Source organism: Thalassotalea coralli (assembly GCF_055786205.1).
Window position 1 is genome coordinate 57,672 of sequence record NZ_JBVVBK010000010.1, and the last position, 44,329, is coordinate 102,000.

Sequence of the window (44,329 nt, forward strand, 5' to 3'; positions counted from 1 at the left end):
GACGCTATTGTGGTAAGTCGTTTATCGCTAACCTTAAAGCAGGATAAGGGGATATTTCTACCAATAATCAATCCATCTGCAATTTATGAAATTTCTATTGATGATTTAAAAATTGGTGAAACCAAATCTCTGAATGTTTCTCACTTAGTTAAACCAAAAGATGCAGAGAGAATACTGATCTCTTTGAATACTACAAGAAACGTCGATCTAGAACTCTCTATCCAATACAACGACGGTAGTGAACTAAAAAAGTATATATCACTTGAAGATACTATTTCTGGAAATACAAGCGATTCTGCCGCTCAAGTTAATCTTGAGTTTGGTGCCCTCAAGAAACTTCAAAGAATAAGTTTTATAACTATTGATTCAAAAGATGCACAACGGTTAAACATCGATGAGCAATTCGTGAAGATTTACAATCAAAATTTAGACGAAATTAATATAATTCACGAAGAGATTGTAAGCTCTTTAGAAGATGAACCTATATCTCAAAAGCTTTACTTAACAATGTTCAACGCTATTAGTTCAAACGCCGAGTTAGAATCTGCAGATAAAATACTTATTGTTATAGAAAAATTAACTGACCGAGTATGGTCTGAAAGCTAACAAGCAAATCAATTGGACTAAAAGCTGCGGGCTTAGCTCGTGCCTCGCTATTTTTGCCCCTTTTTAATTTTTTAGTGCTTTTCGTTTTATGTTGATCGCTATGTTAGCTCCGTGGTTGTTATAGAGCTTTATTGTGCCGCCGTGGCTAATAACGATTTCTTCACAAAAAGAAAGTCCTAGGCCTTGTCCTTCTGTTTTTGTTGTATATAAGGGCGTTAACGCGTTGGCTAAATTAGCAAAGCCTGGACCGTTATCGGAAATCGTTAAGTGTTGCTGCTCTCCTTTTTGTTCACTAACAATAGTTACTTCGCAATTTGAACCTATGGCTTCTTGTGCATTTTTAAATAAATTAATCAGTAGCTGTTCAGTCAATACAGGATCTGCATAGAAATTGATATTGCCTTTGAATACGAGAGAAATGCCTAGTTCAGTTGCGTTAGTTTGCGACATTTCTTTTAAATTGAATTCTATTGCTTCTGGTGTCGGTAATCGGCTCAACTGAGCATAGCTTTTAACAAAGTACAGTAAGCTTTCACTACGTGTTTTTATTCTTTGCAGTATAGTGTTGCTGTCGGCTTCATCAATGGGGCCGCTTAGCATGCTATCAACTAACGAAGATATCGGCGTAAGTGAGTTGTTCAATTCATGGGTAAAAATACGAATAAGGTCTCGTTGAGATGCACGCTTCGCCGATTGTATATGTTCACCAATATTGCTGGCGGAAATTAAGGTGGATTGGTTTGCGTAAATAGAAAAACAATCAACTTTCCATTGGTCACTTAAATTAGGGTGACCCCATTTTTTATCTACCTTGATAAAGCCACACTCAGGCATTGAGCTACCCAAACACAGAGGGAAGTTTAGCTGTTTATACATAGCGCGGTTAAAAAACGTTAATTCTTTGTTGCGGTTAAAAATTGCTATTGGGTGTGGCCAGGATTGAAATACTTCATCAAGAATTTGCTTGGATTTATCTTGTGCGAGATCACTTGTGGATACTTGTTTTCTATCTCTTTTTTCTTCGTTATTGTATCGTGGGGTGTTTGTTGGAGCTTTTGAGGAGTAGGTCGCCGTTAGCGTCGTATTGAGTTTATTAAAAGCGATATAGGCAAGGTAGAGGTAACCATAAATAAGCGCGATGGAAAAAGTTGCCGATGTTAATTGATCTGAAAGAAGATGAGATAAGCTTAGCCAGGTGGTAATACTTACTAATAACACTAAAACTGAGATAACAATTTTAATGTGCTTTACCTGTAAATTGAGCTCGTTATTCATCAACACCTTCTAACTTATATTTATCCATTCTTCTTGCTAAAGCATGTCGGGAGATGCCCAGCTCCTGAGCGGCAGCGGTTATTTTGCCATGGTGCGCATTAAGTGATTCGCTTATTCTTTGTTTTTCAAGCTGCTCTAGCGTTAAGTCTGATAAGGAGTCGCTGATATTAGCAGGCGAGTCGATCAAAATGTCTTTGGTAGCGATAACCTTATCATTTGAAATTAATACCGCGCGTTCCATAACATGGCTTAATTCGCGGATATTACCCGGCCAATGATGTGCTAATAGTTTCTCTAGTGCTTGTTCACCAATAGATAGTGCTTGCTTCTTGTATTTGGCGGCAAAATTACTGATGAATTGCGCAGCAAGTTTGGGGATGTCTTCTTTTCTTTGCCTTAAAGCGGGTATATTGATAACAAAGGTGTTAAGGCGGTAATACAGGTCTTGTCGAAAGCTTCCTTGGTTAATGGCTTTTGCTAAGTCTTGGTTAGTTGCAGCAATTAACCTTACGTCAGCTGATTCGCTTTTATCAGCGCCTAATGCGATGAATTCGCCCGTTTCAAGTACTTGAAGTAATTTGGGTTGGGAATTTAATGGTAATGTGCCAATTTCGTCCATGAATAGAGTGCCGCCACTAGCACGTGAAAACACGCCTTGTCGGTCTTGTTTTGCATCGGTAAAAGCGCCACGGCGATGGCCAAAAAGCTCACTTTCAAATAGCGAGTCGGGTATGGCAGCCATGTTCATTGAGACAAATGGTTTGCCTTTTCGATGACTTAGCTGATGAATTCTTTTGGCAAGTAGCGATTTACCTGTCCCATTTTCACCGAGAATAAGGACGTTGGCATCCGTGGCTGCAAATTGCTGAATGCGTTGCTCTAGTGTTTGCATTTCAGCAGAGCTGGCGATCCACTCATTGTTGGCTTTTGGCGTATCGGTCACTAAAGCCTGACTTTTGATTTTGTTGATAAGCGATGTTTTATTCCATGGCTTTTCAATAAAATCGACAGCGCCAAGTTTAATACCTTCTACAATAAGATCTGCGTGAGACCAAGCTGTCATTAGAATCACTGGCACGTCAAACACTTTTATTTTGTTAAGCAAGCTAAGACCTTCTTTTCCAGAGGTGGTATCTCGAGAAAAGTTCATGTCGAGTAATATAAGAGACGGTGTTTTTTGCTCTAATATTCGCTCACATTCAAAAGGGCTTATTGCTTCAATAACCTCAAAGCCTGCTTGCTTTAGCAAAACACTCAGGGCTAAGCGTATATCGTCGTGATCATCTACTACAAGTATACTTTTTTTAGTCATAAATTTATTGGGGCTAAACCATGAACAACCAGTGCTCACGGTTTAGCGAGTATTTTTAGGTGTTTCTTAACGCGCGCATTGGGTCTTTGTTGATTATTCGCCATATTACCAAAATTACCGAAGCTAGCACTAAACTTATTAATAGCGCGTAGAATATTGCCAATGATGGCCATGAAAACTCCGGTAAACTTGGGTAGTCTTTTTGCAAATAAAGATATAGACATGGGGCTATTACACCAGAGGCGATAAATGAAGATGCTAGCAAGTTTTTAAAAGAAGCAACTGACTTTAGTAGTAGCTTTATTCGCGGAGATCCCGTTGCCATACGTATTGCTAATTCAAAACGCTTAATTTCAGTGTAGTTTGTTGCCATGCCAATACTACCTAATGACGCCAGAACCAAAGTGAGAAAAGCGATACAAGCGATGAAATAAAACTGAATTCTTTCGTCTTGATTTGCATCATGCCAATACTGGTTCAGTTGAGTAAATCTCACGTTTTTTACGTGAGGATAAGCCTTCGATAATGTATCGATTATACCTTGTGCGTCATAGGTGGCACCTTGTGGAAGTTGCATGACAAGTCTGACAAATAAAGATGTATTTCGAAATGTGTAAAATATAGTGGGATGACCAGCACCAGAACGCTCCATAATGTCGTAGTTGTTAGCGACAATACCGATAATTTGTTGGCCATAAAACTCAGTGCCGATAACGCTTTTAGGATCATCGTTTGTTGATATTAACTCGGCTAAAGCAATGTTTATCAAGGCAACGTTAGCCCCATTGATAAATTCATCTTGGCTCATGTTTCGACCAAACAATAAGTTGATGTTAAAAGCTTCCCAATAGTCAGGAGCAATATTTCTTGTGCCAAAGGAAACCGTTTCATCGCTTGCTGGATTTTGCGCTGAGGCTAGTGGTAGCATCAATCCAAAGGGTTCATCTTGGCTGTCTATCACGTGAATGTTGGGGTATGCTCTATTTAATGATAGTGCAAGCTGCCTGTGTTCATTTAAGTTTTGTTGAGATCGTTTAAACAATTCTTCGGCGCGTTGTTTTTCATCTTCAGGGAGAGCTGAGACTTCACCCTCTAGTTCAACAACAGCAACCGCGGCATTTCCCATATCAAAACCAAGCTCAATGGTTAACTTCTTGAGAGCGTGTTGTGCAAGCATCGCGCTACCGGTTAGTATCACCACGGCTGAAGTAATTTGCGCAACAAATAAAGCTTTAGGCAACAATCCCATGCGACCACTTTTTATGCCTTTATTACCTGAGTTGAGTTGGGTTAATAGTTGTTGATTGTCAAACTGCATACTGGTGAGGTAGGTAAAAGCGATATTTACCAATAACACTAAGCTTATGCCTGTCGCAACAGTAAAACTATCGATATGAATGAGTTCTAAAAGGGCGATATTTCCACCGGAGATTTGCGGTAACAGCCTAATTACCCAAGCCGCTCCGATAGCACCTATTATTGCTGCACTTAGAAAGATAGGGGTGTTTTCAAGTACCATCATTACTCTAAGCTTGCGCATGTTTGCTCCCAAAAAGATTTGGGTGCCAAATTCAGCACTGCGTTGCTGGTAATGGGACATAAATAAGTTGAGTAAGTTTAAGCACGCCATTAACAACAAGGCTAAAACGGTTGCCAGTAGAATAAACACCATCACATTTTGGTCACCCATGAGATCGCTTCGGTATGATTCAAAAGCAAAAATAATTGGTGTGTTTTCAGTAAATCTAGCCAAGTTATTAAGCTCGGTATGATTCTTTAAATAGTTGCGCCAAAAGCTTTCTATATCTTCTTTAACTAATCCTTGGCTTTGAGTACTTTGCGTTCGATATAAAATAGTCAACAGCCCACCAAAAAAGCCTGTGTCAGCTTCGCCTAATAGGGGGGATGAATCTAAAAATCGCCAAACTTGTTGCGGGTGCTTTTTATCAAAACTTTTAAAAGATGAAAAGTCCTCGATAACGCCCCGTATTTGGTAGGTATTCTCTTCAAGAACAATGGTTTGCCCAATAACATTTTCACTTTGTTTAAACGCTGTTTTCCATAAACTTTCACTTATCCAAACGCTATTGGTTAGGTTATTTACATTAGGAGACTCGCCAGTTAATACGGAAAGGCGGGTAACGTTATCAAGAAAATTAAGGGATGCGCGCAGGCGAGTTGCCGTATAAATATTGCCTGAAATATCAAGCTCACGTTCTCTTGCGTGATAGGTACTAAATTCACCAAGCCCTTTGTATTGTTGGCTAAGTGCAGCTATGCGCTGCTCTGTAAATATAGCGACATCTAATTCGTCCGACATTTTTATGTTGTAGCTTAGTCGGTATAAATTGTGTTCGTCGCTGATATCTGGCAAAGGTTTTAACATAAGGTTGCTCACCATAGAGGTTACCGTTAATACCGCTGCTAAGGTAAAACTCAAAGTCACCACAATAGGCAGTGATAACCTTGGTAGGCTAAATATTCTTTCCAAGCCGTGGCGAATTGCTCTTAAATAAAATCTCATACAACCTCCAGCTGGCGTTCAACAATAACTTCACCGTCGAATAGCCTGATCTGCCTTTGTGCCATTTGGCTGTATCTTTCATCATGAGTGACCATCACAATAGTGGCACCATCATCGTTTAGCTTTTTGAGCAATTGCATAACTGCATCGCCGTTTTCACTGTCGAGATTTCCGGTCGGTTCGTCTACTAACAAAAGGTCTGGATTGCCAACGATAGCTCGCGCGATGGCAACGCGTTGTTGCTGTCCACCAGATAACTGGGTTGGTTTATGGTTAACGCGGTGAGTCATATTTACACTTTCCAATGCAGACATCACTTTCTCTTGAATATCACTTTCACTGGCATTTCTGTGTTCAAGAGGCAGTGCTACGTTGTCAAATACAGTAAGACTCTCAATAAGATTAAAGGACTGAAATACGTAGCCAATATGTCGATTTCTCACGAGTGATCTTTGATCAACATTCAAGCCGTTCGTGTTTGTACCTGCTAGCAAGTATTCCCCTTCACTAGGTGTATCTAGCAGACCTAGAATATTGAGTAGTGTCGACTTTCCACAGCCTGATGGGCCAGAGATAGAGATAAATTCTTTCTCAGTAATTGAAAAGTTTATATTTTTAAGCGCCACCGTTTTTGCTTGACCACTGCCAAAAGATTTATTGATGTTTTTGATAGTTACAATCGTTGTCATTGTCTCAATTCCTATAGATTAATTTAACAGTAGCTGGCTGTGTTTAGACCATTTGCTTAAATCACTTGTGACTAGCAAATCGCCTGCTTTCGCACCAGAGTCTACAAGCAGCTTATTACCACTGAGCTCACCAAACGTAAGTTGTACTTTTTTCACTATCTTTTGTTCAGGGTCTTTAACAAAAATACTGTTTGATGATTGTGGTTTAAATCCCGGTTGTTGCACAACAAATAACGCATTTGGTTCGTGTCTAATAAAGAGCTCACTTGTTAAAGGTTGCGCTGGACGAATATTGACGGGAATTTCTCCTTCAAGTTGTGCTTCAGCCATAATAAATCCATTTTCGACGACGGAACTCAGTTGCGTTATCTTGCCTGATATTTGTGAATTATCATGCTTGATAGATAAGCTATTGCCAATATTAACTTTTTCAGCGATTCGTTGCGGTATGTTGAGTCGAGCAATAAGCGCAGACTGTGAGCCAATACGAGCGAGTGGCTCGCCTTGAACAACACGTTGACCAAGCTCTATATCTAGTCGTTGTATCGTTCCTTTCATTCCTGCAATAATCGTTAATTGCTTGATTTTGTTTTCAATTAGGTTAGTTCTTTGAACTTGCTGACTAAGCAGAATATCACTCTGTTTTTTTTCGAGCTTGTGCATTTCAATTAGCTTACTATAACGAAACTTAGCGAAATCCAATTTCTTAATGACTAATTCTTGAGTAAGTAACGCTTTTTCAAGATCTAACTTGGCAGCTATCCCTTTATCAATCAATTGTTTATTAACACTGACATCCATTTCAGCTACGGCTAACTGGCTTTCAAGATCCGCTAACTCTGCCTGAAATGCTAACGCAGCACTTTGTCGGCGAAACTCGGCAACATCATGTTCGTTTTTGATTTGCTCTAACGTAGATTTCTCGGAAAAGTATTCCTGCTCAAGATCGGGATTTGATAATATCGCGATTACCGTATCTTCTGTTACATCGTCTCCAGCACGAACGTAAATCTCATTTATTTGCCCTAGGCTAGGTGCACTGACGAGCCTTTCGAACTGAGATGCGTAACGGCCGAAAACGTTTGCGGTAACATTTAGTTCTCCTTCTTTCACTTCCACCGTTTGAATCATGTTTTCTTCGATAGAAGGCTCTATTGGAAGAAGGACGAAACAAAGCAGTAATAAGAGTGCTGCTATGGCAACTCCCAAACGGCTATATGATCGCCAAGATCTTTGTTTTGTTGACACCGACACGTCGAGTTTCATAAATACTCCGCTAATTTTCATTTACGAACATAGATAAGAAAAATTGATGCCAATATCGTAATTGTTAATGTTAACAGAGGGTTAGTGGTATTTTGTGGGTATTACTTAGTTAGTTTGAGTGCAATATCGCTCATTGATGCGCGTTTTTGAAGTGACAATTTCGCAAAGATTCTATTTTAGTCGAACCGACAAGCACTGTATCGCTAGTAACAATTGAATTGAGCTTGATTGACCAAGTTAATGCTGTATCACTTTATACTAAGTTTTGCTCGCTCTAACCGCACCGGGTGGTTCGCCAAGTGTATTCTTATATGCCTTTCTAAATGCAGCTTCTGATTCATAGCCACTTTTATCAGCAATTTGCGCCACAGAAAGCTGGGTTGTTTTTAGCATTTGCTTAGCTTCATTCATTCGCCATTTAGTTAAGTAGCGCATCGGGCTTTCACCCATATGTTGTCGAAAAGCATCGGATAAACTAGAGCGACTCATTAAGGCTTTTTCTGCTAAAGAGTCTAACGTCCACGCGAATTCTGGCTGTTGATGAATAGCATTTAGTGCCTTGCCCAGTTTAGTATCAAACAATGCCGTTAATAGTCCTTCGCCAAGTGTACCGTTCTCAAGCTGATTTCGCAGTGCTTCAATAAACAATAAGAAGGCAAGCTGATCAATAACCCGATAAAACCCTGGTCGCTTGTCGCTTAACTCTTTCAGAATCTGCACTATTAAAAACGTTAGGCGGTCGTCTTTGCTAGCCCCATCTGACTTAAGCACCATCGTTTGAGGTAAGGCGTCAAGAATGGGGAAGAAAGCTGGATTCTCAAATTCAAAAAATCCGCAAATCATGTGAGTAATGTCACCGTCATTACTCATTGGCTGATTGACAATTTCAGGAGAAGGTTTGTCTTCTGAACTAGACACAACATGGTGTGAATCATGAGGAAATATCACTAAATCATGTTTAGATAGCTTAGTAGTTTTTTGACCTTCTTGATGAAGCCATGCACTTCCTTCACCTATTAAGTGGAAAGGAATGCGTTTGCTACCTGCAGTATCAACTGCCCAAGTTCCACAAAAATTACCATCGACATAGACTTCAGCTCGCAAACTTAATTTTGTCAGCAAAACGCTAAGAGGATCTGGGCTATCCAAATAGATATTCGGTATTTCGGACATGACTTCTGGTAAATGAGATACAAGTATTGTGACGTTAAGGCAGTATAGTGTCTATCACAAACTGACTCAAGCGAGGTTAACTATGTCTAATATAACGGTTTATCACAAAGATTATTGCCCTTACTGTAAGGCTGCTAAGTCCTTGCTAAATGCCAAAGGTTTGCCATTTACAGAAATTGAAGTGACCGACAATGCAAAGGAGTTTTCCAACATGGTAAAAAGAAGTGGTCGAAAAACTGTACCGCAAATTTTTGTTGGTGATACCCATATCGGCGGTTTTGATGATCTGCAAGCATTGATTCAAACGCATGCTTTTCCCTTTCATCTTGTAGATGCGGCCTAACAGAAATAGCTTTTAAAAGAGGTGTTTGCGAAAGAGAAACGTTTTATTTTACTTTGTAATATCAATTAGTAAGTTGAATTGTAAATCCGATTTAGTCTTGAAAATTATCGAATCCGTTTCAAGGTACCTAGTAAAGTACCAAAGAGCGTTTATTAATGCAGACGCTTGGTAATAGATATTTATCTTGTGGTTGCAAAGTGATGTTGCTTCGTTTGAAAGAACATTAAATGCATTTTGATAAATGCTTCTCGCATTATTAACTTCGCTAAAAGGTATTTCATTTACCGCGAGCATCATGGCAATATCATACTCTCTAGGCATTCGAGATAAACACTCAAAATCGAGTATAAAATCAGTTTGCTTATTAAATAAAATATTACTGAAGTTAAAGTCGCCGTGACAAATGGCTAATGAATTGGCTGGGTTAACGAGCTCAGCCAGCTGGATAAGTACTCTATCAACCGTTTCTTGCACTTGATGTTTAAAAGGCTCGTCTAATTTTGCGTCATTTATTAATGATTGAAACAGTGTTTGGAAATCAACTGGTGTTACCGAACCAAGCTGACTTTTTTGTATTACAAGCGTGAAAAAATGATGAAACTTAGCCATTAAAGCTAAACTTTTTTTTAGTTTTTTTGTCGAGTTAATGGGGCTACTAGCAAGAGAAATTCCCTGCAAATGAGCCATTAAAATAAATTGAACCTCTTGGAATTCTCTCGCATGAATTAAACGGGGAGCGAATCCTTTGTGTGAGAGTGCATTCAATGCAATCAACTCATTGGTATAACTTTGCTGGCTGTTAAATACTTTAATAACAAACTGCGTGGGTAACTTTATTCTCGGGTGTTGCAGTTCAATTACTCTGACTAACTTTACGAGAAAGCATTGCTGACTTAACCCTTCAGTTGTTTTGCTGATGGTGTTAATTTCTTGGGCATTTAAGCCAAGGTTTTTCAGCAATGCTTTGATATTTGCCGCCATCTTTTTGCTTAGCATTCTTGTGCGATAACGAAAATTTTCATTTAAGCTGTTTGTGCTAATTTAGGCTCTGGCGATTGCGCAAGAAACGCTTTGCGCCAAGAAAAATAAGCAACTGTCGCAAGCACGACATATAGCATAAATAATACTGCTGTTGGGTTTAGCTCTTTGGCGTGATAAAGGTAAATCGATACTAAATCAATAATGATCCAATAGAGCCAGTTTTCCAATACGCGCTTCGCAACTAGGTAAGTAGCAAAGACAGCGAATACGGTTGTTGCTGCATCTAGGTACGGGAAGTGTGTAGGGGTAAAGTTATCCATTAACATACCTAAAGCTATAGATAAAACACTCAGTACACCAATGGCTTTAAGGTGGAAACTAGCGGAATATGTCTCTATTTCAATCTGATCACTTTGTTGCTTTTGTTTGTTTCTTTGCCAGTTAACCCAGCCAAAAACTGCCATAGCAAAATAGTAAACTTGCAGCGCACTGTCAGACCACAGGTAATATTCGTAGAAAATTACGGTATATAGCACTGTGCTTATCATCGCTGCTGGCCAACACCACAAGCTGCCACGTGCAGCTAAAATAACATAGGCTAGGGCAGTGATAACGGCGAATATTTCCGCAATACTGGTATTGGCGAAATAATTAAAAGCGTCACTAAACATAACTGGTACTACTCATCATTTAAAAGGTGAGAGCGATCACTGCCGATAAATTTACAGACAAAGACCGCTTCACCCACTGTTTCATGCACACGTTTCATTTCAGCCATGACCTGGGTCATCGCGAGATCATAGTCACCAAACACTTGGGTACTCATACCGCTAGTGACGACACGCAAGCCTTCTACACCTCTTAGCCTTTTGATAAACGCCCAGATATCATCTTTGTATTTATCATTTGCTAATGGATATAAGCTTAACTCAATAGAAATGTGCATGATAAAAGTACCTTAATTAAAAGTGGTAGTTGGCGGTAACACCGAATACTGCTGGCTCACCTAATTGATAGTATGCTTTATCAGTATACCCATCACGAGGGTCGTTACCAAAATAGAAACCTCGAGTTTGATAGTCTTCATCTGTTAAGTTACGGCCCCAAATAGTAATGTCCCAGTTATCTTGTCTGTACGCTAAAGATGCATTGACTAACTCTACGGCTTCAGATTTTTGGTCATGGCTATCAGAGAAATAGAATTCATCTTTTCCATCAACGGAGATATTGAAGATCCAAGCGTCAGAGATAAAGTAGTTAAGGCCTAGGTTAAACTGATATGATGGGGCATGCGCCTGATCTCTTCCTGATAGTGTGACTGTGCCGTCTTTTGATTCATAACTGAATGACTCATATTCAGAATTTAATAAGCCAAATGACCCGTATACCTCAAGGTTATCAGATAATTGCCAACCTGATTCAATTTCGATACCCGAATTTGTGCCGCTCGACGCGTTATCTAAATAGCTAATGAATTCAGTGGCACCAGACAGCGGGAAACCAATCTTAACTTGCATGTCTTTTCTGTCCATATAGAAAGCGACTGCACGCAAGTAACCTGCATTTTCAGCAAAAGTTGCTTTATAGCCTAGCTCATAGTTCCAAACGTATTCTGGATCAAATTCACGCTGTTCATCGGTTAGGGTACCACTGGTGTTTACACCGCCCGCTTTGTAACCTCTGTTGATAGAAGCGAAAACAAGTTCAGAAGAAGATAATTGATAATCTAGCACTAGCTTTCCGCCAAACATGGTATCTGAAGGATCTGCACTAAAATCATTGGAGTTACTATAATCCGCGTCTCTTTTTTCGACACGAAGGCCAGAAGTTAACGTCAACTTTTGGTTTAGTTCTGTTGCAAGTTCGGCGTAAGCAGCAAGTGTTGACGTATCAAAAGCTGATACGAAATCATCTTCCCAAGTGTAAAATCGCTCTAAGTCACTGTCATCTTGTTTGTAGTAAACACCGGCAACCCAGGAGGTTGTTTGACTGAAGATTCTGCTGTTTTCTTTTGAGGTTGCTCGAACTTCAATGGTTGCAGTTTGCTTATCTCGATAATAATGGTCTGTAGATGAATAACCGTCGAATTCTGCTAAACAGCCTGTTGGTGTAATGCAAGGATCTGGTGTGTACTCAGGATCATCTGAACGCCATTCATATTCACCATAAGCCCAATCTTCATCAAAGCCGTAAGATAAGTCGCTATCTGCAAAGCTCGAGATAACCTTAATGTCGGCTGATTCTAACGTTGTATAAGTGAATGTTGTTGCAATAGCTGATGTTTCTTGCGTATCAAATCCTGGTTGATCTGAGTAGGTATTACGGTTGTTATCTAATGAAAATGCGTCGTAGCCGTTGTCAAAGTCAAAATGCATTAATGTAACATCAAGAAATAAATCTGATGATAACTCGATCGCTAATTTACCACGTAGGCTTAATTCATCGCGATTGTTAGTATCATCAGCGTCTAAATAAAGATTATTAATGAAGCCATCGCTTTTGTATTGTTCTGCGGCAAAGCGATAGTTAACTTTTTCACTTGCTGGACCAGAAAGTACTAATCCCAAACCATAGCTATCATAGTTACCAGCAGTCGCTTTTACTTGTCCTTCAAAGCTATCACTTGGTTTTTTTGTCGTGATATTAACAACACCTGCAAGAGCGTTGGCACCGAATCTTGTACCTTGAGGGCCTCGGAATATTTCCGCTTGTTGCACATCAAACATCGACGAAATACTGCCAATACCGGTAAAGTCAACATCGTCGATAATAACACCAACTGACGGGTTAATAGGCTCTTGAAATTGGCTACGTTCACCAATACCACGAATTTGATAATAGCGAGCACGCTGTGAGCCACTGGCAAAGTTAACGTTAGGTGCTATCGCGATAACTTCTTCTAAGTTTTGCGCATTGCGTTTTAATATTTCTTGCTCTGTTAATAGGCTAACAGATGCTGTGCTTTTGTTGATATTGGTCGCACGAAAGTCACCCGTTACTTCAATAACTTCGATATCGTCTGTTTGCGAGTCTTGTGCAAATGCAATAGGAGAAAGGCTCGCTAAAATAGCAAGGGAAAGGGCAGTTTGTTTAAATGACATTGTGTACTCGTAATAATAAAAATAATAATTTACCAGCACATAAATGACGTAATTTGTATTGAACTAAAATGTCTATCATTCCTACGCTGGCATTATCCAGATCAGGTTCAATATTGGTAATCATGCAATTAACCAATATCAGGGTTTGTTTATAAAAACATCTCAGCCGAAAGCCGTTTCAGCACCCCTTGAGTTGACGCGAATTTTAGCAGGTAATTGCGTTAAGGTATATCACACATTAAAGCTTAATAAGAATTATTTACTATATAGAAAACAACTCTTTCCTAATCTTAGTGTAAAAGTAAAAATATTCTCGTAAACGCTGCATCAATATAGTTAATACAAGCGCACCAACTTAGTGCAGTAAAGCTGTAAGAAGAAGCGGCATTCATTATTATCTTATTGAAATTGTTATATTAAGTTCTTTTAGGAAGAGTTTTTGCTTATCTGTTATCGAATTAAATTAATAAAGAGCAAAAAATGACAAGCGTTGAAGTAAATTTTGATGGTTTAGTAGGTCCAACTCATAACTATGCAGGGCTATCTGAAGGAAATGTGGCTTCTTTGGCAAATGCTAAAGCGGTGTCAAACCCTAAGCAAGCGGCACTTCAAGGCCTGGCGAAAATGAAAGCAATGCACGACTTAGGGCTTGTGCAAGGTGTTTTTGCGCCGCAAGAACGGCCTGATATTTATGCTTTGAGAAGGCTAGGCTTTTCAGGTAGTAACGCACAGGTTTTGCAGGCTGCATTTAATGTATCTCCAGCATTGCTGGCGGCATGTTGTTCAGCCTCATCAATGTGGACCGCAAATGCCGCTACGGTGTCTCCATCTGCTGACACGCGCGACTCAAAAGTGCATTTTACCGCGGCAAATTTAGCAAATAAGTTTCACCGTTCATTAGAGCCGCTAACAACAAGTAGAATGTTAAGAGCTGTATTTTCTGATGATAACTTTTTTAAGCACCATCAACATTTAAATGATAACGAACACTTTGGTGATGAAGGCGCGGCTAATCACACACGACTTTGTTCTGATTATGGGGAGGAAGGGGTAGAAATATTCACTTACGGTCGATCTGCCTTTAATCGAGACGTAGGAAAGCCTGTTAAATATCCTGCCCGCCAAACACTAGAGGCAAGCCAGGCTATTGCCAGGCTCCACCAGTTACCAAAAGAAAACACTATTTTTGTTCAACAAAACCCTGAGGTGATAGATCAAGGTGTTTTTCATAATGACGTGATTGCTGTTGGTAATAAAAACCTGTTGTTATTTCATGAGCAAGCTTATTTAGATACCAAGAACTTTAAACAGAAATTAAGCGATAAACTTTCGTCCTCACAGCTTTATTTATTGGAGGTGACGAGCGAACAAGTGTCTATAGAAGATGCAGTAAATAGTTACCTGTTTAACTCACAGATCGTTTCTTTGAACAAACAAGATATGGCAATTATTGCTCCCATGCATTGCAGAGAAAACAATGCTGTATTTGATTTTCTAGAAACATTAAAAGCCGCTGAAAATCCTATAAAAGAAATACACTATTTTGACGTAAATGAAAGCATGAAAAATGGTGGTGGGCCAGCTTGTCTTCGATTGAGAGTCGCCTTACAGTCTCAAGAATTAGAGGCAGTAAACGAAAAATGTATCTTAACGGATGTTTTATACAGTCGTTTGGTGACTTGGGTAGAGAAGCATTATAGGGATAGGCTAACGGTGGACGATTTGCGTGATCCGCTGTTATTAATGGAATCAAGAGAAGCACTCGATCAATTAACGCAAATTTTGGCTCTTGGGTCGATTTATCGTTTCCAATCATAAGTTAAGAAAAAGACATATAGTTGCTGTCCTTAGCTTCTATATGTCCAGAGTGACAATTTACTTTTTACTTTTTTTGCCTTGTACCGCTTTAAATCGCGGGTTTGATTTACAAATAACGTAGACTTTTCCTCGACGGCGCACGACTTGGCAATCAGGGTGACGAGTTTTAGCACTTTTTAGTGAGCTTAATACCTGCATTACTTTTTACCGCCCATGCTAAAGCGCTTATTGAATTTAGCAATACGGCCATCATTTTTCGCGACTTTCTGTTTACCTGTGTAGTAGGGGTGAGACGCGCTAGAAACGTCGATAGTCATATAAGGGTAAGTTTTTCCTTGGTACTCAACCGTTCTTTCGGTTTTTAACGTTGAGCCTATAACAAAATAAGTGTCGGCTGTCGTATCGTGGAAGACAACGTCTCGGTATTCAGGGTGAATGTTTGGTTTCATAATTATCTAATTTTCGTAACGGGTTAATAGTAGCAGGAATAGTATGTTATATTGTAACATTTGTAAATGATAATTATTATTATTTGTGGATGGGGCTAATCTAAAAACAGTATTGATAGGCTAGTAACGATGAGGCTAATTCCTGCTAGTGTGTTTATTTTTTTCATAAGAGAGGTGTTATGACGGATTGCCAGCTTTCTCAGTTTACTGCCGGCAATAGCATATCTCTTAAAGCATGTAAAAGTGATAATAGTGGCGATTAACGCGTATTTTGTAAATTGAGCGAGTAAATGACTTTGACATTAAAAATGAAGGAAAATCAGCACTAAATAAAGCTGTTGCTTTGGGGGGACAATGTAATCAAGTGGGATTCAAAGAAAATATTGCTATTCTTACTACATATAAATTGAAACTTTAATAAGCGCTGCAATAGTTAAAAATACATACCAAGAAAAATGTTTTCCTTTACTTCCTACAAGTGCGATTACACCGTGAATTAAAAAGGTCGCTGCGATGACATTTGCGATGTCGTCAAAGGCTAAAGAGCCTTCAGATAAATAAAGTAAAATAATGGCGAAACCAAACCAGGCAATGGTTGTAAGGTGCCAGGCAAATCTTAGGGTATTTTTAGTGAACTCTTCGCTATTAAACAAACTAGGAAGTTTTCCTCGACGAAATAATCGAATTAAAATGTATCGCTCACCTAGATAGGAGTGAGCAATACCTATTGCAATTGTTAAGAATGCTGCGATTTTTAATAGCATTGAGAGTAACCTCTGATAAAAATACTTGATTCACTTTTAAGTCAAAAGCTTTTCTATTTTCCTGACAAAGCGCTCAAGCCTCTTGCTGTCGACATGTTCAGCTTTATAAAGAGAAATCATTTTAAATGAACAATTTTTTGCGCATGTATTAAGCAGAGCTATTTTTAGAATGCGTTTAACAGGTTGGCGAAGCACTAAGTAGTCGACCCACCTAGGTGAACCTAACGTGGTTATTACTTTCATTTCTTTTAAATTGGTTAATCCTGCTTTGATTGGCCCATAGTTATCTGCATGATGATATGCATGGCCAGGTGCCCAAACGCGGTCAAACCATCCTTTCAATATGGCGGGAAATCCAAACCACCAAGTAGGGAATATTAACACTAAGGATTCCGTTTCTTTTAATTGCTCTATGTCAGTTTGTAAACAGTCCGTGTTAAAGGAGTCTGTATAGTAGCTATCTCTTTCGTGGTTACTGAGCGCGGGTTTAAAGCTTTCATCGTATAGGTTTTTTATAGAAACGCTATAGCCTTTGTTTTCTAATTGGCGGATCGCTTTTTGCGCTAAATAATGGCATAAGCTATTTGATAGAGGGTGTGCGATGACCACTAAGCATTTCATAAGTTACTATTTGCCTTGAACTAGATGTTAAAACTATAAACGTTAGAGTGATAATAAAGTCTCCCCTACGGGGAGAGTCAATTGAAAAATCAATTTAATCTGTGCTTAAGAAAAGCTATCTTCAATTTGCGCATAACAATCATCAAGTAGAGCGACTTTGCGCGTTAAATCGTCTAGCTGTTCGATTAATACTAGTCGCATTTCAGCTAAGAAAGATTTAATTTTTAGCCAATTAATATTTCCTTCGCTATCGACAATAACTTGTTTAAGATGTGCAACGGAAATCCCCATTGCACGAGCTTCTTTAATGAGAATTAACAGTTCAAGGTCTGATTGCTTATAAACACGAAAAGTGCCTTTTTGGCGCGAAGGCTGGATAAGCCCTTTTTCTTCATAAAACCGAATGGATTTTATAGTTAAACCACTTTTCTTAGCTGCTTGGCCAATAAACATTTACGCATTTCCCTCGCTTTAATCGAATTGAAAGGTAAGATTTTATGCTAGATAGTTTTGAACCGACAAATTAATTGATCTTAAATTTTGAGCACTTGGTCGTTTAACGCAGCTTGATTCTGATTAACCGCCTTAAGTGCTCTAGAGATGACAAACGTATAAGTAAGACAAATTTAATTGTAGCCATGAAATTGATGGACTTTATATAATGAAGAGCTCCTGTATATCATGGTGATGTATACCTTGCTTACTATAGAAAATTTAAACTTTCAGTTATCAAATCAATCTCAATTATCAATTGGCTCTTTATCACTTGAGCAAGGGCAGTCATTGCTTGTATTGGGGGATAACGCGAGCGGTAAATCAGTACTGGCTCAAATTATATCTGGTGAAATTACCGATTTTCAGGGGAGCGTTGAGCTCAACGAGTCATTCACTACCTTAAGTTTTGAACTTGAAGAGCAAACGCTAGAGCAAGACAGGCTAAATGATCGCAGTAACTACATGGAAGAGGGCGAAGACACTGGCAGAACAGCCCAACAAGTTATTTTAGGTGAACAAGATTTTACTGACGCGGAATTTGTGCAAATCGTTGACCTTCTCGGTATTGAAAAGTTACTAAATAAGCCATTTAAAATTCTATCTACAGGTGAAACGCGTAAAGTCTTGATGGCAAGAGCATTAATGTCAAAGCCACGAGTTATGCTACTCGACGAACCATACGCTGGCTTAGATATAGGATCTCAACAACATTTGAGCGAAGTATTAAACAAGCTAGTTGCCCAAGGTATCAGTATCGTGTTGTTTGACTTTTATCATCAAAGTTTACCAAGTGCGATTGAGCATTTAGTGTACTTGCAAGACGGTAAGGTTGTCGTTTCAGGTCGACGTGAAGAGGTTATTCAGACGGAGCAGTGGCAAAAGCTTAACGAACATCATTATAGTCTTCCTCATCACTTACCCGACTGCATTCAATATAAGCACCTTGATAAAGAAACGCCATTGGTATCTCTTAATAATGTCTCGGTAAGTTTTAATCAAAAACCTGTCTTTAACCAATTAACTTGGCAGTTTGAACAAGGGCAGCATTGGCGAATATTAGGGCCAAATGGCTGTGGTAAGTCTACTTTGTTGGCGATGATTTCAGGTGATAGCCCTAAAGCGTATGGTAAAGATTTGCATTTGTTTGGGGTAAAACGTGGCAGTGGTGAATCAATTTGGGATATTAAGCGCCACTATGGTGTAGTCAGTGCTCAGCTACATCGAGACTATAGAGTGCCAACGACATTACTCCAAGTGGTTGTTTCTGGATTTTATGACAGCATCGGCCTATACGATAGTCCGAGTCGTCAACAAGTCATGATTGCTAGAGAATGGTTGGTTTTACTAGGTTTGGAGCAGCATGAAAATACCTATTTTCATCAGCTTTCTTATGGTGAGCAACGCTTAGTGCTAATCGCCCGCGCTGTAGTCAAACTTCCTATGATCCTCATTTTAGATGAACCTTGCCAAGGGCTAGATAACCACAATAGAGACAAAGTACTAGCGTTAATGGATTACATTGCTGCGAACAGTAAAACGCACTTGTTGTTTGTCAGTCACGATGTGCGTGACCAACTAGATTGTATCACTCACGAATTGGCGTTTTTTGAGACAAAAGTCAGTTTGAGCGAACAAAATACAGGTGGAGAATATTTAGGTTATAGTGCAACTTCACGAAAAATATAACAGTGATCGCTTTAAAAATTAATAAGGAGCCTCAACACGCATAGTTAGGCTCCTTTAACGATTATTTAGTGAACATTCTCTTTAACGTTTCATCTTTATCAATAAAGTGGTGTTTAAGAGCGCCAACAACATGCAATACGATAAAAGCGATAACAACTTCTGTTAATGAGCCATGGATCGTATGGCCAATAGAGGCAAGCGTTTCATTTAAAGGAATAGCATTGCCAGAAACTGCATCATAGTTGGCTGCTACAAGCTCTAATCCGAATACCTTGATCCCGTGGCCACCACCACCTGACATCATCATGCCTGAAATAGGGTAGAATAATGTAGAAAGAATCAGTCCCCAATGAATAATTTTAGCTACAAGCATTTGTAGCTTGTCAGATTGAGACACTGGCTTTGGCCAGCCTTCTTTTATTCTATTGATGACACGAAATAAGGCGAAAGCAATAATGATAACACCAAACGATTTATGAATGTCGTACAAGGCGTAAACCTCAAACTCTTCCATATAGATGCCCACTGCAATTAGGCAAATCATGCCTAAGCCAACAATACCATGTAAAATTTTAGTTTTGGCTGAAAGTCTCATATCCCCTCACTTAATTGAGCTAATAACCATGATGTGAGCTTAGATTAACGTACCAGGGGTTAAAGCAGGGTTAAGAGAATTAAACTGACTAACAATAAACGATAGTTACACTGTAACCTGAGTTGGTATCGTCAACAATTAACTGCCAGCCAAATTGTGCCGTGAGTTTTTCTACTAATTGCATACCTAACCCAAAGCCTAATTCGGTTTTTTCGTCTTTTTCGCTTGCAGAGAGCGTATCTCTGTTGACGATTTGTACTTTGTTGTTTTGTTGAATCACCTCTACTGTTCCAGCTTGTGTGTGTTGAAACGCATTTCTGACTAAGTTGTTCAACACGATAAGTGTTGGCACGTTTGGTAAAGAGCAAACACTGGTGTCGGTTGTCATTGTCACTTTTATATCCTTTCCGGCCAGTAAGTAATTGAGTTCTTGTTCTGTTTGCGTAACAAGTTCTCCTAATTTTATTGGCTCAAATGGCATTTCGGTTTCTGCGTCTCTTGAAAGCCAGAGCAAGGTCTCAGTCATGGATTTCATCGTAAAACTCGCACGTTGAATGCGATCTCTAATCGCACGCTCTTTTTCTGAAGGTGTAGGATTTACCTTTTCTAATAATGCGCTATTGCTTCTTAACACGGCGATAGGCGTTCTTAGTTCATGGCTGGCATAGCTTAGAAAACTCTGTTCGCGCTTTACTGATTTGGCCATTGAAAGCATGTTGTCATGAATAAGGCTAGCTAACTCATTTAACTCTTTAAAACGAAATTCTGGTTTAGGGTTATCTAAGTCTTTAATAGTTAATTGTTTCGCCCAAGCTTGCAGAGATTCCATCGGTAGGGCAATTTTTTTGAAGCTGTATAAAAGAATGAGTGCGAACGAAAGAATGGCGCCTAGGCCGATTAATACAACCAGCACCATAGGATCAATAAAAAACTCTTCATCATCATCCATTTCATCTTTGGAGGTGTGTATGTCTTCGTTAAAATGTGAGACAAAGTATTTTGTGTTGTCTCTTTCTACTACCATTAAAGAATAAGCTCGTTTGGGAGGCGCAATATAAATCCAATCTTCGAAAATAGAGTGATGAACGTTTATCTCTTCGGGTATTTCTGGAAAGCGCTTTTTAACGGGGGCAGGCACTTTATTCCAGTCAGAGGTTACATGGTAGCCCAAAATCGTTTGCTCATCTTTACCAGGCTCAGGAAAACTCTGTGCTACGTCATACATGGTATGTTGCATTGAAAAATCGATGGAATCGATAAACAAATGACCACTTTGATAAGAAAGGCCAGAAGCAATAATTAAAACAATGCCAGTAAGTAAAGTGAAGAGATAGGTTCTAATACTCATTTATTCTCCATTTTTTAATTTTTAGCTTTTACTTCTGTTTTAAAACAAAGCCAAAGCCAGCTTCGGTATCTAATGTAATATTGGCGTTTACTTTTTCTAATTGCTTTCGCAAATGATGAATGTGAACTTTTAAACTATTACTGTCAGGGTGTTCATCACCCCATACCGCTTGTAATAGCGATTTTCTTGCTACTGGGGTATTGGCTTCTCGCATGAGCTTTTCCAGTAGTTTAAAGGTTATCGGCGTTAGCTTTAAGGCGGAGGAGGCAAAGTTTGCTTCCTTACTTTGTAAGTTGAGTGTTAGTTTACCTAAATTTAGGCTAGCCACTTGTCCACTGCGCCTCTTTGACAAAGCAATAACTCGAACAAGTAACTCTTCAATTTCAAAAGGCTTTACTAAATAGTCATCAGTACCTGCATCAAAGCCAATCACTTTATCATTTAATGAATCTCTCGCTGTCAACATAATAATTGGAGTATCGTCGCTGTTTTCACGTACCTTTTGGCAAACAGAAATGCCGTCCAACCTTGGTAAATTAAGATCGAGAATAATAACTTGGTAGCTATTAGACTCGATAAACGACAGGCCTTGCACGCCATTGGAGACGTGATCACACGTAATTCCTTCAAGCTCAAAATAATCGACAACTGTTGCTGCCAGATCTAGGTCATCTTCTACTAGTAAAACGCTAATGCTCATTAACCAACTCTCTTTGTGAAGTTGCTTTAACTTTCATTTTCTCTATTAACTTTAATGCATCTTGGTGAATCATTAACATTGCTGGAATTAACAGCAAGGTAATAACAGTAGCAAATAGAATACCATAGCCTAAAGAAGCCGCAGCAGGAATGATAAATTGTGCTTGGGTGGAGGTTTCACTTAGCAGCGGCATCAAACCCGCATACGTGGTTATTGATGTCAGTAAAACTGCACGTAACCTTCCTGTACAAGCTTGTTGAATCGCATCAGACACAGCTAAGCCTTGTTTTTTCAAGTGATTAAAACGAGACACTAGCAATAAACTATCATTAACCACTACACCGCTTAGCGCCACAATGCCGTTAAACGATAGGATACTAAGCACCATATCATTTAACCAGTGACCTAAAATAGCACCAACCAGGCCAAAAGGTATCGCTGTCATAATAATGATTGGTTGAACGTATGAGCGCAAAGGAATAGCAAGTAAAATGTAAATACTCGCCATTGCGATTACAAACAAGCGAGTCATTGAGCCTGTTGTTTCGGCTTGCTCTTCTGCCTCTCCAGCAAAGTGAATATTTAAATCAGGGTATTTGTTTTCTAGTGCTGGAATTAAAGATACATTAAGCTTGTCCACCAATTCATTTGAAGAAATGACATCTTTATCAACTCTGGCACTTACATAAACGGCTGGCAAACCAGAGATTCGGGTAATTTCATTTTGTTGATAGTCTTCTAAAATGTTAGCAACTAGGCTTAATGGCACCGATTGTCCGTTGGCTAAGCGAACATTTGAATTCATTACATCATCAAGGGTTTGTCTTTGGTCTTCTGGGTAGCGAATTCTCACCTTAACTTCGTCTTTGCCCCGCTGATAACGCTGTACAATTTCACCACCAAACGCTTGTAGCACTTGTCTAGATAGGTCTTGAGTTGACATGCCAAGCGATAAGCCGCGTTCATTTAATGAAAATCTTAGCTGTGCTTGCCCAGAATCAAAATTGTCGTCTATGCCACCAACGCCTTGAATTTGTGAAATGGCCGATTTAATTTCTTGGCCAGCAGATTTTATGGTGTTGGTGTTCCACGCTTTTAGTTCTACTTTAAAATTATCGCCGCCGCCAAAGCCTGAGCGAATATCAAGCTTTCTTGTGCCTTCTGGCATGGGGGCTAATGCTTTCCATTGTTTTGCAAACTCGTTTAATCCATAAGGCGCAGATTTATCTAGTTCAACGACGACTGCACCTGCAAGGTCGCTTTCACCGATCACTTCCAGAGTGTCAATACTAGACCCTTGTTTGCCTTTTTCCTTCATTAGTACCTTGTCTGCTTCAATAGCGGCACGTTCTAAATACAGCAGGTTTTTATCGGTTTGGCCGAAGCTAGCGTCATTTTGCATGATAATATTTGCCTGAATAACGCTTCCTGGAATATCAGGGAAAAATGCAACGCGAACACCGCCAGTTGAAAGCATGCCTGTTACTAAAATAAAAATGGTGATAAAGGCAAAAAGTACAGCATAACGAAAGTTAATTGCCCACTTAATGGCTGGCGTATAAACGCGTTCACTGAACCACTGTAATCCGTTGTCAGCGCCTGCTTGTATTGTTGGCCATAGGTTTTTCATACCAGATGATGGCTTGCGATGGGTATTTAAGTTAGCCAGATGCGCAGGCAGTACAAGCTTTGATTCGACAACTGAAAGTAATAAACAAATAGTAACTATCACAGCAAATTGAGAGTAAACGGTTCCCATGCCACCTTCGACATTTGCTAAGGCAATAAATGTGGCTACTGTGGTTAACACACCAAAAATAGTTGGTGTCGCCACTTTTTGGGTGCCAACAATGGTACTTTTTAATGAGTCGCCTTGCGCTTTTCGGGTTGCGTAAATACTTTCCCCAACAACAACGGCATCATCAACAACGATACCTAGCGCAAGTATAAAGCCAAAGGTTGTCATTTCATTGATGGTCATGCCTGTAAAGTTATCCGTCATAAAAAACAACGTGCCACAAAAGATAAATGGCAGTCCTGCGGTCACCCAAAAAGCGACGCGAAGGTTTAAGAATACGGCTAAAACAAAGAATACTAAGGCGATACCCGTTAAGGCATTTTTAACTAACAAGGCTAGGCGATCTCTAATCAGCGTGCCGCCATCGTTCCACGTTTCAATGTTCACACCTTGAGGTAGTAGGGCGCTTTTTTGCCATTTTTCGACGATTTTATCAGCTTGTTCAACAATTTTTAGCACATCGCCATTTTCATCTACTTTAATTTCAACACCTATTCCTGGTTCTCCGTTGTATCGACCTATAACGAACACATCATCGGCAAAGTCATCCGACACTTTGGCGACGTCGCCCAAACGAATGAGTGTGCCATCGGCTAACGTAACCAAAGGGATTTTAGCGAAGTCTTGTTGACTGTAAGCTTGTTGAGAGACTTTTAATCTCACGACTTTCTCAGCATTACGTAAGCTAGTGCCAATAGCGGTAGAGGACTCGCCATTAACAATGGCAGCAACGTCAGTAAATGATAAGTTGTATGCCTGTAACTTTTGTTCATCTAGCTCAATTGACATCATCGGCTCAGCTTTGCCTTTGATGCTGACGTTTGAAATTGAAGGCTGAGCGATTAAATCTGCTTTTACACGTTCTGCAAGTGCTTGTAACGCTGAACGATCGGCAGAGCCGTATATTTTGATTGAGTAAGCATGCTCTAAGTACGTATTTTTATCGATAACAGGTTTTTCAGCCTCTACAGGAAAGTTGTAAATGGCATCGACCTTTGCTTTGATGTCTCTTAATAAAATGTCTATATCATAGCTAGAAACACTTTCAACCGTTACTGTGCTGCCACCAGAGTTTGAATTTGAAGTGATTCGCTTAATGCCTTGTACTGTCGCAAGCGCTTCTTCAATTTTTATAGCAATACCTTCTTCTGAAAGCACTGCATCACCACTGTCATAGGCAACTGAAATACTGATTGAATCTGTCGGCCAAGGCGGAAACGCCTCCTTTCGTAATTGATTAAACGATAGTATGCCAAGGAGAATTATCGATAACATCAGCAAGTTTGCGGCAACGGTATTGCCAGCAAACCATGCGATAATGCCTTTATTGTGTTCTTGCTGTGTCATTATAGGTTTTCCTCAGTTGGTGAAGTTGCTGAGTTTGATAATGAAACCATACTGTTTGTTGGTAACGACTCTACAATCGGCGTAACCTTCATATTTTCGAGATAACTTGCAAGCGGGCGCTTAACAATTTTCCCTGAAAAAATCGAATGGCTAGGTCGCACATAGACAAATGAGTCTTTCGAGAATACATGCTCTACCGGTAGTTTTTTCAGCAAATTGTCGTTATTTACTTGCCAAACAGTTGAATCGCTAATTAGTGCTGAAGACGGTAACTTCCAAACCTGTTTTTGGGTTTCACCTGTAATTTCTGCTTTAACAAAAGTGCCAGGGTATAGCGGCTTTTGTTGAGACAGTGGCATGCGAACCGAAGCAATTAAAGAACGCTGTCTACTTGCCTGATCTAAGTGCAGTTCAACACGGTCAATGTCGGCTTGCCAGCGAGCTGAGCTTGCTTCGTTAGTTAGCGTTACTTTGATATTAGTGCTGGACGAAGGAATTAATTGCCATTGTTGTTCTGATAAAGGCAATTTTACTTCGAATATACTGTCATCATATAAGGTAACTAACGTTGTGCCTTGCTGGACAATACTGCCAATTTGTACATCTCGGCTAACGAGTAAGGAATTGAATGGCGCATAAATTCGAGTTTGTGCTAAATCATATTCCGCTCTATCTAAGTTCTTTAGAGCGAAGTCATATTTTGCTTGTGCCACCTCTAACTGCAATTTAGATGCTTGCTTAGCGTTATTACCAGAGCGGCGCTGCTCAGCAATGGCTAAATCGTTGTTTACCTTTTCTTGTGCAAGTGACAATTTTGCTTCGGCTAACGATGCCTTAGCGTTTGCTAAAGCTTGTTGAAATTCGACATCCTCAATTTCTATTAGTAGCTCTCCTTGCTTAAATTGAGCACCAGATAAAAGTTTAGGTGATAGATAAACAACCTTGCCGCTAACTTGCGATGTCAACGCTAATTCACTTCTAGGTTTGACTTCACCATAGGCGCTTACTTTGGTTGTTTCATTAATAAATTCAACTTGTTCAATGGAAACACTTGGGTACTGAATGTCAATCGATGGAGGCGGCGTCGCTTGCTGATTCTTTGAAAGTGCACCATTAACTGCAACAGCTAAAAAAATACTCGCGGCGGCAACTACTGTCACTAACGCTTTTTTATTGAAAAATGCCATAACTAAATCCTACTTAGAGCTGCCTGATTTATGAATTTATCAATGAGATAAAGCCCGCAGGCATGAAAACGTAATTGTCGTTTATATGCTCGTATAGTAAGACTAGGCGAGTTAAGGAGGGGTTAAATTCTGAAACAGGTTTTAAAAAATGTTGTTGTTACTTCTATATGGGAACGATAAAGGAAAATAATCGACTTTAGCTATACAAAGCAGTAAAAAGAAAACCCGCAACGATAAGTATTTATCGTTGCGGGTTTTGAGTAAATTAGCTTTGACTTGTTAGCACTTAGGCAAAGAACCAAATCAAACAAAAATCACTTGAATCGCTTATTTACAAATCTATTCAAATAAAGAAGCAATGTCGTCAATAGCGACTAATGTTTTTTCGCCTGTGATACGATTCTTAACTTCGATTTTTCCTTCATCCAAATTGCGCTCACCAACAATAAGTAGAATCGGTGTACCGATTAATTCGTGATCCGCGAACATAACGCCAGGACGCTCTTTTCTGTCATCAAATAGAATATCTTTACCTGCATTGCGCAAGTTTTCATATAAGCCTTCTGCCGTTTCTTTTACGCGAGCAGATTTTGCCATATTCATTGGGACGATAGCTGCGTCAAATGGAGCTAAAGCTTTAGGCCATTTGATACCATATTTGTCGTGGTTCTGTTCAATAGCCGCTGCAACAATACGAGAAACACCGATACCGTAACAACCCATTGTTAATGTTTGATTTTTACCTGATTCAGTTAATACGCCGCAATTCATTGCTTTTGCGTACTTTTCGCCAAGTTGGAAAATATGGCCAACTTCAATACCGCGCTTAATAACAAGTTTACCATTGCCACAAGGGCTTGGGTCGCCCTCTTGAACGTTGCGAATATCTTCTACTTGGTATTCAGCACAATCTCTATCCCAGTTTGCACCAGTGAAGTGAACGTCGTTTTTGTTTGCACCACAAACAAAGTCACCTAAGTGAGCTGCACTGCGATCAACGATGACCTTAACGTTCAGGCCAACTGGGCCAATTGAGCCTGCATCACAACCTGCTGCTGCTTTAATTTGCTCGTCAGAAGCAAATGTTAGTGGACTAGCAATACCTGCTAAATTTTCTGCCTTAATTTCATTTAATTGATGATCGCCACGAACAACTAATGCGATTACCGCTTGTTCTTCGTTTTCATCAGCTTCACCTAACACTAAAAGTGTTTTAACCGTGTTTGCTGCATCAACTTTTAAGAGGGCAGCAACTTCGTCAATTGTTTTAGCGTTTGGCGTGTCTACTTCTGTTAACTCTTGGCTAGCGGCAGGGCGCTCGCCTTCAGGCGCTATAGCTTCCGCTTTTTCAATGTTTGCGGCAAAGTCGCTGCCATCACTGAAGACAATATCATCTTCGCCAGAATCAGCTAACACGTGGAATTCATGCGAACCTTCACCACCAATTGAGCCATTGTCAGCAACAACAGGGCGGTAATCTAAACCTAAGCGTTCAAAGATGCGGCAATATGCATCGAACATGACTTGGTAAGTCTCTTTCAAACAGTCATCAGTGATATGGAACGAGTACGCATCTTTCATTAAGAATTCGCGGCCACGCATAACACCGAAGCGAGGACGAATTTCATCACGGAACTTGGTTTGAATTTGGAACAAGTTCAACGGAAGTTGTTTGTAGCTGCTAATCTCATTTGAAATAAGCTTTGTAATCACTTCTTCATGTGTTGGACCTAGAACAAAAGGGCGCTCATGTCTGTCTTGCAAACGCGCAAGCTCTGGGCCGTAGTCGTCCCAGCGCCCCGACTCTTGCCATAAATCTGCCGGTTGAACCATTGGCATTAATGTCTCAATAGCACCAGCACGTTCCATTTCTTCTCGAACAACACGTTCTACTTTCTTTAAAACGCGTAAACCAGTGGGTAACCAAGTATATAAGCCTGAAGCAACGTGGCGAATAAGGCCGGCACGTAACATTAATTGGTGGCTGATAACTTCTGCATGAGCAGGGGTTTCTTTCAACGTGGAAAGTAAATATTGGCTAGTACGCATGAAAAAAGAATTCCGTAGATTTAAAGAAATTTTTAAAATTAGTGCCTTTATTCTAGCAGGGGAATGAACAGGTAAAAAGAGTAAATTTCGCCTTAAATTAGGCTAATTTTGACAAGTTGCGAAGAATAGCGGACTTATTAAGAAAATAATTAGCTTTAACGGGTCATTTTCTTAACAAACACTACCACGAATAAGGCAATGGTAAAGCTTCCTGTAAAGGCTTCAATAGCAGCTACTGCACGGGAGACTCCAACTGGGGTAAAGTCTCCATACCCTAAGGTGGTGAAGGTTACTACAGAGTAGTAAAGGCAAGACATAAACAATGAGAAGTTTTCTTTAAGACTCGCGTTAGAGTTGTAGGCTATTACTTCTCCTTGGTAGCTTAATCCAGTATGAGTGTATATAGTCGCGCAAATTAAGATCATTAACATTGATATGCCGACAATTCTGATAGGGTCTTCGCCATAACCACAAAAGAGATCGACGATTTTAGAGCCTAGTCGTTTAAACGAGTATTTAGGCATTTGCATGCGCCTTGTGGTTAGCTCTCGTTGAATAAGCTGACCAGACACAGTAAATATACCTTCTATTTCTGCGTGTTTACGTAAGTCCCGATATATTTCTTCTGATTGCTCGTAATAGTCGAGAGCGGTAGAAAGGTTTCTATTTTTTAACGCTTTTGCGGCGAGTAACTCTTGTTTGAGCTTCTTGCCATAATTGATATGCTCAATTTTGCTTCCTTTCCATTTAACCCCTAGCATGTTAGCACCGACTAAGTTAGCACAATTAAGTTTTGCATAACGCACGTCTGCTTTCATTATGCTGGCGTTTTCTAAGTTTATATTAAATAAATGGGCGCCAGAAAGATTTGCGCGATAAAAGTCGGCATAAGAAAAGTCAAAACCGGTTTTGTGATTGTGATTAACTAAATCAATGTGATTAAGGTCGGCACCTTTTAAAATTACACCACGTGTAACACCACCATTTCTAGCGTAGTGTTCTAGTTTTTCTTTAACATCTGGGCCAGACTTATCAGCACTAGGATCGTGCCAATAACAAAAATGACCATCTTGAGCGTGTTCCTTACACTTAACTCCGTCTGGGTCGTCGTACTGGCAAAGTCTTTTTTCATCGCTCATATCCATAGTATAGACAGCAATACCGGATACGCTAAATCTTAGATAGGAATTTACGCCGAAAAATGACCAGTTTTTATATTGTTACTATGTTTACTAATGGCAAAAATAGAATACTAGATTAAGAAAAAGAAATACGTTTTCTACCACCAGTTTTGGCCGGCATTTCGTTAGAGGCAGGTGAGCGCTGCTTTTTGCTTTTACTGCTGTTGTGCCTAGCCTTTGGTTTTGCTTTTTTATCATTCGCTATATTGCTGGCGGAAGGATTTTTCGCTTTTGGCTTTTTCACCGGTTCGGTAACGGGACTGTGGCAAACAAGCACTATCTGCTCACCGTTAAATTCCACGAAATCACCATGGTATATTTTTTTACGCTTTTGCCATTCAACTTCGCCATTAACTATTACGTAGCCTTCGTGGATCAACATTTTCGCTTCACCACCACCACTGACCAGGTCGGCAATTTTTAATAGTTTATATAATTCAATTGGTTGGCTATCGATTTCTACTTCGAGCATATTTGGCGTATCACTTTGGTGGATTAAGTTATTTATTGGTGGCTATCGCGATATTGGCCTATCACGTTTTCAATGGTCATTATGCCAAACATTACTTTTCGAATAAAACTTTCTGAACTACTAATTAAATTAAAGTTAGGGTGTTTAGACCAAATATCTTGCAGTTTGTTGTCGAGCTCTATTGCTGCTTGTTCTGATTCATTACGAATAGGGTTGTTACTGCGAATACTTTCTCCAGATTTGGCCGCTGTTTCAAAGAAAATAACCGCATCATATCGGGCAAACTCTTCTTCAATGCTCGTGTTCATTTGTTTGAAGTAGTCTTCGTCGCTATCGGGCCAATAAGCAAGCCCGTCCAAAGAGCCGCGATCACATAAAATTAAACAATCTGGATAGGTTGCTCGTTGAATATCTTCTAGATTTTTTTGCAACTGAAAGATGGCTTTTTGTTGCGCTTTTAATACGCTATCGTCAGTTGAACGTTCTACGCCACCACTAAAAATCATGGTAGCTGCTTCGGGAACAGACGCAATTTTACCGGCGAATTCTCGGCGTATTAAATCTAAGGCAGTAGTTTTACCGCCCCCTGGGCCACCTGTTAATACGATACGTTTTCGAAGTTTGTCCATATTCATTGCTGATCTCTACAAAATTCTAGTGGTTTGCGCTTTTTCCAGATAAACCGCGATTGCTTTCGATGTCGGTGTAAATGATTTATCGCCAACACTATCTAACGGTACCAATGGATTGGTCTCTGGGTAATACGCAGCTAAGTTTCCTCTGGGAATATCGTAAAACACTAATGAAAATTCCGTTACTTGTCTTTGATTATCATCAAACCAAATAGAGGTAATGTCGACACTGTCACCTTCATCAAAACCTAATTTATGTGCATCTTTTTCATTGATAAACAATACTTTCCTATTATTCTCGATACCTCGGTATCTGTCGTGCATACCGTAAATAGTGGTATTGTATTGGTCATGAGATCTTAACGATTGCAGAGTGAAAAGCTGGTGCTTTTTATTGGATTGTTCGAAAGTTTCTGCGACGAGCTGTTTGGGTAACTGGTTGGCAGAAAACTGTGCTTTGTTGTCGCTAGTATGCCAAGTTAGCGCGCGAGCGCTATTACCTAAATAAAAGCCACCCGGGGTTTTTATTTTGTTATTAAACTCGTTAAAAGAGGGCAGTGTTTGTTCGATTAGTTCTCTAATTTTACGGTAGTCTTTAGTTAACTCTAGCCAATTAATATCACTATTCGGAATTACCGCTTGTGCAATATTCGCGACAATATTAACTTCTGAACGTAAATTTGTTGATAAAGGCTCTACATTGCCTTGAGAAGCATGCACCATAGAAAATGTATCTTCTACGGTAATTTTTTGCTCTCCGCTTTCTTGTCTATCTATTTCGGTTCGGCCTAAACATGGCAAAATAAGGGCATCTTTACCCATGTATAAATGGCTTCGATTTAACTTAGTACTAATCTGAACATTTAGCTCGGTATTATTAAGCGCCTTTATAATCTCTTCTGTATCAGGACCAGCAGCGGCTAAATTCCCACCTAAACAAACCAGTGTTTTACTTTCTTTGGCTAAAAATGCTTTTAACGCATGATAGACGTTATGACCAGGTTCATAAGGTAGCTCTGCTTGAGTTAACTTTTGTAAGCTGTCGATAAACTCAGGTTTTGCTTTTTCATTAATGCCAACTGTTCTGTTGCCTTGTACGTTGGAATGGCCTCTAACAGGGCATAATCCAGCACCTGATTTACCTATATTTCCGTTTAACAGTTGTAAGTTAACAATCTCTTTGATGGTATCAACTGAGTGTTTATGCTGGGTGATACCCATTGCCCAAGTAATGATAACTTTTCTGCCTGCTAAATAAATTGCTGCAGCTTGCTGGATTTCCGCTTCTGTTAAACCTGATTGCTGGCAGATACTGTCCCACGAAGTCTGTTCTACCGTACTTAAATACTTATCAAAACCTGAGCAATGCTTTTCTATAAAGCCATTATCGATAACTGGTGCTTGGTTATTAGCTTGTGCTTCGTGATTTTTCTCAATTATGGCTTTAACTATGCCACGTATCGCTGCCATATCTCCGCCAAGTTTAGGCGTGAAATAGGCATGGCTGATTGTGGTGGCGCTAGTAGTTAGCAGCTCTACTGGATCTTGCGGGCTGGCGAATTTTTCTAAAGCGACTTCTTTTAAATTGTTAAAACTAACGATTTTACAGCCATTTTTTGCTGCTTTACGCAGGGCGTTCATCATCCTCGGATGGTTGGAACCAGGGTTTTGGCCGAAAACAAAGATAGTATCAGCGTGATCGAAGTCGTCTAAAGTAACCGTTCCTTTACCAATGCCAATGCTTTCCGTTAACGCAACACCACTCGCCTCATGACACATATTTGAGCAATCAGGAAAATTATTTGTACCAAACATACGACCAAACAACTGATAGAGAAAAGCTGCTTCATTACTTGCTCGACCTGAAGTGTAAAACTCAGCCTGATTTGGGTGTTTGAGGTTTGATAGGTGCTTTGCTATTAAGGAAAAAGCATCTTGCCAGTCTATAGGAAGGTATTTATCAGATTTTGCATCATAACGCATTGGCTCCGTTAATCTGCCTTGGTATTCAAGCCAGTAATCGCTTTGTTTGCGTAACGAGGAAACTGTATGAGCAGAAAAAAACTCATTGTCTACTTGCTTTGCTGTAGATTCCCAAGCAATCGCTTTTGCGCCATTTTCACAAAACTTAAACAGCCCGTCTTTTTGATCGCCCCATGCGCAACCTGGGCAATCAAAGCCTTTATCTTGGTTAGCTTTCAGTAAACTTCTTAGATTAGTTGAAGGTTGCTGACTTTTTACTATGTGTTTTAACGTTGACGCTAGAGAAGGCAAACCACCTGCTTTAGTTGGCTTGTTAACCTTTCTGAATTCTGAAGAAGTTTTAGTCACTATGGTTACCGCGTAAATGCTCGATACTTTATACCCTAAGTATTATTTAACTTCCGGCGGGTAATCTCAAGCAAACAAAGCGGATTTACTTATGGGTGGGGTGAGAATTAGGAAAATTACATTTACAGATGAGACTTGTAATTTATCGCGTAAACCTGTGATTGGTCTTTGCCTAAGTTATGTCCAAATATTTCCATTAATGACATTAGATTTCTAATCCGAGGTTTGTCGTAGTTTTACCTCAACTAACCGCAGATGAACTGTTAAAAACTGTAGCTTTAACTAATTTAAATTCCAACAGGTGTTTTAGCCAGCGAAGTTTAGCTGTTAATGGAGAAATAGATGAAACTTACCTCACATGCACTTTCCAATCCTGCATCGGTTGCAGTAGCTGTTGCCTTGCTGCTATTAGCGGGGCTAGTTAGCTTAAGTAACCTACCTGTTCAGCTATTTCCTGATATTGAGCGCCCTAGAATTGCCGTACAAACTTTCTGGAGAGCTGCTTCTCCACAAGAAATTGAATCAGAAATTATCGAGCCTCAGGAACAAGTACTTCGCGGTATACCAGGTATGGTGAGCATGAATGCTTTTGCCAACAGAGGTGCCGCTTTCATTAATTTAGAATTTTCTGTTGGCACCGATATGGACCAAGCCTTGATAGAGGTAATAAGTCGCATGACTAGGGTGCAGAATTTGCCTAGAGATGCGCGACCACCAAGAATTATGCTTGGTGGGTTTGGTGGGGGAACTCCTGCCTTGACTTTCTTTTTTCTTCAAGCGCTTCCAGGCAATGATAAAGGGATTGATGAATATATAGATTTTACTAATGATGTCATTCGACCTCGTATCGAGTCGGTTGAAGGGGTAGCAAATGTACAAACCTTTACCGAGCGAAATCGAGAACAATTGCAAATTCGCTTTGATCCAATAAAAGCCGCTGATTTTGGCATTCAAATTCCACAACTTATTTCACTAGTCTCTTCTAATAATGATGTTTCCGGCGGTTTTATTGACGTTGGACGGAGACAGTATACGTTGAGGTTTAGCGGTAAATATGGCGTTAATGAATTAGAAAACCTCATTTTAGAATCACGAAACGGCCGGAACATACGTTTATCTGATGTTGCGTCCGTTGAAATTAGTCGCCCTGACAAACAAAATGTCGCGGTACAGAATGGTAACCCCGCATTCTCACTACGTATAGATCGCATTAGCGGCGCAAACGTACTCGACACCTTAAATAGGGTAAAAGCTGAAATAGAGAGTATTAACAGTGAACTGCTTGCGGATAAAAAGCTTGTTTTAGTGCAATCCTTCGATGCGTCGGTCTTTATTTACCGCGCTATTAGTCTCGTTACTAGTAATATCGTGGTTGGTGTATTTCTGGCAGTTTCTATCTTGTGGTTTTTCGTTAGACGATTGAGAGCAACGTTGATAATCGCTACAGCGATTCCGATATGTTTGCTAACCACTTTTTTCGTACTAAACATTACAGGGCGTTCCCTTAATGTGATTTCGTTGGCAGGTCTTGCTTTCGCCGTAGGTATGGTGCTAGATGCAGCAATAGTTGTACTAGAAAATATCTTACGATTGCGGGATAAGGGTGAAGATCGTCACCAAAGTGCTGAACTTGGTGCCAAACAGGTGTGGGGAGCACTGATGGCATCAACGGCGACTACGGTGGCGATTTTTCTACCCGTTTTCTTTTTAAAAGATATAGAAGGGCAGTTATTTGGTGATTTGGCGTTAACAATTGCCATAGCGGTTTCTGTATCTTTATTAGTCGCAATTTTATTATTGCCAGTATTGGCGAAATACTTTTTAAAGCAGGATTCGGTAAAAGATCCTCATCAACAGTTTTGGCAAGGCATTAGTCAAAAGGTGATGAAGCTAACCGCGACTAGCAAGAGACGCAAAATAATTGCTTCAACTATGTTATTCGTTCCCGTCTTAGTGACTTATTTAGTCTTTCCCACCATGGACTACTTGCCCCCAGTAAAACGCGACGCTGTTGACGCTAGATTGCAGTTTCCGCCTGGTGCAAACATCAAAGTGATTGAAAAAGAAGTCGTTGATCGCATTGTAAAACGATTAGAGCCTTACATGAGTGGCGAAAAGCAACCTGCGTTGAAAAACTACTATTTGTTTAGTGGCCCATTTGGCGGAAATCTAGGTGTTAGGGCGCAAGATCAATCTCAAGTAAATGAGCTATTGAAGGTTGTAAGGGAAGAGATACTTGTAGATTTACCCGATACTAACGCATTTGCTTTTCAGGGGAACTTGTTTGGTGGCTTTGGTGGTGGTCGTCAAGTTAGCCTAAATTTGCAATCTCGAGATTATGCTGCTCTACAAGATGTCGCTCGCCAAGGGGTAGAGTGGGTAAAAGCTGCTATTCCTGAAGCTTCAGTTAGTGCCAACCCAACGCCATTGAATGCCGAGCCAGAGTTACGTTTGTATCCGCAAGATCGTCACATCCTTGAACAAGGCTGGAACCGACGAGATTTAGGGCGCGTTGTTCGCACCTTGGGGGATGGGCTATACGTTGGCGAGTATTTTAACGGTAGTAAACGCTTAGACATGATATTGCGCTCAAACGATTGGCAAACTCCAGAGCAATTGGCTGACGCGCCTGTTGTTACTGGTAATGGCAATATTACGCAACTTTCTACTCTTGTAGATATTCAGCGAACGGTCGGTCCGTCACGCTTAACCAGAGTTGGCGGTAAAAGAACGATTTCGTTAAACATCAGCCCACCTGAAGGCTGGTCGCTAGAGCAAACTATCGCGGTATTAAAAGACAAAGTAGAGCCTCAACTACGTGAAGTATTACCGCAGGATGGCAACCTAATTTATGGTGGAAGCGCAGACCAATTGGAAAAAGCTATTGGTGTAATGTCGAAGAATTTCGCCTTTGCTTTAATCATTCTTTTCTTACTGCTTGCCGCATTGTTTAAGTCGATGAAAGACAGTCTATTAGTGTTGATTACTATTCCGTTAGCTACAGTGGGCGGCATATTAGCGCTTAGCGCTTTAAATTGGTTTACTTTCCAACCTTTAGATTTACTGACCATGATAGGTTTCGTTATCTTGCTTGGTTTAGTCGTTAACAATGCGATTTTGCTTGTACATCAAACAAGAATGTCTCAATTGCAAGGAAACTCAAGAGAACATGCAGTTTTTGATGCTTTATCTGTGCGTTTACGACCTATCTTTATGAGTACGTTAACAAGCTTTTTCGGCATGTTGCCGCTTTTGTTAATGCCTGGAGCGGGCAGCGTGATATATCGAGGTTTAGCTTCGGTTATCGTTGGTGGTCTGGCAGTAAGTACTGTTTTTACTATTGTACTTTTACCTTGCCTGTTAAGAATGTCGCGTAGTGATTTTAACTTTATTTCTTATTTAATAAAAATCGACGCAGTGAATTTCGCTAAAGAAAACAATAGCCCTGTGTCGACTAGTGCCCAGTCTACGGAGATCAAATAATGAAAAAATTAGTATTTTTGGTGGCTTTGGTCACTCAGTCTAGTTTTGTCGCCAATGTTAATGCTGAGCAATCAGCCCAATTGGTTAGCGTTGCAAAAGTGAAAACTGAAAAAGTTAGCCCAACGGTTTGGATACCCGGAAATGTGGAAAGCCGACGCAATGCTCCGTTATCAGCGGAACAGGCTGGACAATTATTATGGGTTGTTGATGTTGGTAAAGAGCTTGAAAAGGGCGATGTTATTGCACAGATAGATGATAGACACCTTAAATTGCAAATTGCCCAACAAAAGGCCGAATTAGCTCAACATCAAGCAAGTGTTACGTATTTGCAGAAGCAAAAGAAACGTTTGCTGATGTTAAAAAAAGACAATAATACTTCAGTAAGTGAGCTTGAAAGTACCATTAGAGATCTTGATATTGCAAAAAGTCGTATGCAGGCTTTGAAATTGGCAGCTCAGCAAACGCAGCTTGCCATTGATAAAACTAAAATAGTATCTCCGTTTGCCGGTCATATCAGCGAACGATTTGTCACAGAAGGAGAGCTAATTACACCAGGTAGACCAATAGTTCGTTTAGTTGATACTACGCATCTTGATATTCAGGTGGCGGCACCATTGCACCTTGCTGAATATTTAAATAAGGAAAAAATGCTGCTGGTGAAATGGCGAGATAACATTGTCGAGTTACCCGTACGTACCTGGAGTTTAGCAGGCGATAGAGCAACGCGAACCTTTGATTTAAAACTGGCAGCAGACAATTTGAATTTGATTTCGGGCACTGCTGTCTCTGTTTCTCTTCCTAAAAGTACACCAACGATTACCACCTTAGTGCCTCGTGATGCCATTTTGATTCGAGAGAATGAAACCTTTGTTATGGTGAAAGATGAAGACAGTAAAGCGCAAAAAGTCATTGTTCGTTTAGGACAAGGTGTTGATGAATGGATTGCTGTTTCAGGTGAGCTGTATTCAGGAGACCAAGTTATAGTCAGGGGGGGAGAGCGCTTACAAGCAGGCACTTTGGTGAGGCTTGAGCAACAAGATATAGTCGCACAGCGTTAGTTTAGGTTAACGTCAATTAATTTGAGTTGTCTTCGAAAATATACTGGTATTAAAATGTTAAGTATTATTGAGTCAATTTAGTTTAGCCGCTGCAGTGGTATAGAAAATCAAATGGAAAGTCAAAAGTACAAGGGATCAACGAAACCCTATGTCGTTGTGTTGTCTGGTGCAGGTATGAGTGCGGAAAGTGGTATAGCTACGTTCCGCGATGCTAATGGTTTATGGGAAGGGCATGATGTGATGGAAGTGGCTTCACCACAAGGGTGGCAGGCTGATCCAGAGTTAGTGTTAACCTTCTACAACCAACGCCGCGCTCAGCTGTTGACTGTAGTACCTAATGCGGCTCATCAGGCGCTAGCCGAGTTAGAAAAGCATGCGCATGTCAGTATCGTAACGCAAAATGTCGATGACCTTCACGAGCGAGCAGGCTCTGAACACGTCATTCATTTACATGGTGAATTATTAAAAGTGCAAAGTACTAAAGATTCATCCCTTACTTACTCATGGCGTAAAGATATTGTAATAGGTGATACTTGTGACCTTAACAGCCAATTAAGGCCAGCGATTGTTTGGTTTGGAGAGCAAGTTCCTATGCTAGATGTTGCTATTGCTGAAGTGCTAAAAGCGGATATTATTTTAGTGATTGGTACTTCGATGCAAGTGTATCCTGCAGCAGGCTTAGTGTCATTTGCTCAGTCCCATTGCAAAATTATCTATGTTGACCCATCTCCTAACGTAAATGAAGCATTGGCAGCGACTAATGATTTGACGGTTATGTCAGAAAGCGCTGTTAATGCTATCCCGTCTATTTGCGCAGAAATAGCCAATGAATGGGGTTAAGTTTCTAGCTTTATAATAATGCGAAAATTTTCAAATTCGGTTGGTTTTTAAGGTAACTTTTATAACGAATGTTAAGTGGCTCTGTTAGCCGCTGTTCACTTTCATCTTCAGATAGCATGCCAAATTGATTCTTTTCATAAAACTGTGTCAGTGAACAATCAGCAAAACACACTACGGGATGATGTAAGTTCACCGTATGGCTGACTAAAGCGCTCGCGAGGCCTTTATTTCTAAAATGGGTCGATACGACAAGGCCATGTAATAGCCAAAGGGTATTGCTTTCGCTTAGTTTTGAAACAAACGTACAGGCGATTATTGCATTGTTCTCGTCGGTAACGCCATATACATGGTCAAAGCCTTTGTATTTAACGCTGACGCCTTGAGATTTGTAAAAGCGCAATACGTCTTTCTTTCTGCTTTTATCTAGAACTGTGATGGTGGAAGTGATCATTAAGGCGATGATAAACGTGTCTTTAGAGATTAATGTTAAGTTAGTTAACAAAAAAGCGCTCTTTAAGAGCGCTTTTTTGATTTTGGCTATTATTTAACACGCATACCTGGCTGCGCTCCCTCTTCAGGGTTTAAGATCCAAAGGTCTTTACCCCCTGGTCCAGCAGCTAATACCATGCCTTCTGACATACCGAAGCGCATTTTTCTCGGGGCTAAATTCGCTACCATCACTGTTAATTTACCTTCTAAATCTTCTGGTTGGTAGGCCGATTTAATACCGGCAAATACTTGGCGAGTTTCTCCGCCTAAATCTAGCTCTAAACGCAATAGTTTATCTGCTTTTTCAACATGCTCAGCTTTTACAATCTTAGCTACGCGTAAATCAATTTTCGCAAAATCATCAAATTGAATTTCTGGTGCAATTGGGTCATCTGCAAGAGGCCCTGTAACCGGCGCGGCAGCTTGACTTGCGGCCAAAGATTCTTTTGATGCGTCTACCATGGCTTCAATTTTATCCATTTCTACACGTTGCATTAACGCTTTGAATTTGTTGATTTTGTGATTGCTTAGTAAAGACTTGTGTCCTTCCCAAAGCAACTCATCATTTAAGAACGCTTCAGTGCTTTCTGCCAGTTTAGGTAAAACTGGTTTTAAGTAAATCATTAGCGTTCTGAATAAATTGATACCTAACGAGCAAACATCTTGTACTTCTTGCTGTTTACTTTCGTCTTTAACAAGTACCCATGGTTCTTTAACAGCGATGTACTCATTAACTTTGTCAGCAAGCGCCATAATTTCACGCATTGCTTTGCCGAATTCTCTATTTTCGTATAGCTCAGCAAGTTTATCTCCCGCACCCATAACTTCATCTGCAAGTGCTTGGTCTTCTACGTTGCTTGAAAGCACGCCGTCAAAGCGCTTAGTGATAAAACTTGCACAGCGAGAAGCAATATTAACTACTTTACCTACTAAATCTGAGTTTACACGTTGTGCGAAATCTTCTAGGTTAAGATCTAAGTCGTCAATACGATTAGTTAATTTCGCTGCATAGTAATAGCGTAAGTATTCAGGGTTTAAATGGTCTAAATAAGTACGACCTTTAATGAAGGTACCTTTTGATTTAGACATTTTAGCGCCATTAACGGTAACGAAGCCGTGTGCGTAAACTGACGTTGGCTTACGGTAACCTGCACCTTCTAACATGGCAGGCCAGAATAAACTGTGGAAGTAAATAATGTCTTTACCTATAAAGTGGTATAGCTCGGCATCAGAGTTCTCATTCCAATAGGTATCAAAATCAATGTTTTCACGATCACAAAGGTTTTTGAAACTACCCATGTAGCCGATTGGGGCATCTAACCATACATAGAAGAATTTGTCTTTAGCCCCAGGAATTTCAAAACCAAAATAAGGCGCATCGCGACTAATGTCCCACTGTTGTAGTCCTGACTCAAACCATTCGTTTAGTTTGTTCGCCATTTCTTCTTGTAGCGAGCCACCTGTTGTCCAATCTTTTAGCATTTGCTCAAAAGCTGGAAGATCAAAGAAGTAATGCTCTGAATCTTTTAATACTGGTGTAGCACCAGAAATAACTGAGCGAGGGTTAATCACTTCAGTAGGAGAATAAGTTGCACCACAATTGTCGCAACTATCGCCATTTTCATCTTCGCTCTTACACTTAGGGCAAGTACCTTTAACGAAGCGATCAGGTAGGAACATACCTTTTTCTGGATCATACAACTGTGAAATAGTACGAGTTTTAATATGACCTGCGTCTTTAAGCTTCAAATAGATTTCGCTAGCAAACTCTTTGTTTTCTTCACTGTGTGTTGAGTGATAGTTATCAAAGCTGATAAAAAAATCGTTAAAGTCTTGCATGTGTTCGTCACGAACACCGGCGATCATCTCTTCTGGGCTAACACCTAATTCTTGTGCTTTAAGCATAATTGGTGTGCCGTGCGCATCGTCAGCGCAGACGAAGTAAGTTTCGTTGCCACGCATTCGTTGAAAGCGCACCCAAATATCGGTTTGTATATGTTCTAACAAGTGCCCAAGGTGAATTGAACCGTTTGCATACGGCAAAGCACAAGTAACTAATATTTTGCGTTGATTTGATGATTGCATATAAGTTTTAAACTGATTTAATCGATTAATGAAAATTGGTGGTAATTCTGCAGCGAATGGTACAGAATTTGGCAAGGTATTTCATTAACAAAATTGATATTTACACTTGCTAATATAGAAGTAAGCGTAAATTTCTCCATCCATTATGCTTTCAAACTTATTCGGTCGCTCTTCTGTACCCGACGAAACACAAAAAACTATCATTGATTTCTTTTCCCAATATGAAGCGTCGCTCTTCAAAGGGAAAGTTGCTAATTGCTGCAAAATTAGCAAGATAGAAAAGGATAAAGATAACATCGTAGTTAAAATCTCTGCGCCATTTCCTTGTGACACCGCATTTGGTGAATTTGCTGATGCCCTGTTAGAAAGACACAATATTTCTATACTGTGTGACATTGCCCTTGATGTCTTGCCTGTTCAAAAGCACAACATTAGTTCTGTTAAAAACGTAATAGCAGTCTCATCAGGGAAAGGCGGGGTAGGGAAGTCAACTACAGCAGTTAATTTAGCATTTGCGCTTCAAGCTGAAGGGGCAAATGTAGGTATTTTGGATGCTGATGTTTATGGGCCTTCTATTCCTAAAATGCTTGGTCTTTCTGGAAAAAGGGTCGGCTCAGACGATGGTAAAACCATGATACCAATGGAAAGCAATGGAATTGCTGCAATGTCTATTGGCTTTTTGACTGATGAAAACGACGCAACTATTTGGCGAGGTCCTATGGCAAGCCGTGCTTTTGGGCAAATGCTCAATGAAACGAGTTGGCCAGAGCTCGACTACTTGATTATAGACATGCCACCCGGTACAGGAGATATACAGCTTACTTTAGCGCAACAAGTCCCTGTTGCTGGCGCTGTTGTTATTACAACACCACAAGATGTTGCATTGATCGATGCAGAGAAGGGGATGGCGATGTTTAATAAGGTTAATGTTCCTGTTCTCGGGCTAATAGAAAACATGAGTTATCACTTGTGCGAAAATTGTGGTCATAAAAGTCATTTGTTCGGACAAGGTGGTGCCGAAGCTCTTGCAAGCAAGTTTGATGCGAGTGTATTGGGGCAACTACCACTTGATATTGATATTTGTCAGCAAGTTGACAATGGTAGTTGTACCGTCTTGGAAAATAGCACTAGCGAAGTTGCTGTTTTATACCGTAAAATAGCGCAAAAAATGGCTGCGCATTTGTATTTTAATCACGATGCTAGAAGCCCTTTTACTAAGGAAATACTCTTTACTCAAATTGACTAAGTTTGAGGTTTAAGAAAGTACTAGTTAAAGAACACTTTATTTTAACCAAACCAGAGAATTATCTTCATTATGAGATTGTGCGATAAAGACATTCAAGCTCTAATTGAGCAAAACAAAATTCAAATTAGTCCGACACCTGATGAAAGTATGATCTCTGGTGTAAGTGTCGACATTCGATTAGGTAATGAATTTCGAGTATTTCAAGACCATACTGCGCCTTATATAGATTTAAGTGGCCCAAGAGAAGAAGTACAAAAAGCGATGAACTCTGTCATGAGTGATGAGATCGTTATTCCAGACGGAGAAGCGTTTTTCTTGCACCCTGGTGAATTAGCTCTTGCTGTTACTTATGAATCGGTCACTTTACCTGACGATATAGTAGGGTGGTTGGATGGTCGCTCTTCGTTAGCGCGTTTAGGGTTAATGGTTCATGTTACCGCCCACCGCATCGATCCAGGCTGGTCTGGTCAAATTGTTTTAGAGTTTTTCAATAGTGGTAAGTTGCCATTGGCGCTTCGCCCAAAAATGAAAATTGCGGCGTTAAATTTTGAAACAATGTCTGCTAGTGCACTTAGACCTTATAATAAGAGGGATGACGCAAAATATAAGGGACAAACTGGCGCAGTGGCCAGTAGAATAAGTCAAGACGACTCGGTTAAATCTGAGTAATAATATGTTAATCGTTAAGAATTAACGATTTTATCCAAGCGCTGGGATTCTAGTAAGCATTGTTCTAGCGCTTCGATGAGCTTATCTTTATCGTGATAATGTTCGACGTCATTTGACGCTAAGTTGCAATTTATCACCGGAACTAATTCTGATTTATGTTCATCTCCATGAGCAATAACACTATCTATTGGCAAGCAGCCAACATTTTCTTTTATCCATATTAGTTTTTCATCAAGCGTTAGATTTCCTGCAGGACTATTCTCTTTAACAATGTTATCAATAAACACACAGTGGGCGTTACTTGCCTGAATCGCGTTGACAATATCTCTTACCAATAAAGGTGGGATAACACTCGTTAAAAAGCTTCCTGGGCCCAAAATGATTAAATCAGCCTCTTTTAATGCGTCTTTACATGTCCCTAAAGATTTTACTAAAGGCGCCAACATCAGGTTTTTCGGCATTACTGGCATTTTATCTACAGATAACTCTCCTACACGACATCTGCCTTCTGGATAAAAGGCGATAAGGTCTGTAGGGGTTTCCGACATTGGTAAAACGGGAGTCTTCACTCTTAGCAAGCGACGAACCAATTTGATAGAGTCCAAGGGGCGAGATTGTATTTGACCCAAGCCAAATAAAATAAGATTTCCGAGATTGTGCCCACCTAGTTCGTCTTGACCATCAAATCGGTAATTAAATAGTTGACTACCTATAGAGTCGTCATCGACTAATTGAGTTAGGCAGTTGCGTAAATCACCCCATGCTATAGAGCTACTTCGCTTTCTTAGTCTGCCTGTTGAACCACCGTTATCTGTAGTTGTTACTATGCCAGTCAAATTCTTTTCCAGAAAAGAAAGGCTAGAAAGCACACGCCCTAAACCGTGTCCTCCACCAATCGCGACAACTTTTGAATGAGATAATTGCATGTATTACTTTTATAGATAGTATCAGGTTAACAATAACGGCTTTTTTCTAAAAAATAAAGGAGAGGCCTTACTACTGCTAGATTTTTGAACTATAAAAGAGGCTTAACTTTAAACTTTAACGAATAAAGTCTAGCAGAAGTTGTTCGGCGGTAAGTGGTCTTTATAAACATATGCTAGGAAAGCAAATTCTAAAAATTCACCGATTCAAGCCTTTGAATATATAAAAATTAATCAAGTTGATGCTTATATATTCACTTAAACAAAAATATGCGAAAAAATGCAATTTATTCGAAAATAATGGTTGACACTTTTTAGGGGGGTGCTTAGAATGCGCCTCGCTTTCAACGAGTAGTTATCTACGAGTTTACTGCCATTGCAGTGGCGGTTGAGAAAGAGGGGCTATAGCTCAGCTGGGAGAGCGCTTCGCTGGCAGCGAAGAGGTCTGCGGTTCGATCCCGCATAGCTCCACCAAGAATTTTATAGATGTGAGGTGTGTTTAGCGATTGCTAAATTGCCTTACACTAAAACAAGAAAGCAGCGCTTTCTGAAACAGTTTTAGTAGATTGTGAGGTCGCTCATTTTAGTTTAACTAAAGGTTCGCCTTACACTAAAACAGCGAAGTACACTTCGCAAAACAGTTTTAGTGTCCCTATCGTCTAGAGGCCTAGGACACCGCCCTTTCACGGCGGTAACAGGGGTTCGAATCCCCTTAGGGATGCCACTTTTATCATGGCAACATGAGCGAAGTAGAGTAAACTAGGTCATACTCTACTGAGTTTTCAAGCAATAG

At 40.0% G+C, this 44,329-nt stretch carries 37 protein-coding genes and 2 tRNA genes (1 of these 39 running past the window's edge); 11 read left to right on the forward strand and 28 right to left on the reverse strand.

Going from position 1 to position 44,329, the window contains the following annotated elements; all coding sequences use genetic code 11:
- A protein-coding gene (locus ACOB80_RS19860; RefSeq protein ID WP_473167622.1) for a hypothetical protein crosses the window boundary here: on the forward strand, positions 1-606 show its 3' portion. Its footprint begins 231 nt before the window's first position; the window shows 606 of its 837 coding nt (coding positions 232-837); its start codon lies off the left edge, out of view; its stop codon occupies positions 604-606.
- A gap of 63 nt (positions 607-669) precedes the next feature.
- Here the strand turns inward: ACOB80_RS19860 and ACOB80_RS19865 are convergent, their stop codons facing one another.
- The 6 genes from ACOB80_RS19865 to ACOB80_RS19890 form a co-directional block, all read right to left on the reverse strand.
- Entirely contained in the window at positions 670-1,881 is a 1,212-nt protein-coding gene (locus ACOB80_RS19865) for a sensor histidine kinase (RefSeq protein WP_473167623.1), read from the reverse strand.
- Positions 1,874-3,193 (reverse strand): sigma-54-dependent transcriptional regulator, encoded by a 1,320-nt coding sequence (locus tag ACOB80_RS19870; RefSeq protein WP_473167624.1) that lies wholly within the window; start codon positions 3,191-3,193, stop codon positions 1,874-1,876. The genes ACOB80_RS19865 and ACOB80_RS19870 overlap by 8 nt, the downstream gene beginning before the upstream one ends.
- Positions 3,194-3,248: 55 nt before the next feature.
- Positions 3,249-5,717 carry an ABC transporter permease gene (locus ACOB80_RS19875; protein WP_473167625.1) on the reverse strand — a complete coding sequence of 823 codons (2,469 nt, stop codon included), beginning with the start codon at positions 5,715-5,717 and terminating at the stop codon, positions 3,249-3,251.
- A complete protein-coding gene (locus tag ACOB80_RS19880) occupies positions 5,714-6,406 on the reverse strand; it encodes an ABC transporter ATP-binding protein (RefSeq protein ID WP_473167626.1) in 693 nt (230 codons plus the stop codon). The genes ACOB80_RS19875 and ACOB80_RS19880 overlap by 4 nt, the downstream gene beginning before the upstream one ends.
- An 18-nt stretch (positions 6,407-6,424) precedes the next feature.
- Positions 6,425-7,672: an efflux RND transporter periplasmic adaptor subunit gene (locus ACOB80_RS19885; protein WP_473167627.1), complete on the reverse strand. Its 1,248-nt coding sequence runs from the start codon at positions 7,670-7,672 to the stop codon at positions 6,425-6,427.
- 258 nt (positions 7,673-7,930) lie between these two features.
- Complete coding sequence (locus ACOB80_RS19890; protein WP_473167628.1) at positions 7,931-8,845, reverse strand: AraC family transcriptional regulator; 915 nt, start codon at positions 8,843-8,845, stop codon at positions 7,931-7,933.
- An 82-nt stretch (positions 8,846-8,927) separates the two neighbouring features.
- On the opposite strand from ACOB80_RS19890, the gene grxC reads away from it, so the two are divergent.
- Positions 8,928-9,188, forward strand: a complete 261-nt coding sequence (grxC, locus tag ACOB80_RS19895) for a glutaredoxin 3 (protein WP_473167629.1) — start codon at positions 8,928-8,930, stop codon at positions 9,186-9,188.
- Positions 9,189-9,236: 48 nt separating this feature from the next.
- On the opposite strand, the gene ACOB80_RS19900 is transcribed toward grxC, so the two are convergent.
- Genes ACOB80_RS19900 through ACOB80_RS19915 form a run of 4 tightly spaced genes read right to left on the reverse strand, consistent with a single transcriptional unit; the run spans position 9,237 to position 13,270 of the window.
- Positions 9,237-10,169 (reverse strand): aminoglycoside phosphotransferase family protein, encoded by a 933-nt coding sequence (locus ACOB80_RS19900; protein WP_473167630.1) that lies wholly within the window; start codon positions 10,167-10,169, stop codon positions 9,237-9,239.
- Between the two features lie 41 nt (positions 10,170-10,210).
- The gene (pnuC, locus tag ACOB80_RS19905) at positions 10,211-10,840 is read right to left on the reverse strand and encodes a nicotinamide riboside transporter PnuC (protein WP_473167631.1); all 630 of its coding nucleotides are present in this window, start codon (positions 10,838-10,840) and stop codon (positions 10,211-10,213) included.
- A gap of 8 nt (positions 10,841-10,848) precedes the next feature.
- Positions 10,849-11,115, reverse strand: coding sequence for a hypothetical protein (locus tag ACOB80_RS19910; RefSeq protein ID WP_473167632.1), 267 nt, complete (start codon positions 11,113-11,115; stop codon positions 10,849-10,851).
- A gap of 16 nt (positions 11,116-11,131) precedes the next feature.
- A complete protein-coding gene (locus tag ACOB80_RS19915; RefSeq protein WP_473167633.1) occupies positions 11,132-13,270 on the reverse strand; it encodes a TonB-dependent receptor in 2,139 nt (712 codons plus the stop codon).
- A 480-nt stretch (positions 13,271-13,750) separates the two neighbouring features.
- Between ACOB80_RS19915 and astB the strand changes: the two genes are divergently transcribed.
- Positions 13,751-15,088: an N-succinylarginine dihydrolase gene (gene astB / locus ACOB80_RS19920; RefSeq protein WP_473167634.1), complete on the forward strand. Its 1,338-nt coding sequence runs from the start codon at positions 13,751-13,753 to the stop codon at positions 15,086-15,088.
- A 57-nt stretch (positions 15,089-15,145) separates the two neighbouring features.
- Here astB and ykgO read toward each other — a convergent pair whose 3' ends face one another.
- The 5 genes from ykgO to ACOB80_RS19945 all read right to left on the reverse strand — a co-directional run bounded on the left by ykgO (position 15,146) and on the right by ACOB80_RS19945 (position 17,375).
- Positions 15,146-15,286: a type B 50S ribosomal protein L36 gene (gene ykgO, locus ACOB80_RS19925; RefSeq protein ID WP_473167635.1), complete on the reverse strand. Its 141-nt coding sequence runs from the start codon at positions 15,284-15,286 to the stop codon at positions 15,146-15,148.
- The gene (locus tag ACOB80_RS19930) at positions 15,286-15,537 is read right to left on the reverse strand and encodes a type B 50S ribosomal protein L31 (RefSeq protein WP_473167636.1); all 252 of its coding nucleotides are present in this window, start codon (positions 15,535-15,537) and stop codon (positions 15,286-15,288) included. The genes ykgO and ACOB80_RS19930 overlap by 1 nt, the downstream gene beginning before the upstream one ends.
- Before the next feature lie 395 nt (positions 15,538-15,932).
- Positions 15,933-16,301 (reverse strand): hypothetical protein, encoded by a 369-nt coding sequence (locus tag ACOB80_RS19935; RefSeq protein ID WP_473167637.1) that lies wholly within the window; start codon positions 16,299-16,301, stop codon positions 15,933-15,935.
- Between the two features lie 36 nt (positions 16,302-16,337).
- Positions 16,338-16,922, reverse strand: coding sequence for an NAD(P)H-dependent oxidoreductase (locus tag ACOB80_RS19940; RefSeq protein ID WP_473167638.1), 585 nt, complete (start codon positions 16,920-16,922; stop codon positions 16,338-16,340).
- Positions 16,923-17,027: 105 nt separating this feature from the next.
- A complete protein-coding gene (locus ACOB80_RS19945) occupies positions 17,028-17,375 on the reverse strand; it encodes a MerR family transcriptional regulator (protein WP_473167639.1) in 348 nt (115 codons plus the stop codon).
- Between the two features lie 243 nt (positions 17,376-17,618).
- Here ACOB80_RS19945 and modF point away from each other — a divergent pair, with 243 nt between their 5' ends.
- Positions 17,619-19,103 (forward strand): molybdate ABC transporter ATP-binding protein ModF, encoded by a 1,485-nt coding sequence (gene modF / locus ACOB80_RS19950; protein WP_473167640.1) that lies wholly within the window; start codon positions 17,619-17,621, stop codon positions 19,101-19,103.
- Between the two features lie 61 nt (positions 19,104-19,164).
- Here modF and ACOB80_RS19955 read toward each other — a convergent pair whose 3' ends face one another.
- The 10 genes from ACOB80_RS19955 to ACOB80_RS20000 all read right to left on the reverse strand — a co-directional run bounded on the left by ACOB80_RS19955 (position 19,165) and on the right by ACOB80_RS20000 (position 32,743).
- Positions 19,165-19,698, reverse strand: a complete 534-nt coding sequence (locus ACOB80_RS19955; protein WP_473167641.1) for a cytochrome b — start codon at positions 19,696-19,698, stop codon at positions 19,165-19,167.
- Positions 19,699-19,786: 88 nt separating this feature from the next.
- Entirely contained in the window at positions 19,787-21,046 is a 1,260-nt protein-coding gene (locus ACOB80_RS19960) for a sensor histidine kinase (RefSeq protein WP_473167642.1), read from the reverse strand.
- Between the two features lie 28 nt (positions 21,047-21,074).
- On the reverse strand, positions 21,075-21,746 hold the full coding sequence (locus ACOB80_RS19965; protein WP_473167643.1) for a response regulator transcription factor: 672 nt from the start codon (positions 21,744-21,746) through the stop codon (positions 21,075-21,077).
- Complete coding sequence (locus ACOB80_RS19970; protein WP_473167644.1) at positions 21,736-24,891, reverse strand: efflux RND transporter permease subunit; 3,156 nt, start codon at positions 24,889-24,891, stop codon at positions 21,736-21,738. Before ACOB80_RS19970 ends, ACOB80_RS19965 begins: the two co-directional genes overlap by 11 nt.
- Positions 24,891-26,078 (reverse strand): efflux RND transporter periplasmic adaptor subunit, encoded by a 1,188-nt coding sequence (locus tag ACOB80_RS19975; RefSeq protein WP_473167645.1) that lies wholly within the window; start codon positions 26,076-26,078, stop codon positions 24,891-24,893. The genes ACOB80_RS19970 and ACOB80_RS19975 overlap by 1 nt, the downstream gene beginning before the upstream one ends.
- 339 nt (positions 26,079-26,417) lie before the next feature.
- Positions 26,418-28,127, reverse strand: a complete 1,710-nt coding sequence (locus ACOB80_RS19980; protein WP_473167646.1) for a proline--tRNA ligase — start codon at positions 28,125-28,127, stop codon at positions 26,418-26,420.
- A gap of 155 nt (positions 28,128-28,282) precedes the next feature.
- Positions 28,283-29,266: an ion channel gene (locus tag ACOB80_RS19985; RefSeq protein WP_473167647.1), complete on the reverse strand. Its 984-nt coding sequence runs from the start codon at positions 29,264-29,266 to the stop codon at positions 28,283-28,285.
- Between the two features lie 118 nt (positions 29,267-29,384).
- Positions 29,385-29,780: an RNA-binding S4 domain-containing protein gene (locus ACOB80_RS19990; protein ID WP_473167648.1), complete on the reverse strand. Its 396-nt coding sequence runs from the start codon at positions 29,778-29,780 to the stop codon at positions 29,385-29,387.
- Between the two features lie 32 nt (positions 29,781-29,812).
- Positions 29,813-30,409: an AAA family ATPase gene (locus ACOB80_RS19995; RefSeq protein WP_473167649.1), complete on the reverse strand. Its 597-nt coding sequence runs from the start codon at positions 30,407-30,409 to the stop codon at positions 29,813-29,815.
- Between the two features lie 15 nt (positions 30,410-30,424).
- A complete protein-coding gene (locus ACOB80_RS20000; protein ID WP_473167650.1) occupies positions 30,425-32,743 on the reverse strand; it encodes an FdhF/YdeP family oxidoreductase in 2,319 nt (772 codons plus the stop codon).
- 342 nt (positions 32,744-33,085) lie between these two features.
- Between ACOB80_RS20000 and ACOB80_RS20005 the strand changes: the two genes are divergently transcribed.
- The 3 genes from ACOB80_RS20005 to ACOB80_RS20015 all read left to right on the forward strand — a co-directional run bounded on the left by ACOB80_RS20005 (position 33,086) and on the right by ACOB80_RS20015 (position 38,124).
- Positions 33,086-36,226, forward strand: a complete 3,141-nt coding sequence (locus tag ACOB80_RS20005) for an efflux RND transporter permease subunit (protein WP_473167651.1) — start codon at positions 33,086-33,088, stop codon at positions 36,224-36,226.
- Complete coding sequence (locus ACOB80_RS20010) at positions 36,226-37,284, forward strand: efflux RND transporter periplasmic adaptor subunit (RefSeq protein WP_473167652.1); 1,059 nt, start codon at positions 36,226-36,228, stop codon at positions 37,282-37,284. The genes ACOB80_RS20005 and ACOB80_RS20010 overlap by 1 nt, the downstream gene beginning before the upstream one ends.
- A gap of 111 nt (positions 37,285-37,395) precedes the next feature.
- Entirely contained in the window at positions 37,396-38,124 is a 729-nt protein-coding gene (locus ACOB80_RS20015; RefSeq protein WP_473167653.1) for an SIR2 family NAD-dependent protein deacylase, read from the forward strand.
- Between the two features lie 10 nt (positions 38,125-38,134).
- Here the strand turns inward: ACOB80_RS20015 and ACOB80_RS20020 are convergent, their stop codons facing one another.
- Positions 38,135-38,626 (reverse strand): GNAT family N-acetyltransferase, encoded by a 492-nt coding sequence (locus tag ACOB80_RS20020; protein ID WP_473167654.1) that lies wholly within the window; start codon positions 38,624-38,626, stop codon positions 38,135-38,137.
- Positions 38,627-38,664: 38 nt separating this feature from the next.
- Complete coding sequence (gene metG, locus ACOB80_RS20025) at positions 38,665-40,698, reverse strand: methionine--tRNA ligase (RefSeq protein ID WP_473167658.1); 2,034 nt, start codon at positions 40,696-40,698, stop codon at positions 38,665-38,667.
- A gap of 145 nt (positions 40,699-40,843) precedes the next feature.
- Here metG and apbC point away from each other — a divergent pair, with 145 nt between their 5' ends.
- Together apbC and dcd are read left to right on the forward strand one after the other, a co-directional pair.
- Complete coding sequence (gene apbC, locus ACOB80_RS20030; protein WP_473167655.1) at positions 40,844-41,944, forward strand: iron-sulfur cluster carrier protein ApbC; 1,101 nt, start codon at positions 40,844-40,846, stop codon at positions 41,942-41,944.
- 69 nt (positions 41,945-42,013) lie between these two features.
- A complete protein-coding gene (dcd, locus tag ACOB80_RS20035) occupies positions 42,014-42,613 on the forward strand; it encodes a dCTP deaminase (RefSeq protein ID WP_473167656.1) in 600 nt (199 codons plus the stop codon).
- A gap of 14 nt (positions 42,614-42,627) precedes the next feature.
- Here dcd and ACOB80_RS20040 read toward each other — a convergent pair whose 3' ends face one another.
- Positions 42,628-43,539 carry a gluconeogenesis factor YvcK family protein gene (locus tag ACOB80_RS20040; protein ID WP_473167657.1) on the reverse strand — a complete coding sequence of 304 codons (912 nt, stop codon included), beginning with the start codon at positions 43,537-43,539 and terminating at the stop codon, positions 42,628-42,630.
- 395 nt (positions 43,540-43,934) lie between these two features.
- Between ACOB80_RS20040 and ACOB80_RS20045 the strand changes: the two genes are divergently transcribed.
- Positions 43,935-44,010: transfer RNA gene (locus tag ACOB80_RS20045), tRNA-Ala, on the forward strand.
- A gap of 174 nt (positions 44,011-44,184) precedes the next feature.
- Positions 44,185-44,260 (forward strand) — tRNA-Glu (locus ACOB80_RS20050).
- The last annotated feature ends 69 nt before the right edge of the window (positions 44,261-44,329 follow it).

Bases quoted from the DNA above. Each gene is read 5' to 3' on its own strand.
- ACOB80_RS19865 (WP_473167623.1), bottom strand. From the start codon at position 1,881: ATGAATAACGAGCTCAATTTACAGGTAAAGCACATTAAAATTGTTATC.
- ACOB80_RS19870 (WP_473167624.1), bottom strand. From the start codon at position 3,193: ATGACTAAAAAAAGTATACTTGTAGTAGATGATCACGACGATATACGC.
- ACOB80_RS19875 (WP_473167625.1), bottom strand. From the start codon at position 5,717: ATGAGATTTTATTTAAGAGCAATTCGCCACGGCTTGGAAAGAATATTT.
- ACOB80_RS19880 (WP_473167626.1), bottom strand. From the start codon at position 6,406: ATGACAACGATTGTAACTATCAAAAACATCAATAAATCTTTTGGCAGT.
- ACOB80_RS19885 (WP_473167627.1), bottom strand. From the start codon at position 7,672: ATGAAACTCGACGTGTCGGTGTCAACAAAACAAAGATCTTGGCGATCA.
- ACOB80_RS19890 (WP_473167628.1), bottom strand. From the start codon at position 8,845: ATGTCCGAAATACCGAATATCTATTTGGATAGCCCAGATCCTCTTAGC.
- grxC (WP_473167629.1), top strand. From the start codon at position 8,928: ATGTCTAATATAACGGTTTATCACAAAGATTATTGCCCTTACTGTAAG.
- ACOB80_RS19900 (WP_473167630.1), bottom strand. From the start codon at position 10,169: ATGGCGGCAAATATCAAAGCATTGCTGAAAAACCTTGGCTTAAATGCC.
- pnuC (WP_473167631.1), bottom strand. From the start codon at position 10,840: ATGTTTAGTGACGCTTTTAATTATTTCGCCAATACCAGTATTGCGGAA.
- ACOB80_RS19910 (WP_473167632.1), bottom strand. From the start codon at position 11,115: ATGCACATTTCTATTGAGTTAAGCTTATATCCATTAGCAAATGATAAA.
- ACOB80_RS19915 (WP_473167633.1), bottom strand. From the start codon at position 13,270: ATGTCATTTAAACAAACTGCCCTTTCCCTTGCTATTTTAGCGAGCCTT.
- astB (WP_473167634.1), top strand. From the start codon at position 13,751: ATGACAAGCGTTGAAGTAAATTTTGATGGTTTAGTAGGTCCAACTCAT.
- ykgO (WP_473167635.1), bottom strand. From the start codon at position 15,286: ATGCAGGTATTAAGCTCACTAAAAAGTGCTAAAACTCGTCACCCTGAT.
- ACOB80_RS19930 (WP_473167636.1), bottom strand. From the start codon at position 15,537: ATGAAACCAAACATTCACCCTGAATACCGAGACGTTGTCTTCCACGAT.
- ACOB80_RS19935 (WP_473167637.1), bottom strand. From the start codon at position 16,301: ATGCTATTAAAAATCGCAGCATTCTTAACAATTGCAATAGGTATTGCT.
- ACOB80_RS19940 (WP_473167638.1), bottom strand. From the start codon at position 16,922: ATGAAATGCTTAGTGGTCATCGCACACCCTCTATCAAATAGCTTATGC.
- ACOB80_RS19945 (WP_473167639.1), bottom strand. From the start codon at position 17,375: ATGTTTATTGGCCAAGCAGCTAAGAAAAGTGGTTTAACTATAAAATCC.
- ACOB80_RS19955 (WP_473167641.1), bottom strand. From the start codon at position 19,698: ATGAGACTTTCAGCCAAAACTAAAATTTTACATGGTATTGTTGGCTTA.
- ACOB80_RS19960 (WP_473167642.1), bottom strand. From the start codon at position 21,046: ATGAGTATTAGAACCTATCTCTTCACTTTACTTACTGGCATTGTTTTA.
- ACOB80_RS19965 (WP_473167643.1), bottom strand. From the start codon at position 21,746: ATGAGCATTAGCGTTTTACTAGTAGAAGATGACCTAGATCTGGCAGCA.
- ACOB80_RS19970 (WP_473167644.1), bottom strand. From the start codon at position 24,891: ATGACACAGCAAGAACACAATAAAGGCATTATCGCATGGTTTGCTGGC.
- ACOB80_RS19975 (WP_473167645.1), bottom strand. From the start codon at position 26,078: ATGGCATTTTTCAATAAAAAAGCGTTAGTGACAGTAGTTGCCGCCGCG.
- ACOB80_RS19980 (WP_473167646.1), bottom strand. From the start codon at position 28,127: ATGCGTACTAGCCAATATTTACTTTCCACGTTGAAAGAAACCCCTGCT.
- ACOB80_RS19985 (WP_473167647.1), bottom strand. From the start codon at position 29,266: ATGAGCGATGAAAAAAGACTTTGCCAGTACGACGACCCAGACGGAGTT.
- ACOB80_RS19990 (WP_473167648.1), bottom strand. From the start codon at position 29,780: ATGCTCGAAGTAGAAATCGATAGCCAACCAATTGAATTATATAAACTA.
- ACOB80_RS19995 (WP_473167649.1), bottom strand. From the start codon at position 30,409: ATGGACAAACTTCGAAAACGTATCGTATTAACAGGTGGCCCAGGGGGC.
- ACOB80_RS20005 (WP_473167651.1), top strand. From the start codon at position 33,086: ATGAAACTTACCTCACATGCACTTTCCAATCCTGCATCGGTTGCAGTA.
- ACOB80_RS20010 (WP_473167652.1), top strand. From the start codon at position 36,226: ATGAAAAAATTAGTATTTTTGGTGGCTTTGGTCACTCAGTCTAGTTTT.
- ACOB80_RS20015 (WP_473167653.1), top strand. From the start codon at position 37,396: ATGGAAAGTCAAAAGTACAAGGGATCAACGAAACCCTATGTCGTTGTG.
- metG (WP_473167658.1), bottom strand. From the start codon at position 40,698: ATGCAATCATCAAATCAACGCAAAATATTAGTTACTTGTGCTTTGCCG.
- apbC (WP_473167655.1), top strand. From the start codon at position 40,844: ATGCTTTCAAACTTATTCGGTCGCTCTTCTGTACCCGACGAAACACAA.
- dcd (WP_473167656.1), top strand. From the start codon at position 42,014: ATGAGATTGTGCGATAAAGACATTCAAGCTCTAATTGAGCAAAACAAA.
- ACOB80_RS20040 (WP_473167657.1), bottom strand. From the start codon at position 43,539: ATGCAATTATCTCATTCAAAAGTTGTCGCGATTGGTGGAGGACACGGT.